Source organism: Pseudolabrys sp. (assembly GCF_035943735.1).
GTDB lineage: Bacteria > Pseudomonadota > Alphaproteobacteria > Rhizobiales > Xanthobacteraceae > Pseudolabrys.
Genome location: NZ_DASZBV010000023.1, coordinates 1 through 47,445 on the forward strand (window position 1 = coordinate 1; position 47,445 = coordinate 47,445).

The window sequence follows — 47,445 nt, forward strand, 5'->3', positions numbered from 1 at the left end:
GCTGCCCGCAGTTCTACGGAACGATGGGCTGCACGCGGCGGCGACGAAGGAGCGGTGGCCACCGCTCCGGATCGGGGGCTTGAACACGGGCCCCGTCGCTGCCCGGAAGTACGGCCCAAAGGGTCTTCAAGAACGCCGCAAAGTGGAGCGCCGGGAGGCGCCTCGTCCCGATCGCAAGGGATGAGGAGACGCCTCACAGCGTCTCGGGCGGCCTCGCCGGCCGCTCAGGGAGCCTCGCAAGCTCCCGCGTTTCCCGGCGCTCCGCTCCCCTTGAGGGAGCCGAGATTTGGACTTCGCGACGAGGGCCTGCCCGGGGCCGACCAAAGAGCACGGGCGATGGCGCATGGCCGTTTGAAATCTGAATCAGCGAGATGCGCGCGCCAAACCTTTCTCGCGTCCCGAGGTGCGCGCGAAGCGAGCCGCGAAGGATGACGCGATCTGCCGCTATCGCCGGATCGTATGCAATCCGCCGAGCCGCCCGACCACCACATTGGCGCCGATGGCCAGCGCGAACAGCACGATCAGGTTCGCGTACATGCGCGGCATGTCGAAGGTCGAATAGGCGTTGATGATGAGGAAGCCGATGCCCTGGTTCGACAGCTTGGTTTCGGCCAGCAGCGTACCGATGAGCGCAATGCCCAGGCCCAGCCGCACGCCGTTGATGATCGGATGCCGCATCGCCGGCAAATAGATTTTGGTGATCATCTGCCGCGTGTCGGCGCGGAACGAGCGACCGACGCGGATCAGCACCTTGTCGATCTGCCGCATGCCGGCGGCAACCGATAGCGCGACCGGGAAAAAGCAGGACAGCGCGCCGAGCGCGACCTTCGAGCCGGAGCCGACGCCGAACCACATGATCATCACCGGGAAGAAGATGATCTTCGGCGTGGGCCCGAGATAATAGAGATAGATTTCGAAGGCGCGCGAGAGGAAGCGGTTGCCGCCGAGCAGAAGCCCGACGACGATGCCGCCGCCGCCGCCGATGGCCAGCGCCGCGGCAATCTCGGCGGCGGTAACGCCGAGATTGGAGTAGTACTCGCCGCTCGACAGCAATCCGATGAGCGCCTTGCCGATGGCGATGAGCGACGGCACCACGTCGCGGTAGAGCCAGCCGGAGCGCGAGAGCAATTCCCAGATCGCCAGCAGCGCGAGCACCAGCACGATGCGCAGCAGCGTCACGGGGCTGATCAGCGGCGTTCGCGCCGGCGCCTTGCTCAGTTCACCGGACGCAGCCACCGTTCGATCCTCTCCAGTGTAAGAAAGAAGATGACGCTCACCAGGACGACGAAGCAGATCGCCGCGTAAGTGCCGGGCAGGTCGTAGCGCTCGGCGAGGTCCTCGATGAGCTGGCCGAGGCCGCCATAGTTGATCAGGAACTCGACGCCGACGACGTTGATCAGCGCGAAGATCAATCCGAGGCGGATGCCGGTGAAGACGGTCGGCAGCGCCGCCGGCAGCATGATCTTCCAGAACTGCTGGTTGCCGGTGAGATTGAAGCTCCTGCCGACATTGATCAGCACCTTGCGCGTGGAGGCCAAGCCCTCGATGGTCTTGAGGATGACCGGCGGCAGCGCGGCGACGAAGCCGATCATGATGATGGTCCAGGCGTTGCGGCCGAAGATCACCATGAACAGCGGGTAGGCGAGCACGACAGGCGCTGCGGCGAGCGCGGCGACCCAGGTCTCGATCGCCTCCTGCAGCAGCCGATAGCGATGCAGCAACACACCGCCGGCGACGCCGAACACGGTGATCATGACGCCGGCCATCAGGCATTCGCCGATGGTCAGGAAGAAGCGGTGCACGATGTGTTCGTGCGTCACGACCTCGCCGAACGCGGCGATCACCTGCGAGGGCGGCGGCACGATGTATTCGCTGACGATGCCGGCGCGGATCACGGCTTCCATCACGACGAAGAACAGCACCACGCAGCCGAGCCCGGTCGCCGCCGGCGCCAGGTTCGCGGCCGAGAAGCGGCGCGCCGGCGCAGCCGTCGTCATGACGCCGCCGGCTCGTGGTGCAGCATGTGGTCTTCTTCGTCCTTGAGGCCGCGGCTCGCTTCCTCGCGCAGGTCGCTCCAGATCTGCGCCACGTAGCGGCCGAAGGCCTCGCTGCCGACGATGTCGGAGGTGCGCGGCCGCGGCAGGTCGATGTCGACGATGCGCTTCACGCGGCCGGGACGGTAGGTCATCACCAGGATGCGGTCGGACATCTGCACCGCCTCGGTGATGTTGTGGGTGATGAGCAAGGTCGTCTGCTTCAACTGTTGCTGGATCTGCAGCACCTTGTCGCCGAGCAGCAGCCGGGTCTGCTCGTCGAGCGCGGCGAAGGGCTCGTCCATCAGCAGGATCTTCGGCTCGGAGGCGAGCGTGCGCGCCAGCGATACGCGCTGGCGCATGCCGCCGGAGAGTTCGCCGGGGAAGCGCTTCTCGAAGCCGTCGAGGCCGACCATCTTGATGAAGTGCCGCGCGCGCTCGATGCGCTTGGCTTTCGCCATGCCGGTGAGCTCGAGCGGGAAGGCGACGTTGTCGGTGACGTTGCGCCAGGGGAAGGTCGACTCCTCCTGGAACACCATGCCGATCGACTTGTGCGGGCCGTCGATCAGTTCGCCGGCGACCTTCACCGTGCCGTTGTGCTGACCGAGCAAGCCGCCGATGACGTTGAACACGGTCGACTTGCCGCAGCCGGACGGGCCGATGATCGACAGGAATTCGCCGGGTCGCACGCTGAACGACACGTCGTCGACGGCGATGACCGGGCCCTCCGCCGTCTCGAAACGGACGGCCAGCCTGTCGGCGACAAGGATGGCATCGTTCGAGGCGGCGGGCGGGCTCATGGTCTAGACGCTCTTGATGCGGGTCATTTCCGCGGTGGTGGCGGCCGTGTAGCCGGGCTCGACGCGGGCATCGACGACGGCGACCTTGCCGGCATCGACCGCCGCGATCGCCTTCGCCAGCACGGCCGGCAGGTCGGCGATCTCGGTCACCGGACCGAAGCCTTCCGCGCCTTGCCCGCGCGCGATCGTGGCGATGTCGATGTCCGGTTCGGAGATGCGCTGGCCGACCCAGCGGTTCTCGACCGGACGGTTGCGCATGCGGGCGACGCGTTCCTGATGCAGTTCGTCGTTGAAGAACGAGCGATTGTTGGCGATCACGAACAGGATCGGAATGCGGTAATGCACCGCAGTCCAGATGGCAGTGCAGTTCATCATGAAGTCGCCGTCGCCGCAGACCGCAACCACCAGCCGGCCGGAGCCCTTCAGCGCCAGCGCGGCGCCGATCGAGATGCCGGGGCCGCCGCCGACGCCGCCGCCGCCGTCGGAGCCGAGATAATCGAGCGGATGCCTGAGCGGCCACAGCGCGCCGTTCCACGACAGCGACACGTGGGTCAGCGTCACGTCGCGGCCGGCGACCGCCTTGCGCAGCGCCTCGGTCATGTGATCGACGGTGAGCTTGGCGCCGGTCGCGGCCGGCACGTCGTGCTTGTTGTTCGGCATGGCGCGCGGCTTGCCGTCGCCGAGCGCGGCGAGGAGGGCGGTGACCGCCGCCTCGGGCTCGCACGCCATATAGAGGTCGACCGGCGGCAGCGCCTGATAGTCCATGCTCCAGCCGTTGTGCAGCTGGTGGTCGAGCGAGACCTGGATGACCTTGCTCTTGACCGCGCCGCCGCACTTCTTGAAGGCGCCGCCAAGGTCGAGCCAGTCGAGGCTGACGATGACGTCGGCGTTGCGGATGGCTTCCACCGCCTCCGGCGCCATGGTGGTGCCGCCTGGCGCGCCGGCGTGCAGCGGATGATCGGTCGGGAACGAGGCGGCGACCTTGAGGTCGGTGACCACCTGCGCGCCGAGCCGCTCGGCGAGCTTGATGCGCGCGGCCCAGCCGTCGACCGAGCGCGAGCAGCGGCCGGCGAGGATCACGGGATTGCTGGCGCCGCGCAGAAGCTCCGCCGCCTGCGCCACGACCTCGGGAGCGGGCGCGCCGCTCATCGCCGGCATGTAGCGGGCGGTGTCGATCGGCGCGACCGGCTCGGTGAGCTTGGCCTCCTGCACCTCGGCGTCGAGGTTGATGTAGGTCGGGCCGCACGGCGCCGTGTTGGCCATCCAGTTAGCGCGCAGGATCGCTTCGCGGGCCGCGCCCGGCGAGGCCGGCTGGTCGTCCCACTTGGTGTAGCCGCGCACCAGCGCGCCCTGGTCGCGCGAGGTATGGATCCAGTCGATCCACGGGCGGCGCTTCTCGGAGTCGACGGGGCCGGTGGCGCCGAGGATGAGCATCGGCATGCGGTCGCACCAGGCGTTGAAGATCGCCATGGTGCCGTGCATCAGGCCGACATTGGAATGCACCGCCGCGGCCATGGCCTTGCCGGTCACCTTGGCGTAGCCGTGCGCGATGGCGACGGCCGCTTCCTCGTGCAGGCAGAGGATCATCTGCGGCTGCTGATTGCCGAGGTAGTTCACGATCGAATCGTGCAGGCCGCGATAGCTCGCGCCGGGATTGAGCGCGATGTAGGGGATGTCGGTGGCGCGCAATGCGTCGGCGACGACGTCGCTGCCGAAGCCGGGCGCGTTGACGCCGGCGGCGACGGGACGATCGAGACCGCCGAGCTCGGCGGGATCCTTGGCGCTTTGCGCCTTCGGCTGACTGGATGCTGGCATGTGGACTGTGGCGCGGCGCAAGCCCGAATGGGCGTTCGCCGGCGATGCGCTCCCTCGTTTTGGCGCGACGCCCCTGTGCCGCGCGCTTGATTGGGCCGGCACTCTAGACTTTGACATTTGCGCGCGGAAGTCGCTAAGTGCGAACGATATTGTTGCGTAATCTGCACCAATCTGCGCCGGCCGGAGACCGCATCTGGATCGCTTCCGCACCATGGAGAGCTTCGTGCGCGTGGCGCGCTCGGGCTCCTTCACCGCCGCCGCCAGCCAGCTCGGCCTCTCGCGCGCGCTGATCTCGCGCCACGTCAGCGACCTCGAGGCGCGGCTCGGCGTGCGGCTCATCGCGCGCTCGACGCGTTCGCTTAGCGTCACCGAGGAGGGCGCCGCCTACCTGCGGTTCTGCGAGCAGGTGTTCCGCGATATCGAGGCGAACGAGCAGACCATCGTGCGGCGGCGGGGGGAACCGGCTGGCCTGCTCAAGGTGCTGGCGCCGAAATCGTTCGGCACGCTGCATCTGTCGGATGCGATCGTCGCCTTCGCCAAGGTGCAGCCGCACCTGCGCGTGTCGCTGCTCCTGGAGAACACGCCCTATAGCGGCTCCTACGATTTCGCGGAGCGCGGGCTCGACGTGGTGCTGTGCTTCTCCACCATGCGCGGAGCGAGCCTGATCACCGAGGATATCGGCCTGCTCGACTGGGTGGTCGTCGCGGCGCCGTCCTATCTGGCGCGCGCCGGCCGGCCGCAGCGGCCGGCCGATCTCGCCGGCCACGCCTGCCTCGTGCATCTCGACGTCACGCCGAACGACACCGTGTGGCGTTTCGAGGGACCGAAGGGCGCGACGCCCGTGAAGGTGCGCGGCGCCTTCTTCTCGAATGCGGCGCTGGCGCTGCGCAAGGCGGCGATCGCCGGCCTCGGCGTCGCCCTGGTGCCGCGCTATGTGGTCAGCGACGCGCTCGACGCCGGCGCGCTGGTGCCGGTGCTGCCGCGCTATCGCATCGCGCCGCGCCCGCTGCTGGCGATCTATCCGCAGACCTCCGCGGTGCCGCGCAAGGTGCAGGTGTTTGTCGATTTCATGCGCGGCTGGATCGCCGAGCAGGATTTCCAGCGACCGCACGCCGTGGCGGCGGAATAGCCGACAGCGCTTGGGCGCGGCCTCCAGTTCCGTTACAGTCGCCGCAAAACACGTGGCAACAATCGGATGGAGGAACCCTTGCTCAAGCGCTCGATGCTGCTCGCAGCCGCTTCGCTGATCACCTGCGCGCTGGCCGCGCCGGCGGCGCATGCCGAATGGCCGGAACGGCCGATCCACTTCATCGTCGGCTTCGGGCCGGGCGGCGCCAACGACCTGATCGCGCGCTTCGCCGCCGAGGGCGTCGGCAAGGAACTGAAACAGACCGTGGTGGTGGAAAACCGCCCCGGCGCCGGCGCGGTCATCGGCACGGCCTACGTCGCGCATGCGCAGCCGGACGGCTACACCTTCCTCGTCGGCGCCGCGAGCACCATCACCAACAGCCTGCTGCTCAAGGATCTGCCCTACAAGGATTCCGACCTCGTGCCGGTCGGCATGATCGCGGTCGCGCCCTCGACCATCGTCGTCAATCCGAGCGTGCCGGCGAGCAACATGAAGGAGTTCGTCGCCTGGGCGAAGGCGCAGAACGGCAAGGCGACCTGGTCGACCGCCGGCAACGGCAGCACGCCGGAATTCGTCGCCGAAATGATCTCCGAAGCGACCGGCGTGAAGTTCAACATCATCCCGTACAAGAGCGGCGGCGCCTCGGTGCACGGCGTCATGAATAACGAAGTGTCGGCGACGTCGGAAGCGAGCATCGTCGTGGTGCCGCAGATCAAGGCCGGCGCGCTCAAGGCCGTCGCCACCACCTATATCAAACGCATCAGCTCCTATCCGTCGATCCCGACCACGGCGGAGCAGGGCTATCCGACGGTGCAGATCGGCCACTGGGCCGGGCTCTATGCGCCCGCCGGCACGCCGCAGCCGGTCATCGAGAAGATGAACGCGGCGCTGCAGGCGGCGCTGCGCAATCCCGAGGTGACCAACAAGCTGACCGCGACCGGCATCGAGCCGGCGCCCGGTTCGGTGGCCGACTTCGTCACCTTCACCAAGAGCGAGCGGCAGCGGCTGAGCGACCTCGCTGCCAACATCGCCAAGACGAAGAAGTAGCGCTCAGGCGGCGAGCGCCTCAACGAGGTCGGCGGCGCGGGCGAGCCTGTCGGCGCCGAGCACGAGCTCGACGATGCGCGCGGCCTGGGCCGCGCTGACCGTGTGCGTCGCCAAAGTCGTGAACTTGCGCACGACATCGGCCTCGCTGGCGAAGCTCATTTCGCTGCCGCGCGGCGCCTCGACGGTTTCCTCCATGCGCGTGCCGTTCTTCAGCGCCACCTGCACGCGCACCATGTGCCGGAAATTCGAGCCGCGCTCGGTGATCGCCGGATCGTGCAGCACCTTCACCTTGCGCGACAGCGCGATGCGTTTCGCGTCATTGACGACGGCCTCGCTGAACTGGTCGACGAAGACGTCGCCTTCGAGGAGCAGCGTGGCGACGCAGAACGGCAAATTGAGCTGCGCCGAGGTCAGCCCCTGCGGCTCATAGGGCCAGCCGACATGCTCGACGGTGACGTGCGAGCCGTGCACGACGATCTCGTCGATATCGTCCGGGCCGAACGGCGTACGCTCCTGCATCTTGCGGATGGCATCGAGCGTGGTGTGGTTGCTGCCGACGCAGGAGTAGAACTTGAGCGAGATGCGCAGGGTCTCCCACGCGCGGCCGAGCTCCCACGACAGCTCGTTGAGGTCGAAGCGGTCGGTGGAGCGCGAGAAGGTGGTGCAGAAGCCGCCATAGGGCGACTCGAACACGTCGACGATGCCGGTGAAGCCGTTCTCCGCGAGCAGGGCGCCGTAGAGACCGCTCTGCGCCGAGCGGCCCGCGTGCATGCGCTTGACCATGGCGCCGTATTGCGCCGCCATCAGGCCGGCCGATTGCGTGCCGGCGATGCCGAGCGCGTGCACCGTTTGCTCCTGCGACAGGCGGAGCGCGGCGCTCGCGCCGGCCGCGGCCGAAAACACGCCGACCGTGGCGCCAGAATGCCAGCCCTGGCCGATGTGCTGCGGTCCCATGCATTTGCCGACGCGCGGCCCGATCTCGTAACCGGCGACGGCGGCGCGCAGCAGGTCGCGGCCGCTCAAGCCGGCTTTTAATTCGGTGACGGCGAGGAGCGGCGGCAGCGTCACCGCGCCGACATGCAGCACGCCCTGACGGTGCACGTCGTCGAGTTCGAAGCTCTGCACCAGTGTGCCGTTGACCAAAGCCGCGTGCGGCGCGGAGAGCCGCTCGCCGGTGCCCCAGACGCGGCAGCCGGATGTCGTGTCGACCGCGGCCAACGTCGTCCGCAGAATGCGGCTCCATTCCAGCCCGGTGCCGTAGAGGGCGCAGCCGAGCGAGTCGAGCATTAGCAGCTTGATGCGCGCGATCACCTCGGCCGGGATGTCCTCGTAGCGCAAGCCCGAGACGAATTGCGCGATAGCGCGGGTGTGCGGATTGTCGCCGCCGGTGCTGCCTGACATGCAAAAGTGTCCTTACGAGTATTTCTTTTCCAGCGCGTCGAAATGCGGCTTGTTGACGAGCCGTTGGCGTTCGGCGAAGCCGGCGAGCTTGTCGGAAACGCCGTCGAGCGAGCCTTCCGCCTTCAGATGCCCGAGCACGGTCTGCATGCCGGCGACTGCCGCCTGCAGCGCCGCATTGGCGTAGAGCACCAGCGCATAGCCCATCGTTTCCAGCTCGGCGCGCGGCAGCATCGGTGTCAGGCCGCCCGCGACGATATTGAGGAGCTGCGGCACGGCGAGCTTGGGTATGGCGGCGATCTGCTCCGGCGTGCGCGGCGCTTCGACGAAGGTCATATCGGCGCCGGCCTCGATGAAGGCGTTGGCGCGCGCCATCGCGTCCTCGAAGCCGTTGACGGCGATGGCGTCGGTGCGCGTGACGATGACGAAGTCGCGATCGACGCGCGCGTCGGCGGCGGCGCGGATCTTCTGCACCATCTCCGCGGTCGGGATGACGCTCTTGCCGGAGAAATGGCCGCAGCGCTTGGGGAAGTCCTGGTCCTCGAGCTGGATGGCGCTGGCGCCGGCGCGCTCGAGCGTGCGCACCGTGCGGCCGACATTGACGGCATTGCCGAAGCCGGTGTCGGCGTCGACGATCAACGGCAGGCTCACGGCGTCGCGCATGGCGGCGACGTGATCGGCGAGCTCGGTCACCGTCAGAAGGCCGATGTCGGGCATGCCGAGGAAAGTATTGGTGACGCCGGCGCCGGTGACGTAGATCGCCTCGAAGCCGAGATCCTCGATCACGCGCGCAGCGAGCGCGTTGGCGGCGCCGGGCAGGAGCACGGCCTTCTTGCGGGCGATAAGGGCGCGCAGGCGGCGGTTGGGGCTGTCGGACATCGGCGTTCCTCGGCTTCGGCTCAGGCCGCGACGTGTCTAGCGGAAGGCGCGGAGGCCTCCAACCCGGGGGCCTCGCAGGGCAGGGTGGCGCGGCGCGCGCCACGCCTCTAGAAAGGAACGACAGCTCAATGCCGGGTCCTTTCCATTGCCGAATACGTCCAAGCCCGCCAGCCGGGCGCTGGTGCTCGCCGCCGGTTTCCTCGTCCTGTTCCTCAGTGGCGGCACGCGCTTCGTCGTCAGCCTGACGCTCAAGCCGATCGTCGATGAGTTCGGCTGGACGCGCAGCGATATCGGGCTGGCGGTCGCCGTGTTCATGGTGGTGTCGGCGGCGACCATGTTCGTGGCCGGCAAGCTCGCCGACCGTATGGGCCCGCGGCTGGTGCTGGGCGGCGGGCTGGTCGTCAGCGCCATCGGCATCGGCGCGATGAGCGCAATCTCGGAACCGTGGCACGCGGTGCTGCTCTACGGCGTCATCTACGCGCTCGGCAACGGCGCCGCATCGATGATCCCGGTCGGCGTGATGGTGACGCGCGCCTTCCCGGTGCGCACCGGCAGCGCCAACGCCGTGACCATGTCGGGCATGAGCGTCGGACAACTGGTGGTGATCGCGGCGCTCACTGCGGTGCTGACTTTGGTGCGCTGGCCGAGCGTGTTTCTCTGGCTCGGCCTCGCGCATCTGGCTCTGCTGCCGTTCCTCATCGCCGTCATCCCGAAAAGCGAGGCGGTCAGCGCCAGGGCGGCGCAGCCGGCGGAGGGATTGAACATCGCGCAGGCGGCGCGCACGCGCCAGTTCTGGCTGCTGCTCGGGGTCTATGCCATCTGCGGCCTGAACGATTTCTTCGTCACGACGCACGTCGTCGCCTTCGCGCAGGATCGCGGCGCCGGCAGCCTGGTCGCCGGCAATCTGCTGGCGCTGATGGGGTTGACCGGCCTCCTTGGCGTCGTGGCGGCCGGCTATCTCAGCGATCGCGCCGGCCCGGTGTGGCCGACGGCGCTCGCCTTCGCCGCCCGCATCGCCGTGTTCGGGCTGATCATGGTCGATCAGTCGGAAGTCTCGGTCGCTATCTTCGCGCTGGTGTTCGGCCTGACTTTTCTTGTCACCGCGCCGCTCACGGTCGTCTTCGTGCAGCAGAGTTTCGGCACGCGCCATCTCGGCGCGCTGACCGGGCTGATCACCATGGTGCACCAGATCTGCGGCGGCATCGGCGCCTATCTCGGCGCCGCGGTGTTCGACGCCACACGCCGCTACGACGATGCCTTCGCCGTCATGCTCGTCTCGTCGATCGTGGCGCTGGTGCTGACCTTGCTGTTGCGGCGGCCGCGGCTCAGTCCGGCTGCCTGAGCCGCGCCAGCACCTTCAGGCCGGCATAGCCGTCGGCCGGCGTCATGCCGACCTTCTTCTCGAAAGCGAGCACCGCGCGCAGCGTGTCGGAGCCGGTGCGGCCGTCGACGCCGTCGGTCTTGAAGCCGCGCTCGTTGAGCCGCCGCTGGATCTCCTTCACCTCCGCCAAAGTCGGCACGCGCTCGCCGCCGGGGAATTGCCGGTGGAACGGCGGGCCGCCGCGGATCAGGTCGCCGAGATGGCAGAGCGCCAGCGTGTAGCTCATCGACGGATTGTAGGAGCGCACGGCGTAGAAGTTCTGGCCGATGAGGAAGGCGGGTCCGCCCGCGACCGGCACCCACAGGCGTGTGCGGTCGTCCAGCCGCGCGAAGGCGGCGCCGTCGGCGCGGCGCAGGCCGGACGCGTGCCATTGCGCGTAAGTGCGCCAGCCGCGGCCATTGGCGAGGTGCTCGCCGCCTTCCGGCAGCATCACTTCGCAGCCCCAGATTTCGCCGCGCCGGTAGCGGCCGCGCACGGCAAGATAATGCGCGGTGCCGGCGAGGGCGTCGTCCGGTTTGCCGAACGGATTGATGCGGCCGTCGCGGTCGAAGTCGACGCCCATGTGCAGCCACACCTCGGGCATCCACTGCGTGTGGCCCATGGCGCCGGCCCATGAGCCGATCATGGTGTTCGGCTGCGCCCAGCCGCGATCGACGATGGTGAGCGCGTTGAGCAGTTCGGCTTCCCAATAGCGGCGTCGGCGCGGCTCGCCATAGGCCAGCGCGGCGAGCGCCGGGATCACAGGCCGCATGTATTTCCGATTGACGATGACGTCGCCGTACGACGACTCCATGCCCCACAGGCCGAGCAGGATGTAGCGGTCGACGCCGTAATTGGCCTCGATGCGGCCGAGTAGGGGCGCGTACTCTTTCGCCCGCTCCTTGCCGGTGATGACGCGCCAGTCGGAGCAGCGGCGGTTGATGTACTGCCACATCAGCTCGGTGAATTCCGGCTGCGCACGGACCGCCGCGTAGACGCTGGTGTCGGGCGTCACCGCGCTCATCACCCGATCGTAGGTGGCCTCCGAGATGCCGCGCGCCAGCGCGCGCGGCCGGAAGGCGGCGACCCAGCGCTCGAAACCGGCCGAGCGCGCCTGTGCCGGGGCGGCGAGCGCTACGGCGGCAAGACCGATCAGGCAGGTGCGGCGGCTGATGGCGGGAACTGCGGACGTTTCGAATCTCATGCGGGCATCTTATGGGCCTAAGTCGGTTGCGACCAAACGCGGCTTTGCGGCGTGCAAAAGGCCGACGGGCGCAATCTTCAGCGGTGCGCGACCCGGCGTCGGTGCCCGCGGTGACGCGAGCGATGCGGCGGCAAACGCACGGCGGCATGATGCGGTTTCGTGGTGCTCTTCTCGGCGGCCGCCTTGCTCTCAACCGACGGCACTTCGGCGACGGTCGCAGCGGGCGGCAACGGCTTCGGCTCGATCTCGGTTCCACGCCCGCCGATCAGCCGCTCATAGGCGGAGACGAGCGTCATGTACGGATTGACGAAGACGTAGCCGATGCGCGTCGGCACCTGCATGTCGAAATGCAGATGATAGGTGGTGCCGCGTTCGTAATCGTTGTAGTTGCCGACCTTGCCGATCGTGTCGCCTTCGGACAACCGCTTGCCGCTGAGCATGCCGTCGGCGTCGAGCTGTTTCGGGTTCATGTGGATGTAGCGCACGCGCACATGCGCGCGCGGCGAATTGATGAACAGGAACACGGCCTCCTGCTTGCGCGCGCGCAGGACGACGCCGTCGTGCACCGCGACGATCTCCTGCTGATAGGGCTCGCAGCGATCGGCGCCGTCGTTGAGCTTCTTGCAGAAGCTGGGGCGGATGTCCTGACCCTGATGGCCTTCGCCGCCGGGGCACTGACCGACCGGGAAATGGCGGTGCTCGCAGAAATTATCGCGCCAGGGATAGCGATAATTGCCGCCACCGGCTTCGTCGAAGACGAGCGGGCGGCCGTTGACCTTGCACTCGTAGCGGGCGTCCTTGGCGCGGACGCGGCGCGGCGCGCGGCCGGTGAAGTCGCAGTCGCCCCAACTGTTGAACGACTGCGAATTTGCGTAGGCGGGCGCCTCCTTCATCGGGAAGCGCAGCCGCGCATAGACCGTCATGTCGGCGCTGCCGGGCACGTCGGGCTTGAGCCCGGTATAGGGAATGAGCGAGCCGGGCGGATAATAGCTGAAGGCGGCATCGACAGGCTGCGGGCGTGGCGGCACCGCGGCGACGTCGAGCGGCGGCGCATCGGGCGCGCCGCCGGCGAGTTGCAGCGTCTTGATGAAGCGGTCGGCGATGCGCGCCGCCTGATTGCACGAGAGCACGCGCGCGCGGGGATGCACGTCGCGGCAGAAGATGGCGACGACGTAGGTGACGCCGTAACGCTGGAAACTGGTGCGCAGATAGTATTCGTGCATCGTGCGCGCGATGCCCGGGAACTGGCCCTCGAGGTCCTTCACTGGCGTCGTCTCGGGCAGGGCCGGGCCCTTCAATTCGTAGGTGAAGCGGAAGCCGGACAGCAGCACGTAGACCGGATCGACATAGTCGATGTCCGAGAGCTCCTTCACCTCATTGGTGCGGATCGAGAAGGCTGCGTCGTAGCCGGCCGGTCCGGCGTCGAAGAAGTGGGTGGCGTGGAAGCCGCCCTGCACGAAACGGTCGGCCGCGTCGCCCGGCAGCGTCAGCGCCGGATTGGCGGCGACTTCCTTGCGCCAGCCGGCGGTGTCGAAGGGCAGCAGCACGGGGACGCCGCTGTGATCGATGCCCGGAAAGCGCACGGAGGTGGCGGCGTTGAGCGGCGCCAGTGCCGTGGAAGGGGTGCCGCCGCCGGCATCGGTCGCCGCTTGCGTCCAGTCGACCTGCGCCACCGACAGGACAGGCGCGCTCATCTCCTCCGCCGCGGCGGCGGGGCCGAGGAGCAAAGCCAGACCGGCAAGGGCGGCAACGATCCGCACGGGAATCCTCTATGGAACCCGGCGAGTTAACGGCATCGGCCGCGGGCGTACAAGGGTACCCGCTGCGCGCCTGTGGGCGCGCCAAAATGCAATGGCCGAGGCAAGCCTCGGCCATGACACAACGTCGGAACGTTCGACAGCTTACTCTTTCGCGCGCTCGACGTAGGAGCCGTCGGCGGTCGTGATGACGACGCGCGTGCCGGTCACGATATGGGTCGGCACCATCGTTCGCACGCCGTTCGACAAGGTCGCTGGCTTGAACGAGCCGGAGGCGGTCTGGCCCTTCATTGCCGGCTCGGTCTCGACGATCTCGAGGATCACCTTCTGCGGGATCTCCATCGATACCGGCGTGCCCTCGTGGATGGCGATCGAGACGACCATGCCTTCCTGCAGGTACTTGGCGTAATCGCCGACGACGTCCTCCGGAACCTGGAGCTGCTCGTAGTTCTCCTGGTTCATGAAGTGGAAGCCGTCGCCGTCCTGATAAAGGTACGAATACTCGTGGTCCTCGACATGGGCGCGCTCGACCTGGTCGGTCGTCTTGTAGCGCTGCGAGGTCTTCACGCCGTCGGAAATCCGGCGCATATCGACCTGCGTGGTGGGCGTACCCTTGCCCGGGTGGAAGTTTTCCGCGGTGAGAACGACGTAGAGCTTGCCGTCGATGTCGACGATGTTGCCCTTGCGGAGCTGGCTGGCGATGACTTTCACGCGTGGGATCCTTGGATTGGCGGCGGGCCCGTACCGGGGTCCGGGCTGCAGATTCGGGGGGCACCATAACCATCCTGACGTGGGATACCAGCCTTTCCCGTCAGGCGCCCGGGCAGGGTAAATGCCGCAAAACCCGCCTTTCTGGCGCCCGGGCGTCCATGCCGGCCGCCGGCCGTATCTTCTGGCACGGGGCAAGATCGCCGCCGCGGTCCGCGCCTGGTTCGCCGAAAACGGGTTCGTGGAGGTCGAAACCGCTGCGCTGCAGGTCTCGCCCGGCAACGAGACGCATCTGCACGCTTTCGCTACCGACCTGATCGGGCCCGGCAACGAGCGGCGCCGCCTCTATTTGCGGACGTCGCCGGAATTCGCCTGCAAGAAGCTGCTGGCGGCTGGGGAGACCCGCATCTTCGACTTCGCCCGCGTGTTCCGGAACCGCGAGCGCGGCGCGCTGCACCATCCCGAATTCACGCTGCTCGAATGGTATCGCGCCGGCGCGGCCTACGAGACGCTGATGGACGACGGCGTGGCGTTGATGCGGGCGGCGGCCGAGGTTGTGGGCACGCGTGCCTTCGGCTTCCGAGGCCGCACCGCCGATCCGTTCGCCGAGCCGGAGAAGATCACGCTCGCGGATGCCTTCGACCGCTTCGCCGGCGCCGACCTGCTCGGCACGATTGCCGGCGGTGAGGGCGACCGCGACCGCCTTGCGCGTGAAGCGGAGCGTACCGGCGTAACCATCGCCGCCGACGATACCTGGGGTGACATCTTCAGCCGCGTCCTGGCCGAGAAGATCGAACCGCGGCTCGGGCAGGGCGGCCGCGTGACCATTCTTTATGAGTACCCCCTGCCGCAGGCGGCGTTGGCGCGCGCCAAACCCGGCAGCGACAAGGTCGCCGAGCGCTTCGAGCTCTATGCCTGTGGCGTCGAGCTCGGCAATGCCTTTGCCGAATTGACCGACGTCGCCGAGCAGCGTACGCGCTTCGCGCATGCGATGGACGAGAAGGAACGCATCCACGCCGAGCGCTACCCGATCGACGAGGATTTCCTCGACGCCCTTGCGGTGATGCCGCAGGCGAGTGGCATCGCCCTCGGCTTCGATCGCCTGGTGATGCTGGCGACGGGCGCGGAACGCATCGACCAGGTGATCTGGACGCCGGTGGTCGAGTCATGAAAACGCTGCGCACGCCGGAGGAGCTTCGCGACGCCGGATTGATCGCGCCGGAGCGTGCAGCCGCGCTCGCCGACGTGGCCGCGCGCTACGCCGTGGCCATCCCACCCGCGCTCGCCGCGGTGATCGACCGCAACGATCCGAACGATCCGATCGCACGCCAGTTCGTGCCGGATGTGGCCGAGCTCGACGTGCAGCGGCAAGAAAACGCCGATCCGATCGGCGATGCCGCACACAGTCCGGTCGAAGGCATCGTGCACCGCTATCCCGACCGCGTGCTGTTCAAGCTGACGCATGTCTGCGCCGTCTATTGCCGCTTCTGCTTCCGCCGCGAAATGGTCGGGCCGAACCATCCCAACGCACTGTCGGCGGAAGCGCGCGCCCGCGCGCTCGCCTACATCGCCGCGCATCCGGAAATCTGGGAGGTAATCCTCACCGGCGGCGATCCGCTGGTCGCCTCGGCGCGGCGGCTGTCGGAGACGTTGCGTGGGCTGGCGGCAATCGACCACGTCAAGGTGCTGCGCATCCATACGCGCGTGCCGATCGCGGCGCCGGAGACGATCACGCCGGCGCTGGTGCGCGCGCTCAAGGTGAAGGGCAAGCCGACCTGGGTCGCCGTGCACGTCAATCATGCGGGCGAGCTAGGCCGCGAGCAGCGCACCGCGATTGCGCGGCTCGCGGATGGCGGACTGCCGCTGGTGAGCCAGACGGTGCTGCTCAAGGGTGTTAACGACAGTGTCGAGACGCTGGAGGCGCTGATGCGCGCGCTCGTCGAATGCGGCATCAAGCCGTATTATCTGCATCATGCCGATCTGGCGCCGGGCACCGCGCACCTGCGCACCGACATCGCCACCGGACAGGCGCTGATGCGCGCGCTGCGCGGGCGTGTCTCAGGCCTGTGTCAGCCGGACTACGTGCTCGACATCCCCGGCGGTCATGGCAAGGCGCCGGTGGGGCCCGCTTATCTGGCGTCGGCGGACGATACGCACTTCACGGTGACGGACTTTACCGGGCAGACGCACGTCTACCCGCCGGACGATCAGTGACGGATCGACAGCAGGTCGAGCAGCGCGGCGGCGACCGCCAGACCGGCGAATCCGATGAACACGACGGCGATCACGGCGTGCCAGACAAAGAACACGTCGCGCCGGAGCGCGTCGACGACGTTCTTGCCTTTCATCATGGTCCGAAGCTCCTTGCGACGATGCAGAGCAACGCGGAGCGTACATCCGCGTTGCGGGCCGGCCCATAACCACTACGTTAAATTCACCGCACCTGTGCGTCACGCCCTGCATGGCAGGCATAACGTCGCAGGACTGCACATCGCTGTGAGCGCGCGCAGGAAGCGAGGTGTGCCGGCGTTGTCGGCAACGCGGCGTTCAGTCGCGGCCGCTCCAGGCGGGGTTCTGCACACAATAAAGGCCGGTGCCCGGCGCTTCGCCGAAGCGATGACAAAGCCGGTGCGTGGGATAACAGATCCAGCTGGCTTTGCCGTTGTTCTCGATGACGCACCAGGGACCGCGACTGCGCGCCGCAGCCGGCACCGATGCCGCGGAGGCGATGGCGGTGACGACGAGGGCGGTGGCCAGAACGAGGCGCATGTCGGACCTCACAAACGCGTGATAGGCCGGCAACGCGGGAGAGGCCACATTGTTGCAGGGCTCGGCGAAATCCTCGCTCGGCCCTCGCTTGACGTCAGGGGCCGCCGCGGGCCTGTGACCACACCCGCGCAAGCTGATCGACAGGCCACGCCCAACTCGGCCGCCGCCCGATCGTCACCTTCGCCGCCTGTAGCAGTCGGACGAGGTTGATCGGCATCAGCAGCGCGTGCAGCAGCAGGATTGGCATCAGATGCAGCAACAGCCCGTACGCGAAGAAGGCGAGATTGCTGCAAATCGCCACGATGCGCAGCGGCACCATCCGCTTCATGCAGAAGGTCATCAACACCAGCGAGGAGGCGGCATATCCCCAAGCGTCGGACGATGCGAACACCGTCTGGATGCTGTGTGCAATCACTATCATCGCGGGTCGTCCGGGTTGGCCATGAGTGCACTGGTCAATTTCAAAAGCACGCGCGTGTTCGACGGATGTCACAACGGCAAATGAAAAGCAGGACTTGAAATGACCGCTTCCCGGCACGGCAGGCCAATGTCGCGCCCCTCTCTAGGGGAGAGGGGTGAAGCAGCGACGAACCATTTGTGACGATGCACGAGCCGTGCCATCGCGGCCGCGTTTCCGGCGCAACGTCCGGAGATCGTATTTGTCCGCGGACATCGGCCATCCACCGGCGCAAGACGATGGCGGGCATTCGCACGTTGAGGCGCGCCTGCTTTACATCAGCGAGTGCGGAGCAAGTCGAGGTGGCCGCTTTTGCAGCACGCTGCCCGCTGGCGAGCAGGCGGCCCGCTATTCCTCGACGATGACCACGTGCGCGCAGCGCTCGCACCTGAAATAGGTCAGGCGGCTGCGTGATCCGGTGTGCGGCAGACGGACAAAGACGATCAGGCGTCCGCCGCAGGCGGAACAGTGCGGAGAGGGTGGACTGGGGTCGCGCATTCCCCAATTCAACGCGCAGAAACCGGGGAACCTGCCGCAGAGCGGCTCTGCCGCGGCGGCATACCGCGATCGCACCTCGTTCGCCGGCGGAACGGGCAGTCGTGGCGCGGAAGGTTTGCTGGCGCGCCCTACGGGATTCGAACCCGTGTCGCCGCCGTGAAAGGGCGGTGTCCTAGGCCTCTAGACGAAGGGCGCATGCCACGGACCGGGCCAAGCCGGCCGGTTGCGGCTGGGGACGTATAAAGAGCATCGCCGCCAGCCGCAAGCGTCGCCGGCAGGCGATCACCAGTGGCCGGTATTCTTCATCGAGGCCCACGGCTCCTGCGGCGGCCTGGCCGCGCCCTTCTGCAAGATCTCGATCGAGTGCAGGTCGGGCGAGCGGACGAACGCCATCATGCCGTCGCGCGGCGGCCGGTTGATGGTGACGCCGGCCTTCATCAGCCGATCGCAGGTGGCGTAGATGTCGTCGACCTCGTAGGCGAGGTGGCCGAAGTAGCGGGCCTCGCCGTAGTCTTCGCTGTCCCAGTTGTAGGTCAGCTCGACCTCGGGACCGGGGCGGCCCTTCTTTTTACTGTCCTCGACCACGCTCTCGTCCTCCGGAGCGATGAGGAACACCAAGGTGTAACGGTTCTTCTCGTCGACCCGGCGGCGCGTCTCCTTCAGCCCGAGCTTGGTGCAATAGAAATCGAGCGCGGCGTCGAGATTGCGCACGCGCAACATGGTGTGCAGATATCGCATGGACAGAACCTCTTGGCAGGGATATCGGGCGGCCGCCTGACCGGACCGCGCCGGCACTATAACAATGATCGCCACCGATCTCGAAACTGCCGTCGCGCATCTGCGCGAACTCATCGAAGACGCAGGCAACATCCTACCGTTCACCGGCGCCGGCATTTCGACCGAGTGCGGCATTCCGGATTTCCGCTCGCCGGGCGGGCTGTGGACGAAGAACAAGCCGATCAACTTCGACGAATTCCTTGCCAGCCGCGAGATGCGGGACGAGTCCTGGCGGCGGCGCTTCGCCATGCAGGACCAGTTCGGCGGCGCGCGCCCGGGCCGCGGCCATCGCGCGCTGGCGAGTCTCTACCGCGCCGGCAAGGTGCCGGCCGTGGTGACGCAGAACATCGACAACCTGCATCAGGCCTCGGGCATTCCGGCCGCCGATGTCGTCGAACTGCACGGCAATACGACCTATGCGCTGTGTCTCGATTGCGGCGATCGTTACGAGTTCACTGATGTCCGTGCCCGCTTCGAGGCGGCGGGCGGACACGCGCCCGACTGCGATTGCGGTGGATATATCAAGACCGCGACCGTGTCCTTCGGGCAGGCGATGCCGGAACAGGCGATGCTGCGTGCCGAGGAACTGACCCGCGCCTGCGATCTGTTCCTTGCCGTCGGCACGTCGCTCGTGGTGTGGCCGGCGGCCGGATTCCCCTTGATGGCCAAGCGGAACGGCGCGTCGCTCGTCATCGTCAACCGCGAGCCGACGGACTTCGATGACATCGCCGATCTTGTCGTCCGTCAGGACATCGGCGACGCCTTCACGCCCTTCATCGCGCTTTGATTCGCGGCCATTGGCGCTGTGTACAGCTTGTGCGCAAGCCCATTTTGGCCTTTGCGGATGAAGGCCTGATGTTATCTTCGATTCGACAAGATTCGTTGAAGCGCTCTTGAAGAGGCGCCAGCAGGCGACGACGCCGGGGCGGTTATGGCGTCGGACGGGGTTGAATTAAAAATGCCTGGGACAAATTTCCGGCCAGGGACTATCCGAGAGATCGTCGACGACACGGCGGCCGATCTCGTCGAGCTGACAGGTGTCATCAAGTGGTTTGACGTCTCGAAGGGATTTGGCTTCATCGTCCCCGACAACGGCATGCCCGACATTCTGCTGCACGTGACCTGCCTGCGCCGCGACGGCTATCAGGCGGCCTACGAAGGCGCTCGCGTCGTCGTCGAAGTGCTGGCGCGGCAGAAGGGCCTGCAAGCCTTCCGCATCGTCTCCATGGACGAGTCGACCGCGATCCATCCGGCGCAGATGCCGCCGCCGCGCACGCACGTGACGGTGACGCCGACAAGCGGCCTGGAGCGAGCGCAGGTGAAATGGTTCAACCGGTTGCGCGGCTTCGGCTTCCTGACGCGCGGCGACGGCACACCGGACATCTTCGTGCACATGGAGACGCTGCGGCGTTACGGCATCGCCGAACTGCGGCCGGGGCAGACTGTGCTGGTCCGCTTCGGGCCCGGCCCGAAGGGGCTGATGGCGGCCGAGGTGCGGCCGGACGGCGGCTCGCTCGGGCCGGCGTCGCACTGACGGGTTCCCGTCAATTTCCCGTTGCCGCGGACGGCGCCGGCGCGTAAGTGCTGGCGCATGCCCATGCTCCGCTCGCTTGCCGTCGCCTCATTCGCGCTCTTCGTGACGCTGGTGCCCGGCTGGGTGCCCGCATGGGCGTTCGACCGGAATACGGTGGAGATCACCACCAGGAGCGGCGTTCAGGTTTTCAGCGTCGAGATTGCAGACACCGAAGCGGCGCGCGAGAAGGGCCTGATGTTCCGCAAGAGCCTGCCACCGGGGCAGGGCATGCTCTTCGACTTCCACCGCGAGGCGCCGGTCGGGTTCTGGATGAAGAACACCTACATCCCGCTCGACATGATCTTCATTCGCGGCGATGGCCGCATCGCCAATATCGCCGAGAACGCCAAGCCGCTGTCGGAGACCGTGATCCCGTCGGACGGGCCGGTGCTGGCGGTGCTGGAGGTCGCCGGTGGAACGGCGCGCAAGCTCGGCATCGTGCCCGGCGATCGCGTCGCCAATCCGATCTTCCACGGCCGTTGAGCCGGTTGCTGGGCTTCGGGTGAGCGTGTATCGAACCGGTGCGGCGCCGCGCGCCCGCATCGACGGCATCGGGGCATAGCGCAGTCTGGTAGCGCGTCTGGTTTGGGACCAGAATAGCGCAGCCGAAATTCCACCATGCCGGCAACGCCTTATCCCCACGCCGCGCCCCATGTTGTGAAAAATGTTGTGACGCCGCGCGCCCGTCGTGCGGTTCTCGGCAGGTGAACACGGCTCCGTCGGTGAGGGCGGCGAGGCCGGCGGGACTTACAAGGCGAAGATAGAGTTCGCCGAGGAATTGCTGCGCCTCGCGACCGGATACGTTTGCCGGCGAGCTGCGGTCGCAGCCGGGGCGACCATGAGCGACGCCGAGCTGATGAAAGGGCTAGAGCGTCTTATGCCGAGGCCGGCGCCGAGGCGAAGGGCTGGCCGAGGTCGAGGCGAGGGGCGCGCATCCGCCGGCGAAAGGAGATCCCGAAACCCCTGTTCGACGTGAGGGACGATTTTCTCGCAAGCCTCACCGGTGGCGAGGCCGGCATGCTCGCCGATACCGTCGAGAAGCTGCTCGTCCTCGACACCGGCACGAAAGGCGCGCACGCGCTGCGGGAACGTCCCGACGCATTCGAGCCGCGCAGTTCGCACGCTCGCCGGCCAAGGGGGGCACGCATGAGGCCGACCGGCGCCGCGCTCTTGCGCGTTTTCGCGCTGCGACGGCCGATATAACCGCCGACCTGAAATAACGCACGAGCGACCGCCTCAACCGAAACGGCCCGGCTACCGCCGGGCCGTCTTCTTCGTCTTTGTCGTCGCCGGCGCGGCCGGTTCCGGGGCCGGCTTGACGACCGGCGCGGCCTGCTCGGCCGCTTCCATCCCGGCGCGCAAATCCTCGTCGGTCACGTGCGCATAACGCGCCGTCGTCGAGATCGTCGAATGCCCGAGCAGCCGTTGCGCAAAGCGCAAGTTGCCGGTCGCGCGCAGTAGCCTGGTCGCGGCGGTGTGGCGCAGGTCGTGAAAGCGGAAATCGGTGAGGTCGGCGAACCGCCGCCACACGCTCGATAAGCCCGCATAGGTGATCGGGTATCGCTTGCCTTTGGCGATCTCGCGCTCTTTGTCGGCGCGCGTCGCGACGTAGGTAAAGACCGCCTCGGGATGATGCCCGCGCAAGGGGCTAAGGATGGCGCGCATCCCGTCGGTTAGCGGCACCAGGCGCACGCGGTCGCCTTTGCCGCGCACCGAAATCGTGCGCGCCGTCCAGTCAATCGCCGACCAGGTCAAGCCGACCAATTCCTTTTTGCGCAGACCTGAGAGCACCGCGAGCCGCACGACGGGCAGATAATCGTCGCGCATGTCGACGACGAGTTTCGTTTCCTCGTGGTCGCGCAACTCGCGCACCCGCTCTTGCGGCTCGCGCAGCATGAGGCGATGCCACTCGATTTTATGGGCTTGCGTTTCCTGTTCCCATGCGCGCACCGCTCGGCGCATCACCGTGCGCAGCAACTCGGTCACGGTTCTGTTCACCGTCGACGGCGACACGTCGTCGGCCCGGCGCTTGGCTATCGCTTGGGTTATGCGGTTCGCGCCGAGGTCGCGCAACGGCGTCGCCGCGCCGAGTTCGGCCGTCAGCCATCGCAAAGCGGCCCATACGGTCTGACGGTAGTTGCCGGAATAGTGGGTGCCGACCTCGGCCCAAAACCTCGCGAACGCAATCTCGACCGTCATGTCGGCCGCCCCGGCGGCGGCCGAAAGTTTCTTCAACTTTTCGCGTACCTTTTCCCGCTCGCGCGCTTCGACGACGAGGGCGGCGCGCCTTTCGCGCACGCCAGTAGGGCCGTTATATCGACGACCCTTGAGGCGGAAGTCGTATTGATAAATTCCGTCGGGTCGTTTCCAGACAGGCACGGCCGGCGCTCGTCTTTCGCTGTTCGGTGAATCTGTCGAGCTCGGCCGGATCATAGCCGCGGCGGGGTTTTTTGGCACTCCGGCCGGCGCGAGCGACACCTCGCCGGCATCGGCGCGCTCCGTCAGCGTCTTGACGCATTTTCCGAGCCGTTTTGCAGCTCGGGAGGCCTCAAAGGTACGACATTAACGCGGGTTCCCGCGTCTCGTCTCTGTGGATAACCGCCTCCGGCGCTGCGCCGGGAGCGGCTCGCTGATCACGGCGCGGGTGCCGTGTCGTTGCCATCGGCATCGAGCGCGGGGGCGGCCTCGCGCCATTCGCAGACAAGCCGTACATCGCCGACGGCAAGCCCGCTCGCCGGCGTCACTCTGGCGGAGAGGTGCGCCAGCATGCGCGGCGCGCAGGCCGGCATGCCGTGCGGCCCGGTCGTGCCGGCGAATGGCTGGCGAGATAGGCCAGGAGAAACAGTATCAGTTCGCGCCCCTGGTAAGCGCTCGGGGGCGGCCTTGAGCGCGGGAGCAGCCGGTCGACCGGCGACGCTCGGGTCGGCCTTGCCGTCCTGGTCGTTTGCGGGGGCCGGTTGGCTCGAAGATTATTTGCCGGCGATAGGCGCCCCGCATCCTGGTCTACATGACGCCGGGGCTAGTCGGCGAGGTCGCCGTGCAAGATCTTGAGGTCCTGGGCCCGAAGGGTCCCCCAAACGGGGCCGAAGAGGCGTCCTGGAAAGGAGCAGCATCGGGACGATGAGCTTCTTCGGCTTGATCGCCGATTGTCCCTTTGCCTCGGCAAGAGCAGCGGCATAGGCGACGAGATCGCGATGCAAAGCGGCCGGCAATTCCACCGTTACTCTCACCGGCTTGTCGTTGCTTACCGGCCCGGAGCCGACGAGCTGCTCGCCCGGCTGCAGCGCGATGTCGGTGATTTGACCGACGGCCGTATAGACCTGATAGAGCGCGCCCTGCGTGAAGGGATAGACCTGCATCGAGTTGATGAAGCCGTTGCGGACTGGCTGCATGCGCGCCGCCGCGTTCGCCTGGTTCACGCGCGCGGTTGGGTCGGCGGGCTCTGGCGTCGACCGTGAAGGCTCCACCCGCTGCAATTGTCCGGGCAGCGGCAGCGGTCGCGGCAATTCGACTACCTGGACCGGCGCCGGGGGATCGAAGGCGCATCGGGCGCGAGCGGAAGCGAGGGCGCCGGGGCGGCGCCTTGGATCGGGGTGTGAAGCATGGAGGATACCTCGAGAGAGCGGAAGACGGTCGTGCCGATCCCGCGCTCTCTCTCGACCGGTCGGGCTCAAACCCGGCCGGCGGCCCTCTCACTCTCTCGGAAGGATTTTACCTTCACAAGGATTTTAGCTAAGGTCAGCGAAAATCATTGAGTTAATAGAAAATGCTAGAAGATCAACCTATCCTCCGTGCCGAGCAAGCGCGCTCGGCCCGCGCGCTCCTGCAATGGTCGCAAGCTGACTTGGCCAAGGCTGCCGATGTCGGTGTTTCGACGATCGCCGACTTCGAAAAGGGGCAGCGCGTCCCGATTACGAATAACCTCAGCGCCATGCGTGGGGCTTTAGAGGCAGCCGGTGTGCGGTTCACTCCAGGTGGCGCCTCGCTCCTGCAGCAGCTCAGCCTCTTCCTGATGAGTGAGAGCAACGGCGCTGAATTCCAGCTCCATTACACCGTTGAGGCGGCGGACGCGGTCGCTGAGGTGCTCTCCATCTTCGGCAAGGTCGAAGAAGGCGTGGCGTCATTCGATCCGGTGCAATCGGCGACCGCTGCTCTCAAGCAGAGCCTGGAAGATCTAGTCTCAAAGCACAGCGCTGCGGTCCCTCAGCTCCACAGATTGAAGAAATTCGTTCAGGTCCTGCGCGATGATGAGTATTTCCTTCTGCTTCCGGAAAAGGCAGCGTCAACCGCTGAACAGCTTGAGCGCGAGCGCCATGTGTTTCGTCTGAACCATCCCGACGAGCAAGCTGACCCGGACGGAATGCACAATCTCTTCGGAACGTTGCTCGCGCGATACGACATGTCGTCGCCGCGAACCGATAGGCCAACTGTCATCGGAAAGATGGACCGTGCTCGTTTGAAGTGCCGGTTTTGCGATCGAACCGCCACGGAGGGCGCAACGTTCAAGAGCGCGGCCCATGCCATTCCGACTGCGTTGGGAAACGATCATCTGAAGGTCGCGAACGAATGCGACGACTGCAATAACTATTTTGGGAGAGAAACTGAGCCGTCCCTGGTGGCGATGCTGGATATCCAACGCGCCTTTCTCGGCATACAGGGCCGGGGAAAGAATGACGGCCGTCCCCAGCTCACGTTCGCCGAAGGCAAAGTTTTCCACGACGGAAAAAAGCTAAACATCGCATCGAAGGACGTATCGAAAGCTGACAAGACCGGAGCGATTTCGGTACATTTGGGCAAAGGCGCGCCGATGATCCCGGTAGCGGCATATAAGGCCCTAGTGAAAATCGTCCTCTCGGTGATCGACGCGAAGGAGCTTTCGCATCTGGAGAAAACCATCGAGTGGCTTCGCGAAAGCAAACATCGGGACCAGGTCCTTCCGAACGTTGCGGCCACCGTTGTTGACTTGCCGCCGAATCCATCGGCGCAAATAACCGTATATCGACGGAAGGACGAAACGTCGCGCCTGCCGCACCTCGTTGGTGAGTTCAGGCTAGGTTGCTATGTCTTCGTTTTCGCCGTTCCATTTTCCGATCGAGACTCTTGGGACCTCGTTGGATTCTTTGAGGACGCTGTGTTTCGTGACACCTTCAAGCATTTTGCGAGCGTGCCACGTTGGTCTCAGAACAATCTGAACGGACAAGACAAGGTCTTCCTCTCGCCGCGGATCAAAATGGTGCCAAGAAACCCTTAACCTCCACGACGCCTCGTAAGATCGATCACCAGCCTGGTGGCGTCGATTGACGAACCGCGGAGCGGCCGAGGCCGCTCCGCGTTTCGGATATTCCGCCGCAGCGAGGTGGTGCTCCTCATCGTCGGCTTCGATCTCCTCTTTGTCGTCGCTGGCGAAAAACGCGGGCAGGGACCCGATGTCGTCCTCGCCGCTGGTGTCGGCCTCCGGGGCGCGCACCCTTGCATCATCGGTCAGGCGCAGCTGCTCCGGCATGGTGACGCCGCCGGCGGCCTCGTAGGCCCCGACGCCGACGAAGACGGCCCGCTTGTCCGACGCGCGCACCGTAGTCTCGGTGAGCATGCGCCGGATCTGGTACGGCTCCTTTGACCAGGCGTCCTTGATCGCGTCCCAGACCTGTTCCTGACGCGCGTGGTCGTTCGACACAGTGAACGCCATGAGTTGCTCCAACGTCATGCCGTCTTCGGCATAGATGTCGAGCAGCGCCGGCGATGCGGACGCCACGCGCCGCACGTTCGACTGGCTGAGCACCAGCTTGTTGAAGGGGATGTCGCGCGAGGACGACAGGACGATCTTTTGAGTTGCAGTAGCCATCAGGATTTACTCCGCGACGGGTGGCGATTTCCTCGAAGTCCTCCACGCCCCATAGATTCCGATTTTGGCAGACCGCGCGAAGGTAGAAGCTCGCCATGCCGAGCGTTTTGGCGCCGACGTCGGAGTTCCAGCAGTAGAAGCCGCGAAAGTAGAGGTCGGGGGAGCCGTCGGACAGGCGGCCGGCCTCGATCGGGTTGAGGTCGTCGACGAGAAAGATGAAGACGTCGCGGTCAGACGCATAGAGTGTCTTCGTATCCGTGGTGATGTCGACGCGGGGATTGTAGATGGCTATCGAGGTCTTTGTGCTCTCGCGGAACATGATCCAAGCAAGCTCGCGGATGTCGCCGCGCAAAGGGCGTCCCGTATCCGCGAACATGCGGAAATGGAAGTCGGCGAACGGGTACTTGATGTACTCTGGGAAATAGTAGGCGAAGAAGAGCGGGAAGTAGGTCGGATCGGCGAACAGCTCCCGGCGCCCCTGGGGCGTAAGCCCTTCGACGATAGCCAGCGCGTCGCTAAGCTGCTCGTTGCTTGAGAAGGTCTCGGAGCTCGGTAAGAGCTGCTCGGTCTCCATCGGTCATAGGCGTTATCGGCTGGCCGCCGCTGCTAATATCCTGCTTGTCCATATAGGGTTGTCCGTCCTCGCCCCGGTGCTTGCTGAACATGAGCTTGGTGATGGTCGAGTTGAACTCGCCCTTGAGGCCGTTCTGGATGAGCATCGAGGCCTGGATCGCCAGGAGCTGCTCTAAGATGTCTCGGAATTCCGGGTGCTCCTCTCGCCAGCGGTAGACGGTCGCCCGGCCAACACAGAGGTGGACGGCCAAGCCTTCGACCGTCGGCAGGTACGAGTGCGCCTTGCACTCCGTAATGTAGGTGCTGATTTCGTGGCCGATGTGCTCGGCGTAGGGCGGTTCTAGTTGGGAGGAGAAGCCCGGCCTGTCTGTGCCGGGCTTCTCTATTTTTGCTATAGCCCCAAGGCCTGAATGTCGTCTATCGAGCGCACCACCGCGTATAGCGCGCCCGCCGCTTCTGCCGCCTTTTGGAATTCCTTCTGCTCGGGTCGCTGATAGGTCCCCGGCCGCTTCACTTCGAGGAAGTAGGGCTTACCTATATGCACGACGATGATGTCGGCGACGCCGCGCGGGGTGTGCTTCGGGAGCGCGCGGAAGGCGCCGCGAGCCTTATCGAACACCGGAATATTGTTGGATCTGAAGAAGAAGTGGCGTTTGTACGCCAAGTAGTCGCAGATTGACGCCTGTATTTCAGTTTCACGTGCTGCCACCGTTTTAAGTAATTATACAGGATTGGCAGGGATGGGGGTGGGACGTAGCCTCCGATCATGACCGCATATCACAGCGTCGATGTAGATAGTCCACCGTGCCCGATGTGCCGCGGGCCGATGCGGCTCATAAAACTTGAACCGAGCTTTGCCGGGATGCCGGAGCTGCGCACATTCCAGTGCAGTGAGTGCAAGCTCATGATGCACATGTCCCATAGCGAGAACAGGCTGCACCCGCATCCGAAGCCGCCCGTGCGCGGCGATGGCCATTTTATACCGGCTCCGACACTCGTGCCGCCAAAATAGAACTCGTTCAACAAACGATATGAAAAAGCCCCCAACGTGGGGGCTATGCTGCCTCTGCGACTGTCTCGGAGAAGCTGCGCAAATACTCCGCCGCCTGGCTGGCCTTGCTCGCCGCGGTGAGGATGGCCTTATCGTCATCTCGCAAGAGCTCGAGCCAGTTGCCGATGTAGTCGGCATGCCGATCCGTTCAGCGGACCGGAAGCACTCGAGTAAACGGCATGATCAGCGCACGGGGCCGATGAGCGCAGGACCATCAAACGATTAGTCAGCTTCGACCGCAGCCCTCGCGGAGACCAAGGTGATATTTCTGGGGTCGATGATGAGCTTCAGATCGAAGGCCGTCGCCTGGTCAATCCCGTATTCTTCAAGATCGTCGACCTTCGGCCGAACATCGAGAGCTTCGAAGCCCGTCGACCGATACCGCCATTCCGGATCGTCGGTCTTCTCGAAGAACACCTTCGCGCTGAACGTTATGCTGGTGTCGGCAAACGACGTGCTGTTGAAATACAGGCCTTCGGGCGGAGGCGACGATTCTTCGATCTCAAGGGTCTGGAACTCGAAGCGAGCCTCCGATTTCGGCTTAAGTAGGATGTCCACGGCCATGCGTGCTTCATTGGACTCCCAAAACGCATCGAACTTGAAGCTGGTGGTGGAGCGAAGGCCAGCGTTCGTGAGCAGGCGCAGCCAGCCATCCACAAACGCGGAGATGAGCGGCAGCTCCTCGAGGTACGGTCCGGTGACGGGTTGATCGACCGGGAATGTAATCGACGGGATTCGGTCGTTTCCGGCGATCGTCAGGGTGGCTCGCCCCGTCGCCATGAGCGTGAGCGCGCGAAGGAGTTCCGCCCACTCCTCCAGGGTGTGTTCCATATCGTCGATCGAGCCGACGCTTTCGAATTTGAGCGCCGGTGGTGTCAGCCTGATGATGAAGTCTGGGGTACGGACGAGAAGCTCTGCTCCATGCGGCTCGGCCATCGGGGGGCCGATGAACATTTCGCCATCGAACCGCGCCGCTTGTCCGAAGCCAGGTCCGCGGATCGAAACTTCGCAGGAACCCAGTGTAGGCGGTGTAAGACGCAACTCCTCGAGGTCATCGAACAGCGTGCCTTGATAGGGAAGACGTATGCCAAACCGGCTGTCGAACACGCGAAGTCGGTGCGGCTTCAGGGGCGCGAGGCCGAGCAATAGACTGCTGAAATGCTCTGGACCATCGATCTGGATAAGCGCCTCGGCCTCGAACTGGCCGTTCTCATAACCAAGTTCGGCGAGCTGCCGTTGCTTCTCGATCGTGTAGGCGCCGGGATTTTGCCCGCAGGCCTCACTCAGGGCTGCCAATAAGCCAGCGGGCGTGGGCTCGAAGCGCACCCCGACCTTCTCATAGTCGTAGCTGATATCGGTGTGGTTGATGTCGTGAGTCTTGCGGGCCTCCGCCAGTCGCAATCGCCTGAGGACGCGCGCGAGCTCATTCCCGATAAGGTGGACGAGATAGGCGGACTGGAGTTCGCCGTCAGCTCGCAGCCGAAACACGACGATGAGCGCCGGCCGAGGGTCCTTGGCCAGGCGATCGATGGCGGACAGGCTGAGGCGGATACGATTGCCGGCCCGTCCGAGCGTCGACTTCAACTGAACACGAGCGGCATTGGTGGGGCGTTGATCGAGAGGTAGCGCCTGGCCAGCCGGCGCCATTGGGAACTCGACGATGAAATCCCAGCCCATGACGTCGACGGCGCTCTTGTTGCAATAGAGGCCGGCGCGCTCGCAGAGCGCTTCGAACTGCCGTTCGCCGATGCGGCCAATGCGATCGGGATCTAACTCGCTTTCCATTCAGCTCCTTTGGCCTGAACCTTCGATCCTCATACGCGTGCCGCGGTGTCAGCCGCGTCGACCCACGCAATCTCACCGCTCGTAATGTATACGATAGCGCCACGAGCGGCATGGGTCGCTGACAGATAGTCGCGCAGCTGCTGCGCGTGTGCCTTGCGAACGGCGAGTGTCGGGTTGACATCCGACTTCCAGTCAATCGCGGCGACAATACCCTGGTCGCCGATGGCCAAAGCATCGGCGCGACCCGCGATAAGAACGTCCCCATCCGTCCCCCAAACCGGAATCTCTGGTTTGAGAAGAGGCCGAAGCTCAGCAATTTCGGGCAGAGCAAGGGTACGAATCGCGGCTGCCCCCATTTCGGCGGGATCGGGCCGCGTTCGATCATCGCCTGTGCCGGGCGTTAGCTGAGCGAGCAGGAAGTCGGCGCGTGCGATGCTCGCTGGCAGTTCATCCGCGAGCTCGCCGTTCAGGAGTTCCTCCATAAGCCTATGCAGGATCACACCACGCCGAGCCCCAGCGCCGGCAATTTCGAAACGCTCCGCTTGGCTCTCCAAGGTGATGACGCCATCAAGAGAGTCCCCAAGACGATCACCGTCGTGTTCGCTCGGTCTGAGCCAGACGAGAGGTGGCGCGCTGTCCTCGACGCTGCGCTGTTCCGTCTCAAAAATGTCAGCCGATTGCTCGTTCGGATGAGAAGCGCCCGGACGGTTTGTCGGTGGCGTGAACGAAGAAAGATCCAGTTCTGGGACTTCGAGCTGATGAAGGTCGACAGAGCTAAACCATGAATCCTTAGACGCTTGAGGGATATGGGGGAGGATCAGGAGGTTTCGCGCCCTAGTGCTCGCTACATACCAAATTCGCTCGCGCTGATTGGCATCCTCGAGGCTTTCTGCTGCGCGCGCGGCCGCCAGCTCCGGGGGTGCGACGCCACCGATCATCCAATGCAGGCTGTTATCGGATTGCCGATGAACGAATTGGTCCGGCCGATAGAGCTCGGTAGTGGAATTGATTGGAATGACCACTGGCCATTCCAACCCTTTTGCGCTGTGGATCGTGACAATCTCGACCGCATGCTCCGCAGCGTCGATGCGACCCTCCGGTGCTCTGGCCTTGCGCTCCCAGTCAGTTTGAAGATCGCGAACGAAAGCGCGTAAGCCGGCAACTCCGTAGCTGCGAGCTTTTTCAATCAGTGAATCCAGGTTGGCGAGGGCTCGCGCGTTCCGGTTGCCATGGCGCGCCGCGATGATGACGCGGGCGTTCAGGCGCTCGATGGCCTCCGCGAGGAGCAGGCTCGGAGTGACAACGGCCGTTTTGCGCCGCAAGCTCTGCAGCAATATGAGAATTTCCTTGGCAAGCGGATGCTGCACTAGGTCAGGATTTGTGCGGACAGTAAAGAAGGTCTGAGCCGTCCCCTCTGCGGAGAGGGCAGCGGTAATGTCGAGCAACTCCTGCTCGCTCAGCCCAACCAACGGACCGCGCATGAAGGCGCCGAAGGCGAACGTGTCCGACGAATCTGCCAGCACCCTCACGAGTGCCAAGACATCCTGCGTCTCCTGCCGTCGCATCAAGGTCTGGCCGGCTTGAGATGAAACCGCGAGACCTCGCTGCTCAAGCGCACGTTCATAACGCCAGAGTTCCGTATGACCGGGTGACAGAAGCGCGATGTCGCCCGCCTTCAGGGGCGTGTGCGTGTTGTCGGGCCGTAGAATCGGCAGGTTTCCGACCAATGCTGCGCAGATATCCGCGACCCGTTCCGCTTCGGCCTCCCGAAACATCTCCGCGTAAATACGCTCGGCCGTAGGGATTTCGATCGTGGAACGTGCCACGCTCGGCAGAGGCTGCGACACGTCGGACAGTGTTGGGGCCAGAGCGACATATCGGGGCTGAGAAGGCTTCGCAAAAACCGGTTCGAAGCATGCATTGACGTGATGGATTATCGGGCTAAGCGATCGGAAATTCGCAGTGACCTCAATAACTGCTCCGCCATCCTGCCCTTGGATCAGCCTGCTGCAAAGTTCGTAAGCTTCGATATCGGCACCGCGAAAGCGATAGATCGCCTGCTTCGGATCGCCGACGAGAAAAAGCGCTCCAGCGCGCAGCCGCGCGGCCTCCCAATGCGTTGGACGTTCGGCGGTTGCAGCAATCGAGAACAGAATCTCACTTTGACTGCGGTCCGTGTCCTGGAACTCGTCGACCAGAATATACCGATAGCGCCGCCCGACTGCCTGCCGAACCTCTTCGTGTGAGCGCACAAGCGACTGAACGTGAACTATCAGATCGTCGAAATCCAATATTGCCGCCGCGCGTTTGCGAGCGCTATAGCTCTCCAGAAGTTGGTCAAGCGAGCTTGATAGCGAACAGACGAGAGTGCTTGCGATGTGGCCAATGAGCTGGGTCCACGTGTCGTTGACCGCGTCGAACAGCGCCCGCCCTGAATCGTCGCCAACATCATTCTTGTGAGCGCCAAAACCCCGAGCAGCCTCGTCATACGTCTTGAGCTGCAATCCCTTCCGTCCAAACAACCGGCCCGATCCCGGATCGCAGAGCTGCCACAACGAGCGAAAATCCGGATCGCCGGTGAAGCAGCCTTGGTAGCGTGTCGCAAGCCTCCCAAGTTCCTGTGCGATTTCTCGCGCCCATGCCTCGTCGCCGATACTTACTCTCCATCGCTCGAAGTCGTCGACCGCCTGGACGAAGTCGATGTCGGGTCGCAGACTTCGGGGCGGCGCGATCGGCTCGGCATCGGGGTGCTTGCGCCGCAGGAGTGCAAGTTCGCGGACGAGGTCGACCACCTGCAGCGGGATATGCTCCGCCAAGACAACGATCGGATCGTCCTCTAAGGCTTCAGTTGCGAGCCGCCGCGAGAACCACGCTGACAATTCTGCCATGAACAAATCGTCGGCGACGATCGCGTCGGCGACGCGAGCTCCAGGATCAAGGCCTGCCTGGACGCCATGGCTGCGAATGATCGCCTGACAAAAACCGTGGATCGTTGTCGCAGTTAACTCGTCGAGTTGCGCGGATGCGGCAATGAGCGCGTTTCGCTGCTGGTCGGACAGACCCTGCGGAATGACCGCCTTCAGGAAAGCCGGAACCACGCCCAACAGCAGGAGGTCGACGGTCTCTCTAATTCGCGCAGCAAGTTGGCTTGCCGCTAACTCGGTAAAGGTGATTGCGGCGATCTCTCCGGGGCGGTGGCCAGCGGCGAGCATCATCGCCACGCGCCCGGCCATGAGCGACGTCTTCCCGGTTCCCGCGGCCGCTTCCACCAGCAGGATCGACGAGAAGTCTGTCATTGCCCGGCAACGGTTGTCCTGATCGACGAGCGTCATGTCGCGGCGCTCCAAAGCTTGTTGAGTTGCTGGTTGGCGGCGCGGAATTCAGAGGCCTTGCGACGAAGATAGCTTTCGCGATCCGCTGGGAGCGCAAGACGCATGTCGTCATAGAAGGCGTCTTTTTCCCACCGTGGCGCAAGCCGTCCGCTGCGCAAGATTGTCGTTGCCGCCGACAGGAAGCCGATGGCGTGCGTGATTGCATCGTCGAGTTCATCTCCCTTGAGCTCGAACGTTGCCGGGTCATCCGCCAAATAGACCAGACGTGCGAACACTGTTCTCACCTCAGGCAGTAGGGCCCGCACAGCAATTGCGTAAAGCACGCGTTGCAGCTCGCGCCCTTGTCCAAGCGTGATGCGTTGCGCTTTGGGAGGTGGCTTGATGCTCTTGTAGTCGGTGATCCTCGCGGCATCGCCGGTCGCGCGAATATCCAGGCGGTCCATCCGGCCGCCGAAGACTAGGCCGGTCGGCTGGATCGGAACAACCAACGTCGCGTTCCACGGGACCTGTTCCGATACCAAGCCGATTTGGCCGAATGGCACCTCGGTCCAGCTTCGCGTGTCGGATCGTACCAGATCGTCGGTGGCAAGGCCTTTCGCTGTCCTGCGCGCCGCTTCCTTTACCGTGTGACGCCAAAGGATCGGCGGCGGGACGGATCGTTGCAATGGCCATGAGGCAAGGACAGCCGCTGAAGCGCCTTCGATTGCTGCCTCGATTTCGTTGGCGCTTGCGCGCGCAAATCCCGGCGCGGGCTCAAGCGCTGAGATCGCACCGCTGATCAACTCGTGTACCAGTTCGCCAAACGACGTCGGATCGAGCTCCAACGGTTCGGGCTCTTGGCGAGCCGAGCGCCAGCCCAATGCATATCGCCAAACGAATCCGAGCGGGTCACGCAGCAAGCGCTGCAATGAGGTAGTCGACTGGACCCGCACAAGGGCGGCCTCGATCGCTGGGTGATTGGCGTCCGACAATCCGTCATGTGCAGTGAGATCCGCACGCCACTGCCAGTTTCGCCAGCAGAGCTGAGCCTGCCGCACATGCGCGAGCTGTCCGGCGTCGCGGGCGCGCGCCAACAACCGGTCGGCTTCGCTGAAGGCGTGTTCTGGCACACGGTCGCGCTTGTGAACGACCGTGTCGCCGGGCCATAAAGTGCTCGGCGATAACTGGCTGCCTCTGGCGTTTCGCTGAGCTCGCGACAAGACCAGTTGCTCGCGCGTTTGCGCCCTTATGATCTCGAAATGAAGGCGATCTCGCTCGGCGGTGCTGACCGGATGCAGCTTGCGGCGCTCGAGCATATGATGCGGGATGAGGGGATCATCATGGTCCGAACGTGGCCAGGATCGGCTGGTGAAGCCGAGCAGACGTGTGAACGGCCGCGGACACGACACCAACTGCGATGCCGGACACCAGACAACGCTATTGGCAGGTTCGCGTTGATCCGCGACGCGTAGTGATTGGAGCGATAGCGCGATTGCATGCGGCGGGGCGCTTCGCAGTGCCTCTTCCCACATCGTCAGGCTGGCGCCGCTCAACAGTCGCGTGCCGGCTTCGCTTCCAGCCTCCGGTCCGCGGGCGAGAAGATCGAGGATCGGCAGAAGAGTTTGCTCGGCAAGCTCGGCGGTGGCCCGCTGTGGCCTGGCCGCGGTGAACGCTTCGCGCCATTGATCAAGTCTCCGTAGCGCTGCCCCTCTCGGAATGCCAGCGAACCAATCTTCGGGAAGGGAGCTGGCGAACGGCCGCGACGGAAGGCGCCGGAGCAGCCGCCAGACGCGTTCCTGGCTGAGACCATTGCCTAGAATATCCGCGAGGGCAGCGCAGGTCTGACCGTCCGCGGTGCTCAACGCCGGCACGCCATGAGAAAAATGGACCGGCAGTGCCGCACTTCTCGCGTAGGCAAGAAAGTGATCGTCCCAGTCTTGCGTCGAGGTCGCGGCGATTGCGATGTCCTGTGCCTTGACCTGGCCCGTCGATAACAGGCGCCTAGCCCATCTCAGCGCCTCCACGACCTCTGATTTCGGATCTGCGCTCGCTTCCGCGGAAATATGTGTAGGTCCGGGGGCTGCGCTCTTGCGGATCGCGCCGCCGAACCAAGGCTGCTCAACAATGTCCGGCATATCCCAGGACAGGTCGGTCCCGGGTGTGATTGCATTGAGAAGGGGACGCCAAACCGGATCAACCTCGACGATGCCGGCAAGTGTGACGGTGCCTAGAAGAGTGCGGGTGTAGTCAGCGCGTTTGACGGCGGCGTCGCGAAGGTCGCGGGGCAGCAGGTGGGTGGCTGGCAGGCCCTCGCGGATTCGCGCCTCAATCAGAGCAAGGTCGTGGAACCGCGCGGCTTCGTGGGCGAGTGAGGCTAAATCCAAGTCCGAGCGCCAGACCGAATCGAGCGATTGAAGGACCGCCCGCGGCATGCCCGGCAAGCCCGCAATGCCGGCAATATCTCGAAAGCCGCCTGCAGCAAGTGCTGCCTGAATCGCCGGGTAAAGAACGTCGGTCCCCGCCGGCGTTGTAAACCCGCCGGCAAGGCGACCGGCGAGAAGGGGAAGCGTCAGGATTTCGCGGCCGATGGCACCGCTCATGGCAGCTGCAGCGCGAGCACTGCGTAAAGCGAGCAAACCGTCGACGATGTGGGCGGAGCGAGTGATCATTTGCCTACGTTACGCTATTGTCGATCGAGTCTCGATGATTGCTCGGACTCTCGGTCTGCCGAAGTGTTGGGCTAATAAAGACATACAATCCTGGGGGGCGTAATGCGTCTAAACAAGTTGAGCATAAGAAACTTCAGAAACTTTCAATCTATCGATATTCCGCTAGCTGGCAATGTCGTGTTGCTCGGGCAGAATAGAGTCGGAAAAAGCAATCTGTTGTTTGCAATCCAGCTCATACTTGATCCGACCCTCCCTGACTCGGCCAGGCAGCTGAAGCTGACCGACTTCTGGGATGGAGGGCCGGCTGATTTCAGTGCGCCGATCGAGGTACATCTGGAGCTTTCAGATTTCGCGCCGGATATGGCCCTGACCGCGATTCTGACCGATTTCCGCGCGTCATATGATCCAACAATCGCGCAACTCAGCTACGTCTTCCGCAAAAAGACCGAGGTTACCGGTGCTCCACAATCCAGTGCCGATTGTGAGTTTATCGTTTTCGGAGGCGGCGATGAAACCCGCTCGCTTCCTAGTAGGGTCCGGCGCCGCATCGCGATCGAATTGCTTGACGCTTTGCGAGATGCTGAAGGGCAGTTGGGGAACTGGCGTAGTTCGCCATTGCGCCCTCTGCTCGAGGACGCCGTTTCCGGAATCAGTCGCACGGATATCGACGCTGTAGCTGCCGAGCTCGACAAGGCGACCAAGACGCTCGAAACGTTTCCGACGATCAAGACGTTGGAAGATGAGTTGCGGTCGGGCATCCTCCATCTTTCCGGAAAAGCGCATGATATCGACGCTCGCTTGCGATTCGCGCCAACTGACCCGCTGCGCCTGTTCAGGGCGATTGCGATGTTCATCGACAACGGGAAGCGCGGCATTGGGGATGCCAGTCTTGGATCGGCCAACGTGGCGCTGCTCGCTCTAAAGCTCGCGGAGTTTTCATGGCGCCGCAAGAAGAACGAACGAAACTTCTCGCTCCTGTGTATCGAGGAGCCGGAGGCGCATCTTCACCCGCAGCTGCAGCGATCTGTCTTTAAGAAGCTGCTGGGCAGTGTCGACGCCTCGCAGGCGATGATCGTCACCAGCCATTCGCCGACTTTGGCCGCAGTCACCCCGTTGCGATCAATCGTTCAGTTGAAGAGGCAGGCGGGCTCGACCCAGGCATTCTCGCTGGCGAACCTGCCGGTAAATTCGGACGAGATCGACGATCTTGAAACCTACCTAAATGCGACACGCGCCGAGTTGCTGTTCGCCCGAGGCGTCATTTTTATCGAAGGCGACGCAGAGGAGGCGCTGCTGCCAATCTTCGCCTCGTCACTCGGCCATTCGTTGGACGAGCTCGGAATAACGGTGTGCAATGTCGGCGGGGTGAACTTCCGTCCCTATGTGAAGCTCGCTGAGGCGTTGAAGCTTCCCTATAGTGTGATCACCGACTGGGATCCTCTCGACGGAACGAAGGCTGCTCTGGGAAAAAAGCGGACGCTGGATCTCTGGCAGGACATGCTTGCGGTTCGCGGCCAGCCTCTCCTGACGACCGCGCAATTGGCACCGTGGGAAGCAATGGACCATGCCGCGTTCAGCGCGGGCGCTGCAAAATCCAGCATTTTCCTCAACGAACAGACCTTCGAGGTGTCCGTCGCCAACACACCCAATTTGCTGAAACCGCTGCTCGATATCCTGAGTGAGCAGGACTTCGGTTCAGTGCGAACTGCCCGCATCGCCGCCTGGCGGGCCGGCGCGGCGGTGGATGCTGCACAAATGCTTGCCATGATCGCTAGCATTGGCAAAGGCCGGCTCGGCGCCCGCCTGGCGAAGAAAACCGCCGGCCTCAAGCCTCCTGCCTATATTGAAAGCGCAATCAACGCCGTCGTTGGATTGGTCGCGAATGTCTAGTGATCGCGCACTTCGTCAGGCCCTGGCTGAGCTCCAGGCGAACCCGGAACAGTCGGCCGCTGTCGTTGAAACCGGGCATTGTATCGTGCTGGCGGGGCCCGGAAGTGGGAAGACCAAAACCCTGACGACGGCTATGGCGCGGGTTTTGGTGCAAGACGTGGTCGAACCGCGAGGCGTTGCCTGTATCACCTACAATAACGAGTGCGCGGTCGAACTCGAAACTCGTCTTGCGCGCCTCGGCATTGCTCCTGGAGAGCGCGCGTTCATCGGGACGGTGCACGGCTTTGCGCTGAGCCAGGTGATCGGTCCTTATGTCCGCTGCGTGCCCACGGGCCTTCCTCCTAACTTCAGGGTCGCGACGCGATTGGAAGCGAGGGCGGCCGTGGAGTTCGCGTACCGCAACGCCATCAACGGCGCCGACGATCCCCACCGGCGGTGGGAGTTCGCGTCCGAGAAGCGCAAGCGCGACGTCGATCGCTCGCGGCCCGAGTGGCGTGGGCGCAATCCCGAACTAGCGGCTTTCATCGAGGCCTATGAGGCGGAACTGCGCCGCCAGGGCTTGCTTGATTTCGACGATATGCCGCTTCTCGCCTACCGTATGATCAGGGAACATGTCTGGATCCGTGAGGCTCTCCGGGCACGGTTCCCAGTGATGTTTGTGGACGAATATCAGGATCTCGGCCACGCACTGCATGAACTCGTCCTGCTCTTGTGTTTTGAGGGGGGAATCCGGCTTTTCGCCGTTGGCGATGCCGACCAGTCAATCTATGCCTTTGCCGGCGCCAATCCTGAACTGCTCGAAAGCCTGACGCGGCGCGCCGATGTGCGGACCATCAGGCTGCGCTTCAACTACCGTTCGGGCGGAAAGATTATTCGCGCTTCTTTGGGCGCGCTTGGCGAAGAGCGCGATTACCGCGGTATCGACGGGGCCCCCGAAGGGGATCTGAGCTTTTGGCACGTCCCATATGGCCATGACTCGCAGGCCCAAGCCATTGCCGTCACGATCATCCCAAAGCTCATCGAACAGGGGTTTGAGCTCGGGCAAATCGCGGTTCTCTATCGAGCGGCGTGGCTCGGCGATAAGGTCGCGAATGCGCTGAAAGAAGCCAATATTCCCTTTGTCCGAACAGACACCAACGCCCTCGTCAGAAGGAACTCGCGCCTCGCGCGCTTCATTGAGGATTGTGCCCGCTGGGTGACTGGGGGATGGAGAGAGGCTGACCCACCTTATGCGCGGCTTCTGTCGCAGGCTATCGCGCTCGTATTCGGGCGGCATGCCAGCGAACGCGAACATCAGGATGTGTCAGCGCAGCTTATGACATTCCTCAATGCCTCGATCGGGACGCAGGAAACCACGCATACATGGCTGGAGCGCTTCCATCGAGAAATCATCACGCCTTGGCGCGACGTTGCCCGAAGTTCGGAAGTTGAATGGCACATCTGCGACGAAATGATCACCAACACAGATCCGACACGAGATCTCGATCTCTCGCTCGCTCACTTCGCGGGGCGTGTCGAAGGTGCGGGACGCGTAAATCTCAGCACCTTACATAGCGCCAAGGGCAGGGAATTCGACGCCGTCATCATGTATGGCGTCAACGCCAGCGACATCCCGAGCGAACGCGACAGGCGCACTCCGGCGGGACTTCGCGAAGCGAGGCGGCTGTTCTACGTCGGTGTGACACGACCAAAGAAGCATCTCAGCCTTGTGTATCAAGAGCACCACCACTCGCCATGGGTCCGTGAACTCTACCAGAGAAGCCAGCGGGACTAGGAGCGCCTCACAGGATAGGCCACGCACCAAAAAGAGAGGAAAAGTGAAGAAATATCATATTGATCTTAGCGAGAGCGAAGCCGAGCTTCTTCAAAGGATCGATCTTCGCGTTTCGCACCACGATCATGCTGACGGGCACGCGGCTTACAACGCCAACAAAGAGCCCATCCTGGCGCTCTTAGCTTCTTTGAGCGAGTGCAAGGCAGCGCCGCTACAAAGGCTAAACTACTGGAATGATCCTCGGTAAAATTTTGGTCGGATCAAGGCTTCTCGAAAAGGACTATTCGAGCGCAACGGGTGCACGGGAGCCGAGATTTACACGCACCCTCATTTTATTCCATACCTGAGATATTTCTTGTTCGGCCCTGAACTTCCTGATGACGTCATCGCGAAATTCGAGGCAGAGGTCGGTAATCCAGAATGGGTGACATCGAGCGATGTCGTGCCAATCGGGAAATTTGCTAGGGACCTGACAAGACAGCATCACCTCGATGTTTCCGACGCGCCGGAGGAGTTCTTCAAGCTATGCCTCGATATGGGCCTGAGCCTCAGCATCGCAGAGAGCGTCATGCGGTCGGTGCGACAGGTTCGCTAAGAGTTACGCGCTGCTCGCTGGGGCCTGCTTCTAACGTTTGCTGTGTCGGTCAGGCTTGGCATGGCGTTCCTCCTGGTCCCGCAACTGGGATCGGTCGAGGAGAAACGGGGATCGTTTGCTGGGATCGGAACGCCGTTTTCAACCCCTCTAACCGCCCCCAATTTGCCATAACCGCCCCCTGTACGCAATGCACAAAATGCAGCTAATTCATTGATAATTCAAGGGTATTTAGCGTGATCAAGCGGGATCGAAAGGGGGTTAGTGGGGTGGTTGTGCAAGATCCGATGTGGCAACGAAAACGATATCGCGAACCTGATTGAAAACGGCGATTTGCCGCCTCCCGACGACACCCCCGCACCCCCTTTGTGCGGGGTCCCCTGACTGAAGGGGCAGCCGATGACGAGGTGTGCGTCGACGTCGACTACCCTGGACCGTCGCGACTGTCGAGCTGCCCGCCGATTGTCAATCAATCGATGTGTCGCAAAAGGGGTTCACCAAAGAGCGGCACGTGGGCGGCCGGCGCTACCTCAGCGTTCGGTTGCACGACCTCCCGGCGGCGACGCGGTGCGCGCATCCCGACAAGCCGCCGCATCTTGCCAACGACGGCGTGTCGGCATGATGCGTTCGCTTTTTGTTAATATTTGCCGCGCGAAACTGGTCGGCCCTTCGCCCGCGAGCCGGCGCATGCTACCGCTGTTGGTGATTGGCGCGTCGGGGTTCGCGCCTTCGCCATCCCATGTCGCTTATGCCGGGTATGTCGGCACCCAATTGCGACCCGACATAACGAAAACCGCAAAACTCTCAAGCGGTTGTCGGGGCGTATGTCGGGTATGTCGGGTTGATCGTGCGCGCGTGTAAATGCGAACGGGGTTTGGGGGGCGATTTGCTTTCCTTTTTTCTTATGTACGTGAGGTCAAATGACCCGACATATCCGACATGAGAAAGTGTAAGTATATGATATGAAATACAAACGTCCCATGCCGGGTTGATTTTCGACCCGACATAGTCCCGACATACCCGACATAGTCACCAAGGGAGCGGCAACACATGGTGCGATGGATATACAGATAGGCAATTACCATGTGCTCGGTCGTGCTGCTCATCTGCCTTATCGGCGCGCGATGGTCGCCGCTGCGCTGCTCGATGACCGGGCGCCGCTCGGTTTCGGTCTCGGCGGCCTCGTCTATGCCGCTACCGTCGTTGACAACCCGGCAAAGGCGGGGCGCTAGTCCATGAGGTGCGGGTGCACCGAGGGCGCCAAGGCGAGTCGCGAGGCCGCGTTAAGCCTGGCGCGAGTTGAATCTCGGCGAGGCTAAAGCGCAGATCGCTTTCGTTGACTGCACGCTCGTCGAGGATACTTGGCGCCGACCTCTAAGGCGCGGCAGCGGCGCCTCTGGGGAGATCCGCAACGGCTTAAGGCGGTAGCAATTGGATCGATCGAGTCGAAGCTCGACGCGAACGAACAGCATTCGGTGGATTGAAGTCGCCATGAAAGCGTCCGCGGAGGGCGCGCCCGATGCTATCCGCCGCACGATTCGATCGTGGCGCGCCGAGACGCGCACCGCCGGTGCTCCTGCCGCAGATTGGCGTCAAGTATCGCGAAACGAAAAGGCGCTGCACAGATTCGCCAAGCGCGCCGCTCCTGCTGCGCTCGCCTATAGCATCCGCGTGCACAACGGCTACATTGCGTTCGGGTATTTCGACGCTTGGGAACGCAGCCTCACGGCAGAGCCCTGGAATCGGACATTCATTCCCGTCATTTCACCACGTCCGGTTTGCCAAGACGCGGCTTCTCTGTCGTGCGCCTACCGGTCACGTGTTTCCAAACGTCGAGGGCGGGGAATTGGGGGGAGATCGTTAAGCAACGCTCGGGTCTGTTCCTCGAGGCGACCAAGGCGAGGCGGCGGCGGGCTGAGACCGTCGCGGCGTCGCTCGAAAGCGGCTCAAGCACGAGGTCGGCGCTATTGGCGGGGTTTGTCAGTAGAAACGCAGTAGGAATGTCTCGGGTCATGTCAATCAATACCCGCTAGGCCTAGGGGCTAGTGCTGCGGGTCCTTCCCGGCCCCTGCCCATCATGCGGGCGGGGAGGCCCCGAAATTGCTCCAGTGGGTCGATTTGAATTTCAAGGTTGACGATGTTGACAGAGCTCATCGCGCCGGTTGACAGGCCGAACGAAAAGGCCGTGCGGTCGGTCTTGCAGGTCGCTAAGCGCGCCGGTCTCTCGAAACAAGCGGGGTCGAACAAATTGAAGCGGCTCGCCGCCGCGGGCGTCTTTGTCGAGCACGACGCTTCGGGGCGCCCGTCGCAGGCTTCAACGTCGTGCGATACTACCTGATGCGCGGGCAACTCGACGACCCGGGCGCATCGCCAGGCCCGCCAAGCCATGGCCCGTGCCGGCGGCCGCGGCGGCGGACAGTTACGGACAGAGAGCGCCGCACGACCGCAGTGACAGCGGCCGAGGCGGTCGTGGCTCGCGCTCGATGAATTGAAAAGCCCTGGTGCCGGTCGACCAGGTCGGCCATCGACGGGGGCGCCGAAGGCACGCCGAATATGGTCTACTATGTGCGGTTCGCCGTGCTCGACGGCCTGCATCCGAGCGAGTAGCACGTAACGACCCGCGCCGGCGGCGGTGACGCTGGAAACCCCCGGGACGGTCGCCGGCCTCAAACGCCTTCGACCAAGTCGCGGGCTGGTCGCCTGGTCGGCCAGCGGCTGCGACACTGAGCAGGTCGACTACAGGACACTTTGGTGGGCCGCGCCTTTAGGTGTCCACCCTTTCGAGTTGCCGGCCGGCGGGCGCCGTGCGATAGGTCCGCGCCAATTTCTTGTTGTGAATTTGTTGTGAAAGTTTGCGACCGATTATGCTATTTCGCTCCCAATCGTTCCGATTTCGTACCGGATCAGGTCGAGCGATCGCAGGGACAAGCCCTTGTAAAACAATGGCTTTAGAGACGGCGGGGCATAGCGCAGTCTGGTAGCGCGTCTGGTTTGGGACCAGAAGGTCGCAGGTTCGAATCCTGCTGCCCCGACCACTGCTCTTCTCCCAACCGAGTCGGATAAACGCCATGCAGTCGCTGGCCGCTGCAGGTCGCGTCCGATGGACCGCGGCTTCTTAGTATTCAGGCGTACAGCCTAAGTATTCAGCCTGATCGACAAGTATTACGACGTCCAGAGAGGTGCGGTAGCTTGGCACCGGTCTCTGTGCCGGAAATCCGGCAGAACACGACGAGAACACGCAGCAAACCATTGCGAATACTTGCGTATTCGCGCACTGCGTTTTCTACGCTCCACAGTTCATAAAATATGATTTTACCTTGCTTGCGGGCTGATATTACGCAAGAATTTATGCGCTGGTTATGCCGGATATTGTCGTTTTCATAACCATTTCGTGCACGCGACCGGCCCCGTTGGGGAGAGTGAAGCCGGTGACCGGGGGGATCCAGCGTTGCGAGTAGATGCGTCATGCCGACGATGACCCTGACCGCGCAGTTCGTGCGCGAGGCCGCATGCGGCGCCGGACGTCGCAAGACCGACTTCTTCGACTTTGGTCAACGCGGATTCCTGCTTGAGGTGCGTCAGTCCGGCGGCAAGACCTACTACCAGCGCTACACCGACGAGCGCGGTCGCGAGCGGCAATACAAGATCGGTCCCGCCGATGTGCTCACGCTCGACCAGGCGCGGCGCAAGGCGAAGCAAATCGTGGCGGAGGCACTACTCGGCGCCGACCCGCAGCAGAAGCGGCGCGAGATGCGCGGCATTCCCTTGCTGAAGGACTTCGTCGCCGAGCGCTATCTGCCTTACGTGCGCGGTTACAAGAACAGCTGGGTGACCGACGAGACGGTGCTGCGCATCCATGTCCTGCCGAAACTCGGCAATCTTGCCCTCGACGAACTCAAGACCGAGGCGATCTCCACGGTCGTGAACGCGATGCGCGAGGACGGCTATGCGTCGGGGACGATGAACCGCGTCATCGTCATTCTGCGTTACATCTATAATCTGGCGCGTAAGTGGAAGGTGCCGGGCGGTCTGGAAAACCCCGCCGCCGGCCTCTCCGCCGGACCGGACGTGCAGCGCAACCGTTTCCTCAGCGAGGAGGAGGCGGAGGCGCTGGTGCGCGCGATCCACGCCGACGAGAACCAGACGGCGGCGCGCTCGATCATGCTGCTGCTCCTGACCGGGGGGCGGCGCAACGAGATCACTTACGCCAAGTGGGACTACGTCGACTGGACCAAGAAGACGCTGCTGGTGCCGAAGTCCAAGTCCGGGCGCGCGCGCGTCATCGCGCTCAATCAGTCGGCGATCGCGCTGCTGACCTCGACGCCGCGCCTCGACGGCAATCCGTACATCTTCCCCTCGCCAGTGACCGGGCGGCCGTCGGCATCGCTGTTCTTTCCCTGGGATCGCATCCGCAAGCGTGCCGGGCTCGAGGACGTGCGCTTGCACGATCTGCGGCATTCGTTCGCCAGCTTCCTCGTCAACCGCGGGGTCTCGCTCTACGTGGTGCAGGGCCTGCTCGGGCATCTGCACGCGCGCACCACGCAGCGCTACGCGCATCTGACGCAGGAGACGCTCACCGATGCCGCCGAGTTGATGCAGGAGGTGATCACCTTCCCCGGCGTGGAGCGCAAGAGCGCCGGCGCCGGCGGTGCCTTCGGCGTGATGGCGCGTCCGCCGGACTAACGCGCACCGCGCAAGCGGCGCGCATTCCATAATCGACAGAGCCGAAGGCCCGTCGCGGAGCGCATCCGCGGCGGGTCTTTCTCGTTTCCGTCTATCGAACGCGGCCGTCGCGCGCGCATTTACCAGTCGGTAAGCGCCACAGGCGACAGTGACGCGCGTGCGCGACTCCCAAAAAGCCCTGCCGGGAAGGCCTTTTTCGCGCCCGACCTAGGCTATACCTACAGACCATTCCGCGGATCGCGGATGTGGCGGTGGAAAGGTCGACCCGCTTTCAACGGCTTGGCTTTGCCGGCGACCTAGGGACGCCCCAGAGGGGCAGGGGACGCCAAGCGCTCCGGCGAGCACAGCGCTCACCCGCCGGGATGCGCAACACCCGGGCTCGCGCGCGAGGCCAACGCGCAACCCCTCCAGTACGTGAAGATTTGCTCGCTCTACGGCGCCGGCTTCTACTATATGCCCGGCACCGATACCTGCCTGAAAGTCGGTGGCTGGGTCCGCGCCGAGTACAGCTACGGCAACAACGGCAGCTTCGCCTGGGGTTGGGCGAACGCTGACGTCAACAACCGCACGACCAACAACAGCGTGATGCGTGCCCGCGGCTACATCACGGCCGATGCCCGTGAGCAGACCGAGTACGGCACGCTGCGCAGCTATATCGCCGTCGGTATCAGCACGTCCGACGTTGGCGCGGACTCGCCGTCGAACACGTTCAGCGCCAACCGTGCGTTCATCCAGTTCGCCGGGTTCACCGCTGGTATCGCGCAGTCGTTCTACGACTTCTACAGCGTGCCGGCGTCGTCGTTCTGGGGCGCCTTCCCGGCCTCCGACACGGGTGATCCGGGCTGGCAGGTGTTCGCGTACACCGCGCAGTTCGGCAACGGTCTGTCGGCCTCGATCTCGGCCGAAGAGCGTCGCGACACGCAGATCGTGTCGGCGATGACCGCCTTCGGCACGGGTGGCGTCACGACCACCAGCAGCTACGGTGGCTTCCAGGCGCCCGACGTGGTCGGCAACCTCCGCCTCGACCAGGCGTGGGGCAGCGCCCAGGTCATGGCCGCTGCGCACAACGTCAACCCCACCTACTACACCGCTGCCCCGACTGCGAACGGGCCGTCGGACAAGTGGGGCTACGCGGTTGGCGCCGGCCTGAAGCTGAACGCGCCGATGTTCGGCCCGGGCGACTACTTCCAGACCCAGGTCAACTACACGAACGGTGCGTCCCGCTACGTGTTCATGACCCCGAACTCCAACTGGTTCAAAGCGACCGGCGCCACCTTCGGCTTCGGCGTTCTGTCGGACGGCGTGTACTCCGCCGCCACTGCCGGCTCGAGCGTGGATCTGACCACCGCTTGGGGCGTCAACGCGGCCTACGATCACCACTGGAGCAAGGCGTGGAAGACGTCGCTGTACGGCGGCTATGCCGCGGTCAGCTACAACACCACCGCCAACGCGACGCTCTGCACCTTCGAGGTGGGCGCCACCGGCACCTGCGACAACAACTGGAGCACCTACTGGATCGGTTCGCGCACCCAGTGGAACGTCACGAAGAACCTCTATGTCGGTCTCGACGTGATGTATTCGAAGCTGAAGTCCGCGACGACGACCACTGCGGCCGGCGTGGCCTCGGGTAACGACGTCGACAACGTCGCTGTCCGCTTCCGCGTGCACCGCGACTTCTATCCGTGATCTGAGCTGATCCGGATGAGACCCCCGGCGGGAAACCGCCGGGGGTTTTCCGCTTCTAGACGTTCCTGAGTTCCCGGACTTTCGCCATGTACGTCGAAACCGGTTTGTCACGCGACCTCGTTGAACTGATGCGGCTCGAGCGGCTGGCCTTCGCCGCCAAGCTGCGCCTCTCGCGCGCGGTGCTCGGCTGGAGCCAGAGCGAGCTCGGCTTCCGCATTGGCCTGAGCCAGCGCGCCGTACACAAGATCGAGCAGGGTGACACCGAGCCGCGCCGCAGCACCGTCCGCGCGATCGAAGAGATCTGGCGCGACGAAGGCATCGAATTCGAAGATCTCAACGACGGCGGCTTTCGCGTCACCGTGCGCTCGCCGGTGCTCGATCGCCCGGCGACGCTGAAGGCGCGCCGCGCGCGCAAGACCCGGGTCGAACTGGGGATCACTGCCGTCGCGCACCGTTCCGCCGGCCGCGCCTGAAACTTTCACGCACTTCGCGACGTTGACGCCGCCGATTGCCAGGGCGCGGCCTTCGCCCTATACGAGTCGCGCATCCGAACCGGCAGAGGCCCGATGACCGCCCGTATCTACAAACCCGCCAGAACCGCCATGCAGTCCGGCCAGGCCAACACCAAGGACTGGGTCGTCGATTTCGAGCCGGCGGTGCCGCGGCAGGTCGAGCCGCTGATGGGCTGGACTTCGTCCTTCGACACCCGGGCGCAAGTGAAGCTGCGGTTCGACACGAAGGAAGAAGCGATCGCGTACTGCGAGCGCAATGGCATCGCCTACCAGGTGTCAGAGGACAAGCCGGCGGCGCGCCGGGCGATTTCCTACTCGGACAATTTCGCGTTCCGCCGCCGCGACGCCTGGACCCACTGAGATCCGGCAAGGCTGTGCGGCTGGCGACCCCGGCTGGATTCGAACCAGCGACCCTCAGCTTAGAAGTCAGCAAATTCTGAGGGACACGGGAAGCCATAGCGCGTCAAATCCCTTGTAAACAGCCAAAACCAAGCATATACCCTCTGTCTGTTAGAGCCGTTTGAGGCCATGGGAAGCCTTGGGAAGCCGCCGCTAGGCTTCCCAGACGCTTCCCCAGACAAGGGGCAAAGCCATGCGGACCGATGCGGACGTGAAGGCCCTGCGGTTGGAGCCGGGCAAGACCGATCAGATTTTCTGGGCGGACAGGGGCTTTGGGGTGAGGCTGCGCCAGCGCGGCGAGGGCACCTCGGCCACGTTCGTCTTCCAATACAAGATCGGGCAGAAAAGCCGCCGCGTCATTATCGGGGAATGGCCGGGGATGCGCTTCAAGGCCGCCCAGGATCGTGCGGAGGGCCTTCGCGGGCAGCTTGCCGACGCCAAGCTTGGGCGCGGTATCGACCCCGGTTCCGAGCG

39 protein-coding genes, 3 tRNA genes and 4 pseudogenes are annotated in these 47,445 nt (G+C 64.2%); 21 read left to right on the plus strand and 25 right to left on the minus strand.

What is annotated here, in order from left to right; all coding sequences use genetic code 11:
* Nucleotides 1-444 precede the first annotated feature (444 nt).
* From VGV41_RS18100 to VGV41_RS18115, 4 genes are read right to left on the minus strand one after another with little or no spacing between them, the layout of a single operon-like run.
* Nucleotides 445-1,236: an ABC transporter permease gene (locus tag VGV41_RS18100; protein ID WP_326865381.1), complete on the minus strand. Its 792-nt coding sequence runs from the start codon at nt 1,234-1,236 to the stop codon at nt 445-447.
* Complete coding sequence (locus VGV41_RS18105; protein WP_326865382.1) at nt 1,215-1,997, minus strand: ABC transporter permease; 783 nt, start codon at nt 1,995-1,997, stop codon at nt 1,215-1,217. Before VGV41_RS18105 ends, VGV41_RS18100 begins: the two co-directional genes overlap by 22 nt.
* A complete protein-coding gene (locus VGV41_RS18110; protein WP_326865383.1) occupies nt 1,994-2,833 on the minus strand; it encodes an ABC transporter ATP-binding protein in 840 nt (279 codons plus the stop codon). The genes VGV41_RS18105 and VGV41_RS18110 overlap by 4 nt, the downstream gene beginning before the upstream one ends.
* A gap of 3 nt (nt 2,834-2,836) precedes the next feature.
* Nucleotides 2,837-4,648, minus strand: coding sequence for a thiamine pyrophosphate-binding protein (locus VGV41_RS18115; RefSeq protein WP_326865385.1), 1,812 nt, complete (start codon nt 4,646-4,648; stop codon nt 2,837-2,839).
* 211 nt (nt 4,649-4,859) lie between these two features.
* On the opposite strand from VGV41_RS18115, the gene VGV41_RS18120 reads away from it, so the two are divergent.
* Nucleotides 4,860-5,777, plus strand: coding sequence for a LysR family transcriptional regulator (locus VGV41_RS18120; protein WP_326865386.1), 918 nt, complete (start codon nt 4,860-4,862; stop codon nt 5,775-5,777).
* A 78-nt stretch (nt 5,778-5,855) separates the two neighbouring features.
* Nucleotides 5,856-6,824, plus strand: a complete 969-nt coding sequence (locus VGV41_RS18125; RefSeq protein ID WP_326865387.1) for a tripartite tricarboxylate transporter substrate binding protein — start codon at nt 5,856-5,858, stop codon at nt 6,822-6,824.
* A 3-nt stretch (nt 6,825-6,827) separates the two neighbouring features.
* Here VGV41_RS18125 and VGV41_RS18130 read toward each other — a convergent pair whose 3' ends face one another.
* Both VGV41_RS18130 and VGV41_RS18135 read right to left on the minus strand, forming a co-directional pair.
* Complete coding sequence (locus tag VGV41_RS18130; protein ID WP_326865388.1) at nt 6,828-8,225, minus strand: MmgE/PrpD family protein; 1,398 nt, start codon at nt 8,223-8,225, stop codon at nt 6,828-6,830.
* Nucleotides 8,226-8,237: 12 nt separating this feature from the next.
* The gene (locus tag VGV41_RS18135) at nt 8,238-9,101 is read right to left on the minus strand and encodes an oxaloacetate decarboxylase (protein WP_326865389.1); all 864 of its coding nucleotides are present in this window, start codon (nt 9,099-9,101) and stop codon (nt 8,238-8,240) included.
* A 145-nt stretch (nt 9,102-9,246) separates the two neighbouring features.
* On the opposite strand from VGV41_RS18135, the gene VGV41_RS18140 reads away from it, so the two are divergent.
* Nucleotides 9,247-10,443 (plus strand): MFS transporter, encoded by a 1,197-nt coding sequence (locus VGV41_RS18140; protein WP_326865390.1) that lies wholly within the window; start codon nt 9,247-9,249, stop codon nt 10,441-10,443.
* On the opposite strand, the gene VGV41_RS18145 is transcribed toward VGV41_RS18140, so the two are convergent.
* The 3 genes from VGV41_RS18145 to efp form a co-directional block, all read right to left on the minus strand.
* Entirely contained in the window at nt 10,427-11,665 is a 1,239-nt protein-coding gene (locus VGV41_RS18145; RefSeq protein WP_326865391.1) for a lytic murein transglycosylase, read from the minus strand. The genes VGV41_RS18140 and VGV41_RS18145 overlap by 17 nt on opposite strands.
* A 77-nt stretch (nt 11,666-11,742) precedes the next feature.
* On the minus strand, nt 11,743-13,425 hold the full coding sequence (locus VGV41_RS18150; RefSeq protein ID WP_326865392.1) for a M23 family metallopeptidase: 1,683 nt from the start codon (nt 13,423-13,425) through the stop codon (nt 11,743-11,745).
* A gap of 141 nt (nt 13,426-13,566) precedes the next feature.
* The gene (gene efp / locus VGV41_RS18155) at nt 13,567-14,133 is read right to left on the minus strand and encodes an elongation factor P (RefSeq protein WP_326865393.1); all 567 of its coding nucleotides are present in this window, start codon (nt 14,131-14,133) and stop codon (nt 13,567-13,569) included.
* Nucleotides 14,134-14,254: 121 nt separating this feature from the next.
* On the opposite strand from efp, the gene epmA reads away from it, so the two are divergent.
* Both epmA and VGV41_RS18165 read left to right on the plus strand, forming a co-directional pair.
* Nucleotides 14,255-15,301 carry an EF-P lysine aminoacylase EpmA gene (epmA, locus tag VGV41_RS18160; protein ID WP_326865394.1) on the plus strand — a complete coding sequence of 349 codons (1,047 nt, stop codon included), beginning with the start codon at nt 14,255-14,257 and terminating at the stop codon, nt 15,299-15,301.
* On the plus strand, nt 15,298-16,344 hold the full coding sequence (locus tag VGV41_RS18165) for a lysine-2,3-aminomutase-like protein (protein WP_326865395.1): 1,047 nt from the start codon (nt 15,298-15,300) through the stop codon (nt 16,342-16,344). The genes epmA and VGV41_RS18165 overlap by 4 nt, the downstream gene beginning before the upstream one ends.
* Here VGV41_RS18165 and VGV41_RS18170 read toward each other — a convergent pair.
* The 5 genes from VGV41_RS18170 to VGV41_RS18190 form a co-directional block, all read right to left on the minus strand.
* A complete protein-coding gene (locus VGV41_RS18170; RefSeq protein WP_326865396.1) occupies nt 16,338-16,481 on the minus strand; it encodes a hypothetical protein in 144 nt (47 codons plus the stop codon). The two genes, VGV41_RS18165 and VGV41_RS18170, sit on opposite strands and share 7 nt — an antisense overlap.
* Nucleotides 16,482-16,677: 196 nt before the next feature.
* Nucleotides 16,678-16,899 carry a DUF3551 domain-containing protein gene (locus VGV41_RS18175; protein WP_326865397.1) on the minus strand — a complete coding sequence of 74 codons (222 nt, stop codon included), beginning with the start codon at nt 16,897-16,899 and terminating at the stop codon, nt 16,678-16,680.
* A 94-nt stretch (nt 16,900-16,993) separates the two neighbouring features.
* Entirely contained in the window at nt 16,994-17,320 is a 327-nt protein-coding gene (locus VGV41_RS18180) for a hypothetical protein (protein WP_326865398.1), read from the minus strand.
* Nucleotides 17,321-17,973: 653 nt separating this feature from the next.
* Nucleotides 17,974-18,049, minus strand: a tRNA-Glu gene (locus VGV41_RS18185).
* An 87-nt stretch (nt 18,050-18,136) separates the two neighbouring features.
* Nucleotides 18,137-18,592 (minus strand): VOC family protein, encoded by a 456-nt coding sequence (locus VGV41_RS18190; protein WP_326865399.1) that lies wholly within the window; start codon nt 18,590-18,592, stop codon nt 18,137-18,139.
* A gap of 64 nt (nt 18,593-18,656) precedes the next feature.
* On the opposite strand from VGV41_RS18190, the gene VGV41_RS18195 reads away from it, so the two are divergent.
* The 5 genes from VGV41_RS18195 (at nt 18,657) to VGV41_RS18215 (ending at nt 21,407) form a co-directional block, all read left to right on the plus strand.
* The gene (locus VGV41_RS18195) at nt 18,657-19,418 is read left to right on the plus strand and encodes an SIR2 family NAD-dependent protein deacylase (RefSeq protein WP_326865400.1); all 762 of its coding nucleotides are present in this window, start codon (nt 18,657-18,659) and stop codon (nt 19,416-19,418) included.
* A gap of 144 nt (nt 19,419-19,562) precedes the next feature.
* Nucleotides 19,563-20,165: a cold-shock protein gene (locus VGV41_RS18200; protein ID WP_414705150.1), complete on the plus strand. Its 603-nt coding sequence runs from the start codon at nt 19,563-19,565 to the stop codon at nt 20,163-20,165.
* Nucleotides 20,166-20,222: 57 nt separating this feature from the next.
* Nucleotides 20,223-20,687, plus strand: a complete 465-nt coding sequence (locus VGV41_RS18205; protein ID WP_326865402.1) for a DUF192 domain-containing protein — start codon at nt 20,223-20,225, stop codon at nt 20,685-20,687.
* A gap of 70 nt (nt 20,688-20,757) precedes the next feature.
* A tRNA-Pro gene (locus tag VGV41_RS18210) sits at nt 20,758-20,857 on the plus strand.
* A 364-nt stretch (nt 20,858-21,221) separates the two neighbouring features.
* The gene (locus tag VGV41_RS18215) at nt 21,222-21,407 is read left to right on the plus strand and encodes a hypothetical protein (RefSeq protein ID WP_326865403.1); all 186 of its coding nucleotides are present in this window, start codon (nt 21,222-21,224) and stop codon (nt 21,405-21,407) included.
* A 51-nt stretch (nt 21,408-21,458) separates the two neighbouring features.
* On the opposite strand, the gene VGV41_RS18220 is transcribed toward VGV41_RS18215, so the two are convergent.
* The 3 genes from VGV41_RS18220 to VGV41_RS23030 form a co-directional block, all read right to left on the minus strand.
* Entirely contained in the window at nt 21,459-22,583 is a 1,125-nt protein-coding gene (locus tag VGV41_RS18220; RefSeq protein ID WP_326865404.1) for a site-specific integrase, read from the minus strand.
* A gap of 254 nt (nt 22,584-22,837) precedes the next feature.
* Entirely contained in the window at nt 22,838-22,972 is a 135-nt protein-coding gene (locus VGV41_RS18225; RefSeq protein WP_326865405.1) for a hypothetical protein, read from the minus strand.
* Between the two features lie 201 nt (nt 22,973-23,173).
* Entirely contained in the window at nt 23,174-23,815 is a 642-nt protein-coding gene (locus VGV41_RS23030) for a DUF2274 domain-containing protein (protein ID WP_414705152.1), read from the minus strand.
* A gap of 155 nt (nt 23,816-23,970) precedes the next feature.
* Here VGV41_RS23030 and VGV41_RS18240 point away from each other — a divergent pair, with 155 nt between their 5' ends.
* Entirely contained in the window at nt 23,971-25,455 is a 1,485-nt protein-coding gene (locus VGV41_RS18240) for a helix-turn-helix domain-containing protein (protein ID WP_326865406.1), read from the plus strand.
* Between the two features lie 204 nt (nt 25,456-25,659).
* On the opposite strand, the pseudogene VGV41_RS18245 reads toward VGV41_RS18240, so the two are convergent.
* The 8 genes and pseudogenes from VGV41_RS18245 to VGV41_RS18280 all read right to left on the minus strand — a co-directional run.
* Nucleotides 25,660-25,959 (minus strand): annotated as a pseudogene (locus tag VGV41_RS18245) (DNA-binding protein); the annotation flags it as partial.
* Nucleotides 25,960-26,062: 103 nt separating this feature from the next.
* A pseudogene (locus VGV41_RS18250) lies at nt 26,063-26,341 on the minus strand (DUF932 domain-containing protein); the annotation flags it as partial.
* A 220-nt stretch (nt 26,342-26,561) separates the two neighbouring features.
* Nucleotides 26,562-27,092 carry a terminase small subunit gene (locus tag VGV41_RS18255; RefSeq protein ID WP_326865420.1) on the minus strand — a complete coding sequence of 177 codons (531 nt, stop codon included), beginning with the start codon at nt 27,090-27,092 and terminating at the stop codon, nt 26,562-26,564.
* Nucleotides 27,011-27,328, minus strand: a complete 318-nt coding sequence (locus VGV41_RS18260) for a hypothetical protein (RefSeq protein WP_326865407.1) — start codon at nt 27,326-27,328, stop codon at nt 27,011-27,013. The genes VGV41_RS18255 and VGV41_RS18260 overlap by 82 nt, the downstream gene beginning before the upstream one ends.
* Before the next feature lie 346 nt (nt 27,329-27,674).
* Nucleotides 27,675-27,800: pseudogene (locus VGV41_RS18265) on the minus strand (antirestriction protein ArdC); the annotation flags it as partial.
* Nucleotides 27,801-27,892: 92 nt separating this feature from the next.
* On the minus strand, nt 27,893-29,455 hold the full coding sequence (locus tag VGV41_RS18270) for a hypothetical protein (protein WP_326865408.1): 1,563 nt from the start codon (nt 29,453-29,455) through the stop codon (nt 27,893-27,895).
* A 29-nt stretch (nt 29,456-29,484) separates the two neighbouring features.
* Complete coding sequence (locus VGV41_RS18275) at nt 29,485-32,787, minus strand: UvrD-helicase domain-containing protein (protein WP_326865409.1); 3,303 nt, start codon at nt 32,785-32,787, stop codon at nt 29,485-29,487.
* Nucleotides 32,784-35,366: a PD-(D/E)XK nuclease family protein gene (locus VGV41_RS18280; RefSeq protein WP_326865410.1), complete on the minus strand. Its 2,583-nt coding sequence runs from the start codon at nt 35,364-35,366 to the stop codon at nt 32,784-32,786. Before VGV41_RS18280 ends, VGV41_RS18275 begins: the two co-directional genes overlap by 4 nt.
* 171 nt (nt 35,367-35,537) lie before the next feature.
* Here VGV41_RS18280 and VGV41_RS18285 point away from each other — a divergent pair, with 171 nt between their 5' ends.
* From VGV41_RS18285 to VGV41_RS18330, 10 genes and pseudogenes are all read left to right on the plus strand, one after another.
* Nucleotides 35,538-37,325, plus strand: a complete 1,788-nt coding sequence (locus VGV41_RS18285) for an ATP-dependent nuclease (RefSeq protein ID WP_326865411.1) — start codon at nt 35,538-35,540, stop codon at nt 37,323-37,325.
* Nucleotides 37,318-39,099 carry an ATP-dependent helicase gene (locus tag VGV41_RS18290; protein ID WP_326865412.1) on the plus strand — a complete coding sequence of 594 codons (1,782 nt, stop codon included), beginning with the start codon at nt 37,318-37,320 and terminating at the stop codon, nt 39,097-39,099. The genes VGV41_RS18285 and VGV41_RS18290 overlap by 8 nt, the downstream gene beginning before the upstream one ends.
* Nucleotides 39,100-39,454: 355 nt before the next feature.
* Nucleotides 39,455-39,694, plus strand: a complete 240-nt coding sequence (locus VGV41_RS18295; RefSeq protein ID WP_326865413.1) for a hypothetical protein — start codon at nt 39,455-39,457, stop codon at nt 39,692-39,694.
* A gap of 1,055 nt (nt 39,695-40,749) precedes the next feature.
* On the plus strand, nt 40,750-40,923 hold the full coding sequence (locus VGV41_RS18300; protein WP_326865414.1) for a hypothetical protein: 174 nt from the start codon (nt 40,750-40,752) through the stop codon (nt 40,921-40,923).
* Between the two features lie 1,726 nt (nt 40,924-42,649).
* A tRNA-Pro gene (locus VGV41_RS18305) sits at nt 42,650-42,726 on the plus strand.
* 430 nt (nt 42,727-43,156) lie between these two features.
* Nucleotides 43,157-44,374 carry a tyrosine-type recombinase/integrase gene (locus VGV41_RS18310; protein WP_326865415.1) on the plus strand — a complete coding sequence of 406 codons (1,218 nt, stop codon included), beginning with the start codon at nt 43,157-43,159 and terminating at the stop codon, nt 44,372-44,374.
* A gap of 402 nt (nt 44,375-44,776) precedes the next feature.
* Nucleotides 44,777-46,060, plus strand: a pseudogene (locus VGV41_RS18315) (porin); the annotation flags it as partial.
* An 86-nt stretch (nt 46,061-46,146) separates the two neighbouring features.
* A complete protein-coding gene (locus tag VGV41_RS18320; RefSeq protein ID WP_326865417.1) occupies nt 46,147-46,533 on the plus strand; it encodes a helix-turn-helix transcriptional regulator in 387 nt (128 codons plus the stop codon).
* Nucleotides 46,534-46,626: 93 nt separating this feature from the next.
* Nucleotides 46,627-46,932 (plus strand): ETC complex I subunit, encoded by a 306-nt coding sequence (locus VGV41_RS18325; RefSeq protein WP_326865418.1) that lies wholly within the window; start codon nt 46,627-46,629, stop codon nt 46,930-46,932.
* 232 nt (nt 46,933-47,164) lie between these two features.
* The coding region (locus VGV41_RS18330) for an integrase arm-type DNA-binding domain-containing protein (RefSeq protein WP_326865419.1) at nt 47,165-47,445 on the plus strand (281 nt) is incomplete at its 3' end.

Coding starts and splice junctions, on each gene's coding strand:
- VGV41_RS18105 (WP_326865382.1), bottom strand. CDS start 1,997: ATGACGACGGCTGCGCCGGCGCGCCGCTTCTCGGCCGCGAACCTGGCG.
- VGV41_RS18110 (WP_326865383.1), bottom strand. CDS start 2,833: ATGAGCCCGCCCGCCGCCTCGAACGATGCCATCCTTGTCGCCGACAGG.
- VGV41_RS18115 (WP_326865385.1), bottom strand. CDS start 4,648: ATGCCAGCATCCAGTCAGCCGAAGGCGCAAAGCGCCAAGGATCCCGCC.
- VGV41_RS18120 (WP_326865386.1), top strand. CDS start 4,860: ATGGAGAGCTTCGTGCGCGTGGCGCGCTCGGGCTCCTTCACCGCCGCC.
- VGV41_RS18130 (WP_326865388.1), bottom strand. CDS start 8,225: ATGTCAGGCAGCACCGGCGGCGACAATCCGCACACCCGCGCTATCGCG.
- VGV41_RS18135 (WP_326865389.1), bottom strand. CDS start 9,101: ATGTCCGACAGCCCCAACCGCCGCCTGCGCGCCCTTATCGCCCGCAAG.
- VGV41_RS18145 (WP_326865391.1), bottom strand. CDS start 11,665: ATGAGATTCGAAACGTCCGCAGTTCCCGCCATCAGCCGCCGCACCTGC.
- epmA (WP_326865394.1), top strand. CDS start 14,255: ATGCCGCAAAACCCGCCTTTCTGGCGCCCGGGCGTCCATGCCGGCCGC.
- VGV41_RS18165 (WP_326865395.1), top strand. CDS start 15,298: ATGAAAACGCTGCGCACGCCGGAGGAGCTTCGCGACGCCGGATTGATC.
- VGV41_RS18170 (WP_326865396.1), bottom strand. CDS start 16,481: ATGATGAAAGGCAAGAACGTCGTCGACGCGCTCCGGCGCGACGTGTTC.
- VGV41_RS18175 (WP_326865397.1), bottom strand. CDS start 16,899: ATGCGCCTCGTTCTGGCCACCGCCCTCGTCGTCACCGCCATCGCCTCC.
- VGV41_RS18180 (WP_326865398.1), bottom strand. CDS start 17,320: ATGATAGTGATTGCACACAGCATCCAGACGGTGTTCGCATCGTCCGAC.
- VGV41_RS18190 (WP_326865399.1), bottom strand. CDS start 18,592: ATGCGATATCTGCACACCATGTTGCGCGTGCGCAATCTCGACGCCGCG.
- VGV41_RS18195 (WP_326865400.1), top strand. CDS start 18,657: ATGATCGCCACCGATCTCGAAACTGCCGTCGCGCATCTGCGCGAACTC.
- VGV41_RS18200 (WP_414705150.1), top strand. CDS start 19,563: ATGGCGTCGGACGGGGTTGAATTAAAAATGCCTGGGACAAATTTCCGG.
- VGV41_RS18205 (WP_326865402.1), top strand. CDS start 20,223: ATGCCCATGCTCCGCTCGCTTGCCGTCGCCTCATTCGCGCTCTTCGTG.
- VGV41_RS18215 (WP_326865403.1), top strand. CDS start 21,222: ATGCTCGCCGATACCGTCGAGAAGCTGCTCGTCCTCGACACCGGCACG.
- VGV41_RS18225 (WP_326865405.1), bottom strand. CDS start 22,972: ATGCTGGCGCACCTCTCCGCCAGAGTGACGCCGGCGAGCGGGCTTGCC.
- VGV41_RS18240 (WP_326865406.1), top strand. CDS start 23,971: ATGCTAGAAGATCAACCTATCCTCCGTGCCGAGCAAGCGCGCTCGGCC.
- VGV41_RS18270 (WP_326865408.1), bottom strand. CDS start 29,455: ATGGAAAGCGAGTTAGATCCCGATCGCATTGGCCGCATCGGCGAACGG.
- VGV41_RS18275 (WP_326865409.1), bottom strand. CDS start 32,787: ATGACGCTCGTCGATCAGGACAACCGTTGCCGGGCAATGACAGACTTC.
- VGV41_RS18280 (WP_326865410.1), bottom strand. CDS start 35,366: ATGAGCGGTGCCATCGGCCGCGAAATCCTGACGCTTCCCCTTCTCGCC.
- VGV41_RS18285 (WP_326865411.1), top strand. CDS start 35,538: ATGCGTCTAAACAAGTTGAGCATAAGAAACTTCAGAAACTTTCAATCT.
- VGV41_RS18290 (WP_326865412.1), top strand. CDS start 37,318: ATGTCTAGTGATCGCGCACTTCGTCAGGCCCTGGCTGAGCTCCAGGCG.
- VGV41_RS18300 (WP_326865414.1), top strand. CDS start 40,750: ATGGATATACAGATAGGCAATTACCATGTGCTCGGTCGTGCTGCTCAT.
- VGV41_RS18310 (WP_326865415.1), top strand. CDS start 43,157: ATGCCGACGATGACCCTGACCGCGCAGTTCGTGCGCGAGGCCGCATGC.
- VGV41_RS18320 (WP_326865417.1), top strand. CDS start 46,147: ATGTACGTCGAAACCGGTTTGTCACGCGACCTCGTTGAACTGATGCGG.
- VGV41_RS18325 (WP_326865418.1), top strand. CDS start 46,627: ATGACCGCCCGTATCTACAAACCCGCCAGAACCGCCATGCAGTCCGGC.